The following is a 56,768-nucleotide window of genomic DNA, read 5'->3' on the forward strand; positions in this document are numbered from 1 at the left end:
GTGACGAAGGTGGTGCCGGTCAGCCAACCGCCTAGTGCTAGGAAGGCGCAGGGGAACAATAGTATCCCTGACCAACCTACGAATACAAAGCGATCACGCTTGAGCCAGTCGTCTAAAACGTCAAACCACCCTCTACTAGGGGCGCGTCCAACTGCGATGGTCATCGGACTAAAATCCTCTTTTTACTAAAATTGCAACGTTTCTAAGACAGTGCGGAGAGCCTGCGTAACCGACTGCCGTGAGGAATTAACGTTTTTTTTGACAATCTCAACAGCGTCAAAGCAACTGAGATTCTGAGAGAAATGCTGATTAGTGAAATCAGCATTTCTCTTTCTCTATGCCATTACACGTACCATCGGCTAGTAATCTAGCTTGTGGTAACTTAATGATTCTTAACTTATCATACTACTCAGGGTTTTTGCCTGATACACACCAAGCAAATCAGTCATGAAATACAAACCTTATAAATAATATGAATATCAGAAATTTTACAATTTGACACAACTTTTCTCAGAAATATAAAAAAATTTAGTCTACATGGACGTAGGTAGGGAACTCATTCCCAAAAGGTGAAAAAGAGGCAGGGAGGCAGGAAGAGCAGGGTAACAGGGGGGCAGGGGGGCAGGGGAGGCATTTTGAAAGTTGCTAAATCATCCCGCAAATATGCAAGGTAGGGGAGAAAGACGGCACAGGGGCAGGGAAAAAATAATTTTTATCAGGGATTGAGTGAAAAAATTTAGGACTTAGTGCCTTAACAAATTATACAAGTAGCAGGAACAGGGAAGGGCGCAGTTGAATTTTTGTCAACAATGTTTGGTAAAATGTGGATGGTTACTTCGCCGCCACGGTCGTTGATACACCTCTAGAAAAACTATGTGAAACGTTGGACAAGGGGGAAGGAAGTTAACACATCTTGACTAATTACAAATAGCCTAGTGTGCCACGACGGAAATAGCGCAAAGTCGAGCCAGTCCGTTGGTGGGTTCCCCCACTTAAAGCAACTGGCGTTGAGCGGCGGTTACCGCCGATCATAACTTTGCAAGACGAGCAACCATCTAAAATACCTAAAAAGCATATTCCATAATGCTTTTGAATGCGTGAATGCGTGAATGCGTGACTTCCGGTTTGCGGTACTAGTGGTTTGTCCCATAGTGCAAGTAAGTGATCATCCAAGACAGTAAAATTTGTAGGGTACAGGGTAAAAAATTCATCGTCTACGGTAAAGTATACCGTGGACTTAAAACAGAGCTTCAGTGCCTCCTAAGCAATAGCCGGATTGGTACAGAAGCACACACTTTATGCAAGAGCATTCAGTGTGCTTTGTATATCACAGCGAGTATCTCACGGGGCAATGGTAGTTCAATGACGGCATCAACAACGATTAACAAAGGCGATCGCCTCCTGCATCAAAATGTTCTCGGTTCTCGTCGGTTCAGCAACTATTGCTGGGCAACTATCGTTACCTTAGGAGCAAGCGGCTTTTTATTAGCTGGGATATCCAGTTATCTAAAAGTTAATTTACTCATAGTTTCCAATCCAACTCAACTGGCATTTGTCCCCCAAGGATTAGTAATGGGGTTGTATGGCACTGCTGGCTTGCTATTAGCCACATACCTGTGGCTAGTAATTTTATGGGACGTGGGAGGCGGTTACAACGAATTTAATCTGGAAACGGGCACAATCAAAATATTCCGTTGGGGATTTCCTGGAAAAAACCGCCGAATTGAGATTAACGGACGCATAGAAGATGTGCAATCTGTGCGAATAACCGTCAAAGAAGGTCTTAATCCCCTTCGCGCCCTCTATCTACGCATTAAGGGCCGGCGAGATATACCCTTAACACGGGTTGGACAACCGTTATCTTTAACAGAGTTGGAAACAGAAGGTGCAAAATTAGCCCGCTTTTTGGGAGTGTCATTAGAAGGGCTGTAAGGGAGTGGGGACTAGGGACTAGGGACTAGGGACAGGGGGACAATGGAATTACCCGATCCCCCTGGAAACGATAAGATACTCTGGTTAAATCGGTAACAGGCAATGCGGTTAAAAATTTCACAATTTTTACTTTCTCTTGTGATCATCAGTGCCTTGATGTTGGGAGGATGTTCAACACAGCAAGTCGGTTCTAATACGTCTTCTCCAATCTCGACAGCTACCTCGACCACAAGCGAGGCAAGTACCAAGACAACTACTGAAGCAACATCTGTATCTCAAACTAATAGTGAGAGTATTCCTGGACTGGCTGATTTACCACGCCTCGAAGGCAAGGCTACTGTGGTACTCACGGTTAAAGGCTCACCGATTACTATCGAAGTAGACGGCACTGATGCCCCCATTACAGGTGGCAACTTTGTAGATTTAGTGCAGAAAGGTGTTTATGACGGTTTAGCTTTCCATCGAGTTGTACGCGAACCCCAACCATTTGTAGTTCAAGGGGGCGATCCTCAAAGCAAAGACCCGAAAGTTTCAGCAGATAAACTGGGAACAGGTAGCTATATTGACCCAAAAACGGGCAATGCTCGTTATATACCTTTAGAAATTAAGCCAAAAGGTTCAGATACTCCAATTTACAATAAACCCTTTGATGCTACTGCTCAACCCGTAGTATTGCCCCATAAACAGGGTGCAGTAGCGATGGCGCGATCACAATCACCAGACTCCGCTTCTGCACAGTTTTACTTTGCTTTAGCAGATTTGGCGTTCTTAGATGGTAACTACGCGGTGTTTGGCAATGTTACTCAAGGTTTTGATGTTGTGAACAAAATTCAGCAAGGCGATCGGATTGACTCTGCTAAAGTCACCCAAGGTGCTGAAAATCTGAAAACACCTGGACAGTAGGAGACAGGGAGAGAATAACTACTAACTCCTAACTGTTAACTCCTAAATTGGTAAAGGTTGTTGTCACTGGTATTGGTTTAATTTCCGCCTTGGGTGGAAGCTTAGAGGATAGCTGGCAAAATTTGCTAGCAGGTAAATCAGGAATCCAATTACATCAACCATTTCCAGAACTTACACCACTTCCTCTAGGTTTAATTTCTCAACAACCATCTGAGTTGACAACGTTAACTCAGATGGTTGTTTCTTCTGCTTTGCAAGATTCTGGGTTAGTTTCACCTTTAACTGATTGTGCTGTAGTCATTGGATCGAGTCGCTCTTATCAAGCGTCTTGGGAAATGCTGGCGCGGCAAATGTATGAAGACGCGGCGAATTTGCGCGTGTCCTCTTTTGGAAATTGGCTAGATACATTACCTCAGATGAATGCGATCACAGCTGCAAGACAAATCGGTGCATCTGGGATAGTTTTAGCACCGATGGCAGCTTGTGCTACTGGAATTTGGGCGATCGCTCAAGCAGCTTTGCTTATACAAACTGGGCAATGTCAACAGGCGATCGCTGGCGCAGTAGAAGCACCGATTACACCCCTAACTTTGGCTGGGTTTCAGCAGATGGGTGCTTTGGCAAAAACTGGGGCTTATCCCTTTGATTTGCACCGGGAAGGCTTAGTGTTGGGCGAAGGCGCAGCTGTATTTGTCTTGGAATCAGCAGAGTTGGCAAAACAGCGTCAAGCAAAAGTGTATGGTGAAATTCTCGGTTTTGGCTTGACTAACGATGCATATCATGGTGTTTTACCTGAACCTGAAGGGAAAAGTGTGATCGCTGCCATCAAACAATGTCTAGAACGTAGTTGTCTGTCACCAGCCGATATTAATTACATTCATGCTCATGGCACAGCTACCCAGCTAAATGACCAGATGGAAAGTATGGTAATCCAGCGTTTGTTTCCCCAAAGGGTGGCAGTTAGTTCCACCAAGGGAAGCTCAGGTCATGCACTAGGAGCATCTGGAGCCTTAGGTGTGGCTTTTTCTCTCATGGCGTTAAAGCATCAAATTTTACCACCTTGTATAGGATTGCAGCACCCAGAATTTGATATAGACCTGGTTACAGCAGCACGCCTAAGTAAAATTCACCAAGTATTATGTTTGAGTTTTGGCTTTGGGGGACAGAATGCTGCGATCGCACTGGCAAGATAGAAACTTGACTAACATCATCCATAAGTTTTTCTTAAGTATTTATGATTGATGTATAAGTATCTTATTTTTGCGTATCCAGCATAAGCGATCACTACAAAATGACTAGTACTAAGTGTCTGTTATCTGACAATCATCCACATAGTACATTCTCTATTTTACCAAGCTTGATTTTGTGCAACTTCACAAAGAATTAGTATTAGCAATCATTCCCCAGAAGGTGCAGCAGCATGAATCAAATCTGGCTTCTCGTCACTAGGAGGACGCTCAATAGTTTGATCCAATGTGGGGCGTTGATGGCGATCGCGAGTTTGGATCTGCACAGGTTTACCTGTTTCAATTGACTTGTAAAGCGCTTGAATAATACTAACATCAATCAACCCTTCCGTCCCAGACGGTTCTGGGTCTTTATCTTGGAGAATACAATCAGAGAAATAGGTAAATTCAGCCGCTAGTTGATCGCGATCCTCAAAAGTACGCTCTTGGGTTTCATCATTAATAGTTAGGTAATGCTTAATTTCTCCCTGCCAAGAATATGCAGGTTTTACTTGTAAATCGCCTTGAGTACCTACAACCTGATAGCTTGAAACACTTGCCCCTCCAAAGCTACAGGTAAATGTTGCCAATCGTTCATTTGGGAAACGTAAGATGACGCTAGTCATTTCTTCCACTTCGCTAAAGCGTTCTTCTCCATTATTGGCAGCTACAGCAAATACTTCAATTGGTTCATCTTGAAATAGGTAACGTGCAGCATTAATGCAGTAGATGCCAATATCATAAAGTGTTCCACCACCTGTAACATCTCGTAAACGAATATTGCCTTCTTCTACTTGCTGAGTAAAAACCGAGTTGAAAATTCGTGGTTCACCAATTTGCTTTGAACGCAAAATTTCGACTGCTTGTAAATTGGCTTCTTCTAAATGTAAACGGTAGGCAATCATCAGCTTCACATTATTGTCATTGGCAGCTTTAATCATTGCCTCACACTCTTCTTCTGTTACTGCCATTGGCTTTTCACATAATACATGAATTGCCTGATTAGCAGCCCGCACAGTATAGTCGCAATGCAAGTGATTGGGCAGCGCAATATAAACTGCATCAACCTTGCCACTTGCCAAACAGTCTTCATACTCCTCGTAGGAGTAAGTATGCTGTATACCATACTTTTTGCTCAGTTCTTCGCTTTTAGTGGGGTTATCTGAAACCAGTGCCACTAATTCTGAGTTAGCGGCATTGTCAAACGAAGGTAAGGCAGCTTCTTGGGCAAACCAACCTAAACCAACGACAGCGTAGCGAATTTTGCGCTTACCATTTGCAGCAGTCATTTTTCTACTCCCTGATGAAGGAACAATAATAATCAATTTTTAAGGCTGAGAATTTGGAGGTGATAAATAGGATCTCGTACATTTTCAATGACTTTGTAAATTAAAACCTCATTCTTTCAGTAAGCTTTAATTTAGACTTAAGGAATATTTGCGGTATTGCACCTTAACTGAAATTCATAACCTCAGCATGATGGATACTAAGTATGTAGCGTTAGTAGCCCAAAGCTATGACCCAAATTGCAAACCTGGAACACCAACTGAAGATTCCCACACATTTGGTACGGTTAACCGTGATAATATACATTAGAATTTAGTAGCAAATTATTTAAATCTATTTTTAATTAGTATTAAATATTTAAAAATAAACTATGGATACTATCACTACCGCTATTGTGACTGCTGTTAGTGCTGGATTGGCTAAAGATTTAATAACAGACAGTTACAACAGTTTTAAGAACGTTTTGAAAAAAAAGTTTGGCGAAAAAAGTGATTTGTTAAATGCAGTGGATAAATTAGAAAAGATGCCAGACTGCGAAGTTCATAAAGCTATAGTGCAACAAGAAGTTGAAGTCGCTAAGGTCAATAATGACCTTGAGATGCTTCAGTTAGCTCAAGATTTACTCGACAAGATAAAACAACAGCCTGGCGCACAAGAGATAATAGACCTCTTGCAAAAGTCACTAACACCCCACCCCCAACCTCTTCCCTTGCTAAGGGGAGGGGAGACAAAGCGTAGCTTTGGCTCTTTGGGGTTCTTATTTTTGATTTATGCAAGAGGTCTAATCAATGTAGAAGAGTGTAATCAGTTAGAGTCAGAAAAACCAAAAAATCGAAAGCGAGAAATTAAGCGGTTGCGTCAGACTACATTTGGTGCAATTACAGCAGGCTTAATCATCGCAGGATTTACTATTTTTACTTTGAAGAGTGTTCAGTCATCTGAGCGAGGTCAACCGGAAGAAATAATCCGTTCTGCTTGGCTGGGTCTTAACAGATCAAATATGACAGAGCTAGAAAAGTATCAGGAATGTGGGACTTACTTAAACGTAGGACTGCGTAGCCTCTACTGTGATATCAAGCCCTTCATCGACTATCAGAAGTTGCGGATTCTTTCTGGCTTGCCTATTTTCCGCAAAGACTACGATCTTACATTTAAGTCTGAATATAAATTTGGATATTACAATCCAGAATTTGTTAAATGGCTACAAAAAAATATTATTTATGCAGAAAAGCATGAAAGTTTCAGGCAACAAACACAAACCTCTTATAATACAAAAATCAGGGATACTGCGAGAGCTTTTTATACAAGTTATCAGATTTTGTTTGCCACTCCTGAAGAATTTAATACTTTCATAAAACAATATCAGTTAGTCAAAAAAGAATATCAATTGCGGTTAGAGAAAAGAGAAGTAAATGAACTCAGGTTTGATAAGAATTATGAGAAATTTGAAGTAATTAAACGTGAATATCTCAAGCATCTTGAAAATAAAACTCTTCCCGATCTATATTTCCAAGAAAAGTTTAGATGGCTATCCGATTATTTGACTACTGTAGAAAATGTTGATTGGTATGCAGCAAATACATCTGGAGGATTTTGGATTCGACGTTCCATCGATGAAACAGATAAAGAGTTTTTCCAGCTTTTAACAAAACTGCTAAAGACCTATGACGGGGATTGGCTGCGTAAACGAGAATCGCTAGGGGTTAAACCATCTCGATAGAACCATATTTCAGCCGCAGAATGTGGTTCAAGCGATCGCCTGTTGTAAATTCGTGCAACATACAAGCGTGAGAAGGAGTCACACAGAAAGTTGCAATTATTTAAAACTTTTATGCCATGCTCTTTATCTGGTCATTAAGAGACAAACATGGAACAACTAGTAAAGGCTCTCAACGAGATTTTTTACCAAACTCTGAAAGCTAGAGAGTTTTGCTATGTACTGAATTCTCGTGCGCTGAGGGTGATGCTGACAGGCGTGATCGCAGCCGGATTTTCGGCTTGTCAAAGTACGAAAACAGGGATTGCTGCCAATAGCGATCGAGCGGTTGCAGCGGTTGAAAAAGCCCGCCAAGAGAACGAACACTTATTGAAGCAATCAGCTTAGAAGCAGGCGGTTAATGGGGTGAAAAAACAAAACAGCTTGGGGCACAATCGTCCTGTATACAGTGTCAGCTTCAGCCTAGATGGACAAACGATCGCCTCTGGCAGTGGGGATAATACCATCAAGCTGTGGAAGCTAGACGGCACGCTGATCACTACCCTGAGTGGTCACACTGGTTCTGTGAGCAGTATCAGCTTCAGCCCGGATGGACAAATGATCGCCTCTGGCAGTGTATGTGGATAAGACCATCAAGCTGTGGAAAAAAGACGGCACGCTCATCGCTACGCTGAGGGCACACAATGATGCTGTGTGGAGTATCAGCTTCAGCCCGGATGGACAAATGATCGCCTCTAGCAGTGGAGATAAGACTATCAAGCTGTGGAAGCGAGACGGCACGCCCATCAAGACACTGAGGTGACACTACTGATATAGTGTGGAGTATCAGCTTCAGCCCGCATGGACAAACGATCGTCTTTATCAGTAATTAGGACTTACGCACAAGAGATCCCCCCAACCCCCTTAAAAAGGGGGCTTTTAAGATCCCCCTCTTTTAAGGCTACGGTGTACACACAAGTCTCTTGACCTGCACTTTTATTGCATCGAGCTACACTTTTATTGCATTGAGCTACACTTTTGTTGCATTGAGCTACACTTTTGTTGCATTGAGCTGCACCTTTGTTGCATCGAGCTTTTTTTGACTTGTGTGTACACCGTAGCCTTTTAAGGGGAGCCAGCGCGGTCTTGGGGGTTTCCCCCATGAGCGACTGGCACGGATTAGGGGGGATCGAGGTTTCAGGTTTTCAATGCGTAAGTCCTGAGTGATAATATCATCAAGCTGTGGAATTTGAACTAGGCTAGTTTAGCCACACTCGGCTGTTACTGGCTGCGAGATTATCTACCTAGCTCACCCTGAAGCACAAGGACTAATACTCGACCAACCTAAAAATGATTGTTACAGAGGATATTTTTCTTTTGGTGAGAGATTAGAGGCGATTTTTGGTATTCAAAACCTAAAGCAGAATTGATGTGTACAACACACAGTTTTTAATACAAAAAATAGGAATTTAGCAACTGTATGGTGATGCAAGTAGAACCAACAATTCAGACTTTATACGACCAAGATTATTACCTTTGGCTCAGGACAACCATCAACCAACTTCGCGCTGGTCAATTTTCTTCTGTGGATTTAGATAATTTGTTAGAAGAATTAGAAAGTATGGGTAGGAGCCAGAAGCGAACGGTGAAAAGTCTGTTAATTCGACTTTTTGAACATCTGCTTAAGCTCACATACTGGGATATAGAACGGGAGCGCAATCAAGGGCATTGGAAAGGGGAAATCAGGACATTCCGTAGAGAGATTAAGGATCAACTCAAAGATAGTCCTAGTCTTAAGCCTTACATTTTAGAAATATTTGATGAATGTTATCAAGACGCAAGGAAAGAAGCAAGCGATCGCTCTCAACTTCCCATTAATACATTCCCTGTTGCACTGCTTGGCTCTTTAGAACAAATTTTAGATGAAAACTGGTTTCCTGATTGACACTCCCACGGGTCGTTTCGCTAAATTCGTGGGATTCTTGCGTCTAATTCAGTACGAGGTACAATCGAACAGAGATAGCGTTCAATACTCTGCTCTCCCTTGAACTGCATTCATCAGACATCAGCCAACACTATCTGAGTGCTTGTTGTCTCCCCATCAGATACAGTTACTGGGACTAGGACTTGCTTCCGGCGGGATAGACCGTTAATGAAGTCTTCCGCTACAGACCCTACTGCACCTCCAACTAATCCTCCTGCAATAATACCAGCTAGTCCTGCTTTAGAGCCGATATAACTACCAGCAACAGCGCCAACAATACTTCCAAATAAATTACCTCCAACTACAAGTTGAGATTCTTCCTCAGACAGTTCTTGCAATTCGAGTTCTTTAAGATTAGATAAATCAGACAATATGTTACTCATATCTATGCTCCTTAATTTTTGAGAAGCGATTTCCAATTGCAGTAGTTTGCTTGGTTAAAGCAGTGTAAGCAATGCTTTTAAACCTATTATACTTTCATCAACACCAATCAACTGGAAGTTTGGAGGAAATTTTTCTGCCAACAAAGCACGCGCAAATATACAACGAATTTCCTCTTTGGAAACACTGCGATGTCGTGATTTAATTCCTGCAAGGCAAAGTTTTTTTACCCCACGTTCATGAGCCGCGAACATTTTTATTCGTTGTTCAAGTGAGAGTTTTCGCAACTGGGAAAACAGATAAGTATCTGCATCTATACTGGTATCGGTGGCTTGCGGTCGATAATTTAGTTTTGCGCCCATCTGCGAAGATGCATTTTCAGCAGTTGCAACATCAAAAGTTATTAATCGTTGTTCTGCGGTTATAATACTCAACTTGACGTGCGCTTAAACGCGATCGCTTACATAAGTACTGCGTTATATCCAAAATAAAGTAAAAAATAAGTGCAAATGCTTTTTAGCTTTATTTAATCATGTTGCACAGTCTGCTTTTTATCATAACTATACGTAACCACCCATTGCTTCTCTACCAAACCCGATTAAAATAAATACGCAACTTGGGCTTCCATAGGAGTTATCCAGCCGTGCAGCCGGACTTAATAGGCTTGGAAATTAGTAAGGGGGAACTAAGACGTTTGACTGGGTTTGATCCAGAAGACGTTTTTCGCCCCTCTGTTTTGCGAGATAGCAAGAAGCGATTAGGGTTTTTTATCAATGAAATGCTGGTTACGTTGGCGCTAACGCCAATAATTGTTGGTTTTGTTTACGCGTTTATTATTCTGCCAACAATTGGTTCTTCAATTCGACTAGGAATTCTTTTACTCATTTTAGTACCAATGCCGATATTAATGGGGCGATGGCTGTGGCGGCAGTTGACCTGTCCTGAAGGACTGACAATACTTTTAGATGAAGTTGATAAATATCATGACCTAGTTGCTGCTATAGATATTAATGACCAATTGGCAGCATCAGGAAACGTAGAAAGCAGTATCCATGACCGAGATAAAGTAACCGCCGCCCTGCAACTAATTAGAGAAGATTTAGTCCGCGCTCTGAAAACGGAACGAATTTTGCGAGATAATAAAAAATTGCTTGCTAATAACCAAGAGTTATTTGTGAATAATTTAGCCAGTCTGCAAGCTTTACAAGTTAGTAGTCAAGCAGGCGAATATGCTCAACTGCTAAATCAATCATTGCAAATTGCGATCGATGTGCAAGCAGAAATCAGAAAATTGCACAAAGGCTAAGTAGAATTTTTCTTTGCTGATGACTTTCTTAAAAAACAATCGCCCCGTTGACCTAAATGAGCAACAAACCAAAAATAATTGTCCTGGATGATGACCCTACAGGTTCTCAGACAGTCCACAGCTGCTTGCTGCTAATGCACTGGGATGTGGACACTCTACGCATCGGTTTGCAGGATGATTCGCCGATTTTCTTTGTGCTAACTAATACTAGATCGCTAACGCCAGAGTCAGCTGCATCTGTGACTAAAGAAGTTTGCCATAACCTGAAAATCGCTTTGAATGCTGAAGGAATTGAGGATTTTTTGATTGTCAGTCGTTCTGATTCTACTTTGCGGGGACATTATCCCATTGAAACTGATGCGATCGCACAAGAACTCGGCCCTTTTGATGCTCATTTTCTCGTCCCAGCTTTTTTTGAAGGTGGACGCATCACTCGTGACAGTGTGCATTACTTGATTATTGACGGTGTACCCACCCCAGTTCATGAAACTGAATTTGCCCGTGATTCAGTCTTCAGCTACCATCACAGTTACTTACCCAAGTATGTCGAAGAAAAGACTCAAGGACAAATTAGTGCCGAAGCTGTAGAAAGATTTCTGCTAGCTGATATTCGCGCTGGTAGTTTGGAACGTTTGTTACAACTGAGTGGTAATAAGTGCGCTGTTGTAGATGGTGAAACTAAAGACGATCTCAACCGCTTTGCAGTAGACATATTAGCAGCAGCAAGTCAAGGGAAACGCTTTTTATTTCGCAGTGCAGCAAGTATTTTAACAGCTTTAGCCGCTTTACCACCCCAACCTATTGCCGCCGAAAATATGGGGCAGTACGTGCGCCAAGGCAAACCAGGTGCAGTAATTGTTGGTTCCCATGTGAAAAAAACTACCCAGCAATTAGAGGCGCTATTGCAAGTAGAAGGAACAGTGGGAATTGAAGTAGATGTAGCGCGATTACTTGATGATGCAAATCAATCTGCGCCATTGCTAACTGAAATTCAAGAAAGTACACGGGCGGCACACGAAGCTGGCAAAACACCAGTGGTTTATACTAGCCGTCAGGAACTGAATTTTAAAGATGTTAAGACACGATTGGAGTTTGGAGAAAAAGTTTCAAGTTTATTGATGGATATTGTCCGTGGTTTACCATCTGATATAGGATTCTTAATCAGCAAGGGTGGTATTACTTCTAATGATATTTTGAGTACTGGACTAGCTTTAACTTCAGCCCGTTTACTCGGTCAAATTTTAGCTGGTTGTTCAATGGTGTTAACGCCATCCGATCATCCTCAGTTTCCTGATTTACCTGTGGTGCTGTTTCCAGGTAACGTTGGCGATGCTGATGCCTTGAGGACAGTTTATCAAAGGTTGACCCTGCCAATTTGAGATTTGAGACTTCGGCTCCTTTCGGCTTCTCTACGAGACGCTGCGCGTAGCTTGCTTCCCCGTAGGGGTACGCTCAAGGTAAGACGCTTAGTCGAACGATTTGAGATTAAATAATCTTTTGGTTCATGCCAGACTAACATCCCGCTACGCCCTTTCTACCTCTTGTGGGTAATCCAAATCCAAAATCCCATTCAAATCCAAAATTTGTCTATTTTTTGTCTTTTGGCTAGTACTTCATGACTTCTGATTCTGCGGTTCCTAATCTAAAGTCAAATTCTGCACTTCCTGATGCAGAATCAAACTCTATTCTTTCAGAGGTAGAGGGAAATCCTACTGTTTCTGATGTAGAGTCAGATCCTATCCCCCCTGATGCGGAGTTAAAATCCGTCCTCCTTTATTTAAAATCAAATACTGCCCTTGAAGATGTAGAGTCAAATACTGATGCAGCATCAGACGATTTTATTCTTACTGATTTAAATCCTAATGAGGCAGCAATATCAGGGTATCGCGTAAATGACAATAGTCAAGTCCAGTTAAAAAGTCAGGAGGGACGGCTGTTATTAATTCTGCCCCCGGAATCTCAAGTATCTGCCTCAGAAATCACTTGGTCTGATATTTGGCAACAAATAAGACAGCGTTTAAATGCAGGCGATCGCTTTCGGATATCTAATACACCTGTGCATTTAATGGCACAAGACCGCCTAGTAGATGCCAGACAACTCCAAGAACTCGCTGAGGCTTTGAGCGAAGTTCAACTGCGGCTCATATCAGTCTCGACTAGTCGTCGGCAAACTGCGATCGCTGCTGTCACCTCTGGGTATTCTGTAGAACAACTACAGCCCGTAACTTCCCTGAATTCCGAGCCAACAGCTACAGCCATACCCCAGGAAGATGCCCTTTATCTAGAAATTACAGTCCGTTCTGGAGTAGAAATTCGTCATCCTGGTACAGTAATTATCTTGGGAGATGTAAATCCAGGTGGTATTGTAATTGCAGATGGAGATATTATCATCTGGGGTCGCCTACGTGGAATCGCTCATGCTGGTGCTGGAGGCAATCGTGAGTGTCTGATTATGGCCTTGCAAATGGAACCAACTCAATTACGAATTGCAGATGCTGTAGCTAGGGCACCAGAAAAACCGCCAATGCAGTTTTCTCCAGAGGTGGCACATATTACGCCCCAAGGAATTCGCATCGCTAGGGCTACTGATTTTTCTAGAAACCAATTCACCAAGAGCAATTAAGAACCATAAATATTTACTTAAAGAATGAAGTATATAAGTAAGGATGAAATAAAACAAATATTCATGCTTCATCTTCATCAGGGAGAACAGATATTTCTTCATACTTGACACGATACTTCATACTTTATACTGCAATTTACTGTTTTATATTTTCTGAACCCTTATTGACCGCATTTCTATCATGACTCGCATTATAGTGATTACCTCCGGCAAAGGAGGAGTGGGTAAAACCACAGTTTCAGCAAATCTGGGCATGGCTTTAGCCAAAATAGGGCGTCAAGTTGCTTTGGTTGATGCGGATTTTGGTCTGAGAAATTTGGATTTGCTGCTAGGGCTAGAAAACCGCATCGTCTATACTGCGGTGGAAGTCTTAGCCAGAGAATGCCGCTTAGAACAAGCCTTGGTCAAAGATAAGCGCCAACCTAATCTTGTACTTTTGCCGGCAGCCCAAAATCGCTCTAAAGATGCAGTCACGCCTGAACAGATGAAGTTATTGGTGAATGCACTGGCGCAAAAATATCAGTACGTAATCATCGATAGCCCCGCCGGGATTGAGAATGGATTTAAAAATGCGATCGGCCCAGCAAAAGAAGCCCTAGTTGTCAGCACCCCAGAAATTTCTTCAGTTCGTGACGCTGACCGGGTAGTGGGATTACTAGAGGCACAAGGTATCAAACGTGTTCATTTAATAATTAACCGCATCAGACCCTCAATGGTGCAGGCAAATGATATGATGTCAGTGCAAGATGTTCAGGAACTTCTCGCCATTCCTCTGATCGGGGTAATCCCTGACGACGAGCGTGTTATTGTATCTACCAATCGCGGCGAACCCTTAGTGTTAGCGGAAAATCCCTCTTTAGCTGCCACAGCCTTTGAGAACATTGCTCGTAGATTAGAAGGGGAAAGTGTCGAATTTCTGGAGATCGACTCGTCCCAAGACAGCATCTTCGCCCGTCTACGAAGGTTGTTCAGGACAAAGATTGTTTAACTTACCTTTCCAGTCTCCGCCCCAGACCTATTCCTAATGATTGAACTTCTAGAAAAACTTTTTTTTCGTGGCGCTGATAGCAGTCGAACTCAAGTTAAACGTCGCCTGCAATTGGTGATTGCTCACGATCGCGCTGATATAGATCCTCAAACGTTGGAAAAAATGCGGCAAGAAATCCTAGATGTAGTCTGTCGCTATGTAGAAATTGAGACAGAGGGTTTGGAGTTTTCCTTAGAGAGCAACCAACGAACCACAGCTTTAATCGCCAACTTGCCCATCCGTCGGGTGAAGGGTGCCATACCTGAATGGGAAAGAGGTGACAAGTCTCTGTAGTTATAATTTTAAGTATTTTTATTTAGGTTAAGCTGTTACGCATATAATTTGTATATTTAATCGTGAGAGTTGTCATTAGTCATTGGTCCTCTCTTACAAAGTTCTGATGCCTTCTCTGCGAGACGCTACGCGAACGGCGGGCTACGCCAACGGAGGAAACCTCCGCTCAACGCCAGTTCGCACAAGTCGGGGAACCCTTCCTGTGCGACTGGCTCGATTTTGCGCTTAGTCATTTGTATTTCAAAGTCCAGATGACCAATTGACTTATGACGGTCTGAATGCAAAAATGTAGAATCTAGACGCGCATCAGCTTAATAGTAGTAGAGAGATTGCCCAGCTGGAAAGTGGCAGAAGAGGGATACTGTATGATGACAAAACCCCACTTTGTTTTAAAAAGCAGGGTTTTAGATTAATACCGATCTATACTTAGGCGATGTTATGAGTCAAATTAATCTTGACAATGACATCGTTGTAATCCTTGTCGCCGCCACCAGCAAGATCCTCAAAACCAAAGACATTATCACCTAACATCTTGACGTGCTGAGTCTTGTCAGCATTGGCACCCAAGAAGGTAAAGTAAACTGTTGGGTCATTGCTAGAATTGCTGTCTAACAAAGCATCAACTTTACCATCGACAATCAAGAATGGCACATAAATACCGCCGCCTTGAAAGTTGCCATTGTAGTTGCTTGTACCTTGATTACCTACCGATAAGCCAATATCACTCACCCTTTGGTTAATTGCCGCTTGTACATAACCCGCTTGTCCAGGAAGAATGTCTGCTGTGCCATCACCATTAGTATCAATGCCACCATCAGCATTAGTAACTTTATAAAAACCAACAAAGTCGTTGTAAGATGCTTCGCGGTTAACAACGAAAGTCCCACTAATCAGGCTGTCAGTGCTGAAATCCCGCAAATCAAGGGCTTGACCTTCTGATTTTCCTTGTAAAGATGTACCAATGGGTAATTGTTCATCCGTTTTTTGAATATTCACTTGCAAGTCATCAAAAACAGAATCGCTACGGGAACCATCTTTCCACCCCAAAGTGAATCCATCTTCGCCTAGAGAGGTAATTTTTTGGCTAGTGGTACTAGAGAAGATGATGTTACCTTGAGACTTCAAATAAAAGCGCAGTTGTGTACCACCCTGCAATTGGAGGATGCGACTGAGGTCTTCGGGATTAAAACCTGTGGGGTTGTTGGCGAGAACTGAGAAGATGGTGGTGGCTCTAGAGAGGGCTTTTTCTTGATAACCTGCGGCACCTGGTGCAATGCCATCGATAGTGCCAAGGCTGTCATCAACGCTGAAGACGCCGAGTTCGTTGACTAATTCGGAGCTGCGTCCTTTAATTTTGATTTTAATGTTGACTTTGCTCAACTCGTTGGCGTCGATTTGAAAGATATCATTGGTGCTATTAATTAACTTAACATCAGTAATCTTGATGGTGAAAGCTTTTTCGTAGGATGAATTAGTTTGATCTGTGGTGCGGATACGGATGCTGTAACTAGACTTAGTTTCAAAGTCTGGGGAAGCATTAATTAGCAGTTGATTGCCCTTAATCGTAAAGGAATCATTATCAGTGCTGCCAGTCCCAGAGACTAAGCTGTAGGTAAAGGTGTCACCTGTGTCTGGGTCAACGCTGCTGAAAGTGCCGATGGCGGTATTAGTTGGACTATTTTCTGCAACGATTAGTCCAATGGGGTCAAAGGGAGAGGAAATGTTGATTACACCAGAAGCAAGTTGGCTTGTGACTGAACTGCTATCTCCTCCTAAGTTACTATCGCCCCAAGTGACGACAGAACCATCTGATTTCAATGCCGCAAAGGCAGCATATGTAGAAAAGATATTGGTGACACCAGAGGCAAGTTGACTACTGACTTTACTGAATGTACTGCTATCTCCTGCAGAGTTAAGACCGCCCCAAGTGACGACAGAACCATCTGATTTCAATGCCGCAAAGGCACTCTCTGTAGAAAAGATATTGGTGACACCAGAGGCAAGTTGACTACTGACTGAACTGCTATCTCCTCCAGTCCCACTTTCGCCCCAAGTGACGACAGAACCATCTGATTTCAATGCCGCAAAGGCATTACCTGTAGAAAAGATATTGGTGACACCAGAGGTAAGTTGACTACTAACTGTACTGCTATCTCCTCCATTGATACTATTGCCCCAAGTGACGACGGAACCATCTGATTTCAATGCCGCAAAGGCATAAAGTGTCGAAAAGATATTGGTGACACCAGAAGCAAGTTGACTACTGACTGCACTGCTATCTCCTCCGTAGTTACTATTGCCCCAAGTGACGACGGAACCATCTGATTTCAATGCCGCAAAAGCATCACCTGTAACTGTACCTATACCTGTCTTATAGGCCTCAAAACCTGTAGAAAAGATATTGGTGACACCAGAGGCAAGTTGACTACTGACTGAACTGCTATCTCCTCCAGAGTTACTTTCGCCCCAAGTGACGACGGAACCATCTGATTTCAATGCCGCAAAGGCAAGATTTGTAGAAAAGATATTGGTGATGCCAGAGGCAAGTTGACTACTGACTGAACTGCTATTTCCTCCTTCTGAACTTTCGCCCCAAGTGACGACGGAACCATCTGATTTCAATGCCGCAAAGGCTTGATTTGTAGAAAAGATATTGGTGACACCAGAGGCAAGTTGACTACTGACTGTACTGCTATCTCCTCCAGAGTAACTATCGCCCCAAGTGACGACAGAACCATCTGATTTCAATGCCGCAAAGGCATAATATGTAGAAAAGATATTGGTGATACCAGAGGCAAGTTGGCTTGTGACTGCACTGCTATTTCCTCCTTCTTCGCCCCAAGTGACGACAGAACCATCTGATTTCAATGCCGCAAAGGCACTACTTGTAGAAAAGATATTGGTGACACCAGAGGCAAGTTGGCTACTGACTGCACTGCTATCTCCTCCATTGCTACTATCGCCCCAAGTGACGACGGAACCATCTGATTTCAACGCCGCAAAGGCATAATAATTTATATAGGTATGACCATCTGTGATCCCACCTCTTTGTTCCCTTGGTTCTAATAATAAGCGGGTGTTGCTGGTGGGGTTGAGATTAAGGGCTATTGGGGAAGCTAACACACCTGGATATTTTGTTAACCCATTGACTGTCAAGGGCGGATTCATTTTCCCTATGCCTGATTGAATATCCAACTGCCAACTTCCGCCTTGAGTTGGTGCGCCAACTTTACCCGCAGCTGCAAATATTTCTGCTTTCGTCAACTGCGCCAATTCGCTAATAAATTCGGTATCTTTGCCGACTTGGCAACTGTAGAGGGCAATTTCGGCAACGTCCCACTGTTGCAATAATTGGGCTTGTGTTTTGATTTGTTGGCGATTGATTGGCAATGCCCCAATTTGCAAGACTCCGGGGGTTCCGTGGGCAACAATCGCTAACTGTTTTGCTTTTGTTTGTGCTAATAAATTTGTAATCACTACTAGTGCATCGTCTTTGGGTGTGAGAGTATAACCCAAAGCTTTAGGTGACAAGGCAGCATAAAGAATCTCAAGATCCTCAACACGGCTGTCAAAGATTACCAGTGCTTCACACTCAATCAATCCTATTTGTAGCTTTTGATACTTGTAAATCCGCTCGAAATTAGAATTATAGTCAATGCTGAAGTGACGTTGAGTGGCTAATGATATTGTTGTCATAGTTTGTTTCTATTTCTTCTAGAAATTGCTGACCATCTAAAAGCTTGCCCAATTCGAGATTTTTGAATGGGGCGCAACAAGTATTTCTATCCTGTAGTTGTGAACAATAATTGCAGTTTAGTTCTGCCTTCAATTAACTGTATGGTTGATAACTCTTCCTCTTGATGGATATCAAATATTATATTGTTTAATAACTGAACAAGGCAAAAGTGAAAAATTAAAAGGCACTCATAAAAAACAAGATAAAATGGTTAGAAACCCCTCTATTACAAAGTTATGAGCAGAGGAAACCTCTGCTCATAACTTGGCGCTAAGTTTATTTATAAAACGAAATAAAAACACTTATTTTGAGATGGGTTACACAATAAATAATAGGTTAGTAGAAGGTTGCTTTAAATAACCAAATACCGCAAGGTGGAAGTCAAAAGTCAAAAGAATTGTATTCCAAGCTTTTGCGCCATTTGAAATGATATGTTTATTTTTGCCGTGCTGTACTAGTAACCAAGAGGTGGTAAATCATAGAGCAATTGCTGCAAAAGTAGGAAATTCAGCTTTGCACAAGATTTATAGACGGAAAAATAGAACCCATTCGGGATAATAAAAAAATCCCGTTGTCGTCACTGCTGACAACGGGAGTGTGTAGGATTTTTTATAATCTATCGGTAGGCAACTTGTGGACCTGCCCAAATTTCTGTTATCTTTTTACCAAAAGTAATTGGTCGATCGCTGTCTGTTGCAGTGATAGTCTTACCATCATTAGCAACTTGGATTAATGGCCAGTTTTCCTCGCCCAATTCCCCTGCACGGAATAACACACGATCTGGTTGGCTTTTACTCCAGCCTAACAATACGGCAACTTTTTCATGTTCTTCGTCATTAACAGGAGCAACTGTGTTAGCGTGGTTTTTTTGCCGATCCCAAATCACTGCACTATCTGTAGAATCACCAGTGTTAAATAGACCATCAAACTTGCGGGCTAAGAAGCGATCGCCTTTTTCTGACCAGCTAACTGGAACTAATACCCCAATCTTACCGCTCGTATCAGTTTCTTCTGAAGACTCCGCTTTTAGTGCCTTTACTTTTAATAAAGGATCGCTAACTGGAGTTGTTGAAGCCATCACCCACAATTTCTTAGTGTGCATATCTTGGACAAACAGCACGCTGGTGACACGGCTGTTATACATTTGGGGTTTCACCTCTAGTTGCACCCGGCTATAAACAGCATATTTACCATCTGGAGAAATCACGGGTACGCTGCGATAATGACGTACTCCAGAACCACCATTAGAAGCAATGGCTTCTTGAGTTGCTGTAATCCATTTCCAAGGAATAGGATGAGGACTACCGATGGGATCTATTTGTTCTGCTTGGGACTCATCGCGTGGTTGAGAAACAGGTATTTCCGTTGTTGTGGTTGGTTCCGATTCTTTAAGAGTTGGTGCTACTTGAGTTGCTGTCAATGATTCAGTTAAAGACTTTTTTCTAGAGAGAGAATTTTCTTGTCCTTTTAAAGATTTGATATGAGCAGCTTTAAGTTTTCGGATTAAATCAAGCTGACTAACAGGAATATCTGTTACTGGTGCGAGTTCAACTGCTGCCAAAGAATCAGGAATAGTTAAATCGCTGCTTGACACAGAACTATGTATTTGAGGTATTTGAGCCAAAGACTCTATTTTATCGGCTGGTAATACTTGCGGTTCCTGGACAGTAGTAGTTTGTGTTGGCACAGAGTCCAATTCTTCTATTAAGGAGTTGGTTTGCTCTGTTTTTGATATTTCAGCTATCTCAGGTTCCCTAACTACAGATCCTTTCTTTGATACAGAGTCAGAATCTCCAGTTATCGAAGTTAGTTTAGATACTTCTGATTTTACCGGAAACGAGTGAGCCGATGCCCCTAGCAAGGGTGCAATCAGTATTACAACAACAACGTAATTGAGAAATGGTTGGGTGCGGAACCATCCTGACAGCAAAAGGGTTTTAAGCATTTATAGACTCTCTAGAGGGGCGGTTGCTATGTGAGAAGCAATACCTATGCAGCAATGGGCAGGCGGTAATTATATGTATAACAAGAAACTAAAAACTTTGACGAGATTTTTACTTCAAAGTTTGCAGAGTTTTACAAAATTAAGTATCATTATCAACACCTTTTATTACTCAGGTACTGGATGTTTTTTTACAAGAATATGCGAGTATAGTAAATTTGCTGACGAGTCAGTAATTACTACACAATATGTAATCTTGTTAGTTGCTATACTTAACTACACCAAAAATAGGTATTAGTTAAGGAATATTTAGCGTATAATAACGCTGGCAACCAAGAGTGAAATAAATCGGCGATTGGGGATCGTACTAGCGATCGCTAGTACACAATAAACAAGCCAGATTACACACTAATATTAATAGGGCAAACCTAATAATGGTAAACGTGAGGCGTTACGTGAAAAGCTCTTAAGGCAGATGCACAATACATCATACTCAGAAAATACTGTTGTCAGCAACTTAAAGTTATAAACTGCAATCTCAACTACATAAATAGCTAGAAGACGCAATAGTTTTTGATAAACCAATTGCATTTAATAGCAATTTGGGACAAATTATCAGGAACACAACAAAATTGACTCGGTAGATGCTCTAGCGGATCGTGACGAGACACCACTAAACGATTACGTTCACTAAAGGTAGATACAGTTGATACTTGCTATTACACTTGTCAACTTAACTATTAAGTTAATCAAGAAGCCTTTTGTTTCACTAATATGAAAATATTGTATCACCAAACAGCCGATATTATTTACCATTAATTAATCACTAACGATTAACAACTAATTATTAATGAAAATTGTATTCTTTGGTACACCGCAGTTTGCTGTACCCACATTGGAAAAGTTATTGAATCATCCAGAATTTGAGGTGTTGGCAGTTGTCACCCAACCAGATAAACGCCGGGAGCGCGGAAATAAACTTACGCCAACACCCGTAAAAGCGATCATTACTGCTCACAACTTACCAGTATGGCAACCTGAACGAGTTAAAAAAGACACCGAGACTTTAACTAAACTCAAACAGTTAAATGCAGATGTGTTTGTTGTTGTCGCCTATGGACAGATATTATCGTCAAAAATCCTAAATATGCCAAAATTGGCCTGCATTAATGTGCATGGCTCGATTTTACCCAAATATCGGGGTGCAGCGCCGATTCAGTGGTGCTTGTACAATGGTGAGAGGGAAACGGGGATCACAACAATGTTAATGGATGCGGGGATGGATACTGGGGCAATGCTACAAATAGCCACTACACCCATTGGATTACTAGATACTGCCCAAGATTTAGCCGAAAGACTAGCTGTGATTGGTGGGGATTTGTTGTTAGAAACTCTGTTGAAGTTGGAACGCCAAGAAATTCAACCAATTCCCCAAGATAATTTAGCAGCTACTTATGCACCTCTGATTCAAAAACAAGATTATGTTTTAGATTGGTCAAAAAGCGCTATCCAATTACACAATCAAATCAGAGGCTTTCACCCTAACTGCACCGCTAGCTTTCGTAACAACCTGTTGAAAATCACTGCTTCTGCTCCCCTTGATTCTGTAAGCGATCGCGATCTCCCACCAGAATTACAAGAGTTAATACATAAATTGCCTGATTTGTCAAATTGGTCAGACAGACCAGGAGTTGTAGTCAGCATTGCCAAAGGAATTGGTGTGATCGTCCAGACTGGGGAAGGTTTGTTGCTGTTGCGAGAAGTTCAGCTAGCTGGTAAACGTCCCCAGTCGGGATGGGATTTTGTTAATGGTAGCCGCTTAACTGTGGGAGAAGTTTTTGGCGCGGGGAGTTGAGGGGTTGGCAATTTTAGATTTTGAATTTTGAATTTTGGATTAGAGGAAAAATTTAAAATCTAAAATCTAAAATCTAAAATTAAATGGCTTCTAACTTTTCATAAAAACGGCAAGATTCGCAAGGGCCATCTGGGTTGACTGCACAGCGAATGATTTCTGAGTGAGCATTATAGGAACAGGTGGCATCGCCAACTACCCAACGTCCCGCTACCAAAGTTTTTTCAGATGGCCGTTTAGCCGACTGCACGTAAATGGCAATATTATGCAAGCGGTAGCGCCCACCTTTAAGTTGGTATCGATGGCGGCGTTCTAAAACCGCGTAGGTTTTACCTTCAAAATCGAGATAGTTTCCGGGTTGGGGTGTCCAATCAAGTTGCACTTTACCGAGGGACTCACGGGGATGTGTCAGAATCACCTCAGTTTGTAAAGAGTCTGGCTCCATAAGCTTATGTAGTTTGATTTACATTATAAGAATGGTATCGCAATAGCTTTCTTTAGCTTATCGAATTTAGATTATAATTAATGATTAACTCTTCGCGTCCCTACGAATTAGGGTAACCAAAATTCAGGTAAGATAGATTTGCTCAACTCACGGAAAGTTTGGTTGAGCGATCGCGCCACTTGGATATGCACTTCATCCTCTTCTACTGCTAAAATCTTAGATGGCTGACCTTCTCCCAAATAAGACACCACCAAATTCGCTGCCTCTAAACCGGTAACATAAGCTTTTTCTTGTGACCAGGAACCATGACGGTTCACAATCCAATCCCCACTCATAAATACATTCTCAAAACTTGTTTTAGCAGGCAACATATAACGATAGCTGCCAGGTGCAAAGTGAGTCACTGCTTGAGGTAGCCTAATTACACTGCTATCAATTATCTTTGCCTGCCGAAACGCTGGTACACAAGTTGCTAAATAACCCTGAACTATTGCTAAAATCTCTTCATCACTCAAATTGAGAAACTGATTTGCATGATAAAAATCAGCTTCAATAACTGTTCCTGGCTCATCCCGATATTCATCATGTAGAGCATTCAAATCAAAAAACGTCCAACCTGTAGTTGCGTCGAATCCAAAGCAAGCATTAGAAGGACGAGGAATATCAATTTTGCGGTCAAACCATAGCCGCGTTGCTAAAACATCAATTGCTCCTAAATTGCTCAAATTACGAAATTCTTCATGGCTTTGTAAACTAGGGCTAGTTGAGACAATTTTCTTCATCCCCGTGATCCCAACCGCAAAAATCACCGCATCTGCTTCAATTACTTCATCACCGCAAACCACACCCTTTGCTCGATGATTACTATCAACAATTAAATCTGTAACTCGGCGCTTGGGTAATACTCGCGCACCAGCTTTTTCGATACGTTCCACCCAAGGACGAAATATTTTTTCTCCAACAGTTCCTCGACACCAAACTACATCAAAATCTGGTTGATGAGCCAAAATAAAAAAGTAAAGCATCCCTAAAGTTGCTGCGGCTGAACATTGTTCGCCAGGCGCAAACAAGCCTACTAATAACATTGGTTCAAAAGCATCGCGGTAAAGCCGGAAAGAAACGTTAAAGTCTTTGAATAATTCACGGGCAGTTACAAAGTCATAGCGCCGCCAAGCTGCATCAGAATTATCAAAATCAACAACAGCATAAAGTAAAGGTAAGGCGCTGAGACGGTCAATTAGTGGCAGCCGCTTAAATTGAGTGTAGAGAAAAGTTCCCAGTGGCGATGGAAGCCGTGGTAAGTCTTGAAAAATCGGTGATTCAACTTCCAAACCTGCTGGCGAATATTGCGAAGAACGAGTCCAAGTAGTAAAAGGATTAATTCCTAACTCATTTATTAGGGAAAAAATATTTTTGTAAGGATACCAAAAGCCATGAATCCCAGCTTCAACAGATTTTCCGGCGGCTGTTTGCCAACCTGCCACTAGTCCACCAGGATAGGGGCCTGCTTCTAGAAGCGTCACATCATAGCCTTGTTTTGCCAAATGGTAGGTTGCTCCTAAACCAGCCCAACCAGCACCTACAACTACCACCCGTTTTTGTTGTGACTCTTCTACCATCCCAGCCTCCGATTGTTGCAGTCTATCAACTAATGTATACGAACTGTATACTAACTTGCCGTTCTCATCAGATAACGGCTTGCTATTACAACGGTTTTCGGTTGGATACAATACGTGCTTTGGTAGCATAGCTGTGCTACCCTACGAACCATATTCCATTGAATTAAAAACAGTTATAGACTTTGAGAAACGCTAAGGTGAAGTAATTCAGTAAAAATCGCTTGCGGTTAATGCTGAGTTAAGAGTATAACAGGAAACAGATTTAACTATTGATGAGGAATAATCATAATGTCTCAAGTAGCCAATGTAAAATCCAGTCTGAAGGACTTTGAATTACGGGATGGCATTTATTTTCCTAACGACTATGAACAATTGAATAATACTCAACATAAAAAAAGATGGGACGCAATTGGTAAAACGTACTATGGTTCCCAAAAAGTTGAAAAACTTGCAGATACATCGCCCATCAAACAAGATTACACTCTATTAACTGGCACACCTGGAGGTACTTGGAACAAATTTCCATTGAATAAATCTGTTGATTCTATTTTAGAGATTGGTTGTGGCTATGGTCGCGCACCCTTACATTTATCTAAAGCAAAAAATTTGAAATGCGAAAAATATTATGGGATTGATATTTCTGAACCTTTATTACGGCGGTTAATTAAGGTTAAACATGAATACAATTTTTTTCCTGAAGCTGAATTTTACTTAATTTGCAATTCTGCTGAAATATTGCCTTTAGAAGATAATTCTATAGATATGGTAATTTCTAACTGCGTCTTTATGCATATCCCAGATGCACAATTAAGAAATTTGTTGGCTGATATATCTCGCGTACTAAAACCTGGTGGAATTTTCGTTTTTAATCATTCCTTTCACAATAAATCTTGTCCTTCTCATATTATCCATAATTTTATTAGAAGGTTGAATCCATTTGTGAGAAATCCAGTTTATCTCAAGCAATATACATCTGCTGAAATAAATGATATGTTAGCGACTGCTGGAATGAAAGCTAAGTCTCCCCAATACAATGTCGAACCAACGCAAGAATATGCAATTTTGCCGGAAACGATTAAAGGAATTCCAGTGCCGTTTGCTAATGCCATCAATAGAAGCCTTAAGCCATCAGATAGTTTAAAGGAAACTTTGGCTTATGGTTTTAGTGCCTACAGTACTCAACTGGACTAATTAAAAAAGTATCTTGTTGTCACAATAGACTTCTTGATAAATAAAAAATAAGACCCCACCCCGCCAAAGCTACGCTTTGTCTCCCCTCCCCGCAGTCTTCGAGAGGAGTTGGGGGTGGGGTGTTAGGCAATACTTTTTGGATAAGGGTTGAGTCGTCCTAAATTCAGATCCCCCCGCCTACGGCGACCCCTTAAAAAGGGGGTAAAAGACGGTTAGAAGCCCCCCAATTTATCGGGGGTTGGGGGGATCTGCAACGACTAATTGCGCTAACCGAGAAGTATTGGGGTGTAGGGACTTTTGCAAGAGGTCTAATGAACTGAATACAAAGGAACTACGGAAGCACAACAATGTTGTGCTTTTATTTTTCCAATAAATGTAATCTACCAACTTTTACCAACATGTTTTAACTAAAGTTGGTAAATTAGGGATTAGTTGAGCTAATTCTTCCCTCTGCAACTATGCCATTGGATTTATCGCCTTTTTGGATATCACTCAAAACTTCATTACTTGCCACATTTATCACCTTTTTCTTAGGTATCGCTGCTGCCTACTGGATGCTGGGATATCGTGGCAAAGGTAAATCGTTGATTGAGGGTATCTTTATTGCGCCCCTGATTTTACCACCTACGGTTGTCGGTTTCTTGTTGCTGCTATTTTTTGGTAAAAATGGCCCTGTAGGGAAATTCATGGAGGCTTTTGACTTCACCATCGTCTTTACTTGGTATGGTGCAGCGATCGCAGCTATGGTAGTTTCTTTTCCTTTAATGTATAAAACGGCACTAGGAGCCTTTGAGCAAATAGATAGTAATTTGCTGCGAGTAGCTAGAACCCTTGGTGCAAATGAAACTACAATCTTTTGGCGTATCAGTTTACCCTTAGCACTACCCGGCATTGTCGCCGCCACAATGCTAGCTTTTGCCCGTGCTTTAGGAGAATTCGGGGCGACGTTGATGCTGGCTGGTAACATTCCCGGACAAACGCAGACAATTCCAATGGCGATTTATTTTGCCGTAGAAGGGGGAGCAATGAACGAAGCCTGGTTCTGGGCGATCGCAATTATGGTGATTTCTCTATCTGGAATCATTGCAGTCAACTTCTGGCAAGAATTGAGAGAAAAGAGGAGGGGAGCAGGGGGCAGGCTTGCCGTGAGCGTAGCCGAACGGGAGCAGGGGGCAGGGGGAGCAGGGGAAGCAGGGGGAGAAAATCTTTATACTCCGCACATTAGCTTTGAATCTGGCGGATTGTTTGTCAACATTGAAAAAATACTTCCTAGCTTTGATTTAAAAGTTGCTTTCACTACTGATGAGCAACCCTTGGGATTGTTAGGAGGTTCTGGAGCAGGTAAGAGCATGATTTTGCGCTGCCTTGCGGGGATAGAAATGCCGACAAGAGGGCGCATAGTTTTAAATGGCAGAGTTCTCTTTGACTCAGAACAAGGAATTAATTTACCCAGCCGCGATCGCCGCATCGGTTTTTTAGTGCAGAATTACGCCCTGTTTCCTCACATGAGTGTGGCGCAAAATATCGCTTTTGGCTTGCCTAAAGGACTATCTGCTGGTAGTATTCGGGTGCAGGTGGAGGAGCAACTAATAGCAATGCAGTTGCAAGGATTAGGCGATCGCTATCCGCACCAACTTTCTGGGGGACAACAACAACGGGTAGCTTTGGCAAGAGCATTAGCAAGTCAACCGGAAGCATTACTTTTAGATGAGCCGTTTTCGGCACTTGATACCCATCTACGTAGTCAATTAGAGCAGCAAATGACAGAAACTCTTGCTGGCTATCAAGGTGTGACTTTATTTGTCACTCATAATATGGAAGAAGCTTATCGGATTTGCCCGAATCTGTTGGTATTGGAGCATGGTAGAGCCGTTCATTATGGCAGCAAATATGAGATTTTCCAGCATCCTGCTACTGTGAGCGTCGCTCAACTCACTGGATGCAAAAACTTCTCCCGTGCTGTTCTCCAGTCATCGCAACAGGTAGAAGCTATTGATTGGGATTGTACTCTGCAAGTAATTGAACCTGTCAAAAGCGAATTATCCCACATCGGCATTCGCGCCCATCAGTTCATTTTTACCAACGACTTATCACAGGAAAATACTTTTCCCTGCTGGGTAGTACGAACAAATGAAACGCCTCATAGAATGACATTATTTCTCAAACTACATTCGGCTGGCAAGAATTCTCAAGATTATCATCTGCAAGCTGAAGTCTTTAAAGAAAAATGGGCGACGATGAAAGATCAACCTTTTCCTTGGTATGTGCGTTTAGATCCTCTGCGGTTGATTTTAATGGAGTGAATGCAGAGATGTATAGGAACGCAGCGAAGCTGTAATAATGGAAAACTTGGCGGCAGTGATAGATTAAACCACGTCTATCTTGAAACCTGTAGTTCTTACCTGATGAAAAGAATTTGCCCTCATCCCCCAACCCCTTCTCCCAGATTTGGGAGAAGGGGAGCTATAATTTCAAACTCCCTCTCCTATATACTACGGTGTACACACAAGTATGACTAGCATTATGTTTCAATTCTAGTAGTTTCGTAGGGTGCGTTATGGACATGCCGAAATAACAAATGAGTACTCCGAAATAACAAATGAGTACCCCGAAACAACAAATGAGTACCCCGAAACAACAAATGAGTACCCCGAAATAACAAATGAGTACCCCGAAATAACAAATGAGTACTCCGAAATAACAAATGAGTACCCCGAAATAACAAATGAGTACCCCGAAATAACAAATGAGTACCCCGAAATAACAAATGAGTACCCCGAAATAACAAATGAGTACCCCGAAATAACAAATGGGTTCGCATAGCCCGCACTTCTCTACGAGACGCTCTTGCTAGCTTGCTTACAGCTATTTTCAGGTAAATAGACCACGCGGTAGGGGCGCAAGGCCTTGCGCCCCTACGACAGATGTGGTTCAAATACATAAAAACTGCTGTAAGAGTAGGGGTACGACAAAGCTCAGTGACCACCGCAGTCATCGCCATGATTGCAATAATTTAGCTTTGTCACGCCAGCCTAACGCACTGCAATTCTTTGGTGGATGAAGTTTTTCTGACTTGTGTGTACACAGTTGCTCCTATATATGGGAGAGGGATTTAGGGTGAGGGCGAAAACTACGGTTCTCAACTTAGATGAGGTTTAGTTATTTGACCATACATAGGATGATTATGGCAAGCAATAGCTTCAAACCCGCAGAGGCGGTTTTTTTGTCTGTATAGCTGGAACTTCCAGTCGTCTGGTGCAAAATGTGAGTGAGTTAGCTTGCAATACATTACAGTTGATTAGTCTACCCTGGAGTTTTTAATGTCCCGAACGGAAAAAGTAAGAAAACTTGCCGGTTTTATTTGGAGTATTGCTGAACTTTTACGTGGTGATTATAAGCAAGCTGACTACGGTAAGGTTATATTACCGTTTACAGTATTGCGCCGTTTAGACTGTGTTCTAGAACCAACTAAGACAGAAGTTATGGACTTTTACGAAACCAAACTAAAGTCCATGAATCTGAAAAATCCAGAGCCGTTACTAAATCAGAAAGCTGGCGTAACTTTTCACAACATTAGCCAGTTTACCTTTCAAAAACTCAAGGCAGACCCAGATAATGTAGCTGCTAATCTCAGAAACTTTATTAATGGCTTCTCTATTGCTGGAAGAGAAATCATTGAATATTTTAACTTTACTGACCAAATTAATCGTTTAGATGAAGCAAATATACTATTTTTAATTGTCAAAAACTTTGCTGAAATCAATCTTCATCCAGATGAAGTAAACAGCATGGAGATGGGCTATGTCTTTGAAGAATTAATTCGCAAATTTTCGGAACTATCTAATGAAACCGCAGGAGAACATTTTACACCCCGTGAAGTTATCCGGCTGATGGTTAACTTACTGTTTCTCAATGACAGAAATATTCTAACTCAAGAAGGTATTGTGACAACTATCTATGACCCTGCCTGTGGAACAGGTGGGATGTTGTCTTTGGCAGAAGAGTACATTAAAGAACTTAACCAAAACTCTAAAGCTGTAGTTTTTGGTCAGGAAATTAACCCAGAATCCTACGCAATCTGTAAATCTGATATGTTGATTAAAGGTCAAAATATCAGCAATATTAAGTTTGGCAATACTTTCACTACTGACGGTTTGGCACACGAAACATTTGACTATATGTTATCTAATCCGCCGTTTGGTGTGGAATGGAAGAAAGTACAAACATCCGTCAAAAACGAGTATGAAAAGAAAGGATTTGATGGACGTTTTGGAGCAGGGTTGCCCAGAATATCAGATGGTTCCTTTCTGTTTCTGCAACACATGATTTCTAAGATGAAGCGGGATAATGGCGGTTCTAGAATTGCTATTGTATTTAACGGTTCACCGCTTTTTTCTGGAAGTGCTGGCAGTGGCGAAAGTGATATTCGCAAATGGATTATTGAAAACGATATGTTAGAAGCTATTACGGCACTGCCTGACCAATTATTTTATAATACTGGAATTTATACATATATTTGGATTATCACTAATTCTAAAGCAGCAGAGCGAAAAGGCAAAATACAGCTAATCAACGTTATTCACTATTACAGAAAAATGAGCCGCAGCTTGGGTAATAAGCGTAATGAAATTGGTAATGGTGAAGATGGTAAGCCCAATCAAATCGAGGAAATAACCCGTATTTATGGTGAGTTTCAACACGATGCTAAACGTAAACTCGATATCGATGGCAAAGAACAGGATGTCATTGTTAGTAAGATTTTTGATAACGAAGACTTTGGCTATTGGCGGATTACAGTAGAACGTCCGCTCAGACTCAATTTTCAGGTGAGTGATGAACGTATAGTTAAGTTAGAAAATGAAACCGCGTTTATGAATTTAGCTGAATCTAAAAAACGGGGTGGGGTGGCTTTACGAGAGATTGAGGAAGGGAAGCAGTTACAGGAATCAATTAAAGAAGCGTTGGGAACTTTGAGTGCAGATTGTCTCTATAAAAATCGGGATGAGTTTGAAAAAGATTTGACGGATGCACTCAAAGCGGCTGATGTAAAAGTTTCAGCACCGTTGAAAAAAGCGATTATGAATGCTTTAGCTGAACGGGATGAAACTGCTGATATTTGTACTGATAAAGATGGTAACTATGAACCTGATACAGATTTGAGAGATTATGAAAATGTATCGTTGAAGGATGATATTAACGAGTACATGAAGCGGGAAGTATTACCCCATGTGCCAGATGCGTGGGTAGATGAGAGTAAGACGAGAATTGGGTATGAGATACCATTTACACGGCATTTTTATGAATATGTGCCGCCGCGACCTTTGGAGGATATTGAGCAGGAGATTAAGAATTTAGAATAAGAGATTCGGGGGATGTTGGAGGAAATAGTGTAATGATTACTATTTTATCTTCCTCAGATATTTTACGAGATTGGCAGAAAATTCGGTTAAAACGAATAGCAAACTTAAATCCTTCAAAAAAAGAAGTTGCAAGTCTACCAAGCGATACAAAAGTAACGTTTTTGCCAATGGAAGTAGTCAGCGAATCTTGGGAAGTTGATTACTCTCAAATACGACCACTGGAGGAAGTTCGTAATGGATACACATATTTTCAGAATGGTGATATTCTACTTGCTAAAATTACTCCATGTTTTGAAAATGGCAAAGGTGCTTTAGTCAATAATTGTATAAATGGAGTTGGTTTTGGTTCTACAGAGTTCCATGTAATCAGATCACCTGACTCTGATACAACACGCTTTTTAAGTTATGTAGTTCGCTCACATCGTTTCAAAATTGAAGGTGAAGGGATGATGACAGGAACAGCAGGACAGAAGCGAGTTTCTGATGATTATGTTAAAAATTTTGAAGTGTTTTACCTCCAAAAAAACTTCGAGGATTGATCGCCTCTTTCCTAGACCGCAAAACCGCAGCAATTGACACCCTCATCGCCAAAAAACAACGCCTCATCCAACTCCTTCAAGAAAAACGCACCGCCCTCATTAACCAAGCCGTAACCAAAGGACTAGATCCAAAAGTCCCAATGAAAGATTCTGGTGTTCCTTGGATTGGTCGAACTCCGCAGCATTGGGGAGTAAAACTGTTTAAGCGTGTTACCTCACGTATTGAAGTGGGAATCGCAGAAGCAGCAACTCATGCTTACGCAGATCAAGGAGTTCCTATTGTTCGCTCTGCAAATGTCAGAACAAATTACATCGACTTAAGCGATATGGCTTATATACAGAGGTGGTTTGCAGAAAAAAATAGCTCAAAGTACCTTCATGCAGGAGATATACTGACTGTTCGCACAGGTGCAAACGCTGGTATGACTGCTGTACTTCCTGAAGAGTTAGACCATGCTCAATGTTTCACTTTGCTGATTGCTACACCCGATTCTCAGCAATTTCCTCCATTTTATAGCTATTACATCAACTCTTCATTTGCTCAGTCATTCTTTGCAGTAGAAGGCTGGGGATCTGCTCAAGTAAACTTAAGCGTTCCTATCTTACAAACTTTGCCAATTGTTGAACCACCCTACAAAGAACAGCAGGAGATTGTTTCATTCATTCAAAAGTCAACAGGAATGATTGATAAGATTGTTTCTAAGAACAAGCAAACTATCAAAAAACTTCAAGAATATCGCCAATCCCTAATAACAGCAGCAGTCACAGGCAAAATTGATATCAGGGAGGAGGTTGCTGCATGACTCTGTGTGCAGTCTGGATACGCCACACACCCGCAGGCGACCAAGAATTAGTCTTTGCAACCGATAGCTGTCTTTCTGCTGGCGAACGCTGGGAAGCAGGAGTAAAACTGTTTGAATTGCCCCGAAGAGACTGTTTCATCTGTTTTGCAGGCGAAACCAACCGCGCATACCCGATGATTCTCAACCTAATTCAAACAATTAACACTTCTCCCGCCCTGAAAAATCCCCAAACCGATTTGTTAGATATACTAAATCATACAAAATCCCTTTTCACCGACCTCGCTCAAGCCATTGACCTCAGTGAACTGAGTCGCCCAGACTACGACGATGCAAGAAGCGAAGCTCAATTTATATTCGGCGGTTGGCGCTGGCAAACCAGTGAATTTTCTGTGTGGCGGCTGTTCTACGATCTAAAACAAGAAGTATTTACAGCCCAACGTTACTTCTTAGATGATTCTCAACCAGTGTGCTTCATCGGCGATCTTGAAAGTGACGATTTGATTTTAGAGCTTTACGAAGAGGTCGGCATCAAAGACATCAAGCTAGATATGCAACCATTAAAACTGCTCATCAACAAAATTCGGGATACTTCACTTCCTTCATCTGGTATCAGAGGCGCACCACAAATCGGAAAAGTTTATCGCTCAGGAAATTGCAAAGTCTTTGGTATTCTGTGGCAATCTAGTAATGGCAAACCTCACTATCAAGGTCGTCCCATTGTTGGTATCCAAAATTTAGTGCATCAGTATTTTGACCCCGATACCTGCGAACTCATAAACAATCTACCTGATAAAAAACCAGACATAGTAAAATTTTTACATAATGATGAAATCAGTTTTGTCAACCTTTGCTACAACGAAGTAGACAATTTAAAGGTAGACTTAAATGAATTCCAACGCGGCAAATTACACGAAATTCTCCGTCAGGTTGCTTATGAGCAATTTTTAACCACCGTGAAAATCATTGAACAGACTGAGGCACAACCATGATTGCAACTGTTCAGACAACTGAAAAAGCTTTTGAAAATGCAATTATTCACGTTTTAGTGAGTAATGGTGGCTATGAAGAAGGCAATGCTAGCAACTTTAGTAAAGAATTAGCGCTTGATAAAGTCATCTTGCTACGGTTTATTCAGACTTCTCAGCTAGAAGCATGGCAAAAGCTGATAGACATTCATGGTGCTGAAGTTGAATCTAAGTTCATCCAACGGCTGTGCCAAGAATTGGAAAATCGCGGGATGTTAGACGTGCTGCGCTATGGGATCATTGACTACGGTGTACGCTTCAAATTGGCATTTTTCAAACCTGCCAGCAGTCTCAACCCCGATACCTTAGCACTTTATGAGCAAAACATCCTGACTGTGACTCGTCAGGTGCATTACAGTGCTAATCATCAAAACTCCGTAGATTTGCTGCTGAGTATTAATGGCTTACCAGTCGCCACAGTAGAACTGAAAAACCAGTTCACTGGACAAAATGTAGAAAAAGCCAAGCACCAGTATATTCAAGACCGGGATAACCGAGATTTGTTATTTCAATTCAAGCGGCGTTGTTTGGTGCATTTTGCCGTAGACCCCGATGAAATCTGGATGACTACGCGCATTGATGGCAGTAACACTCGTTTTCTACCCTTCAACAAAGGCTACAACAAAGGTGCAGGCAACCCACCCAACCCAAAGGGTTACAAAACCGCTTACCTTTGGGATGATATCTGGGCAAAAGACAGTTGGTTGGATATTATATGTCGTTTTTTGCACCTAGAGCAAGAAAACATTAAACTAAACTACAAATCTGCCAAAAAAGAAAGTCTGATCTTTCCTCGGTTTCACCAATTAGATGTAGTTCGCAAGCTAACCGCAGATGCCAAAATTAAGGGGACAGGACAAGATTACCTAATTCAGCATTCTGCTGGTAGTGGCAAAAGTAATTCTATTGCCTGGTTAGCATATCAACTTGCTAGCTTATATAATGATCAAGATCAACGAGTTTTCGATTTAGTTATTGTTATCACTGATAGAAAAGTATTAGACCAGCAACTTCAAAATACGATTTACCAGTTTGAGCATAAGCAAGGAGTCGTGCAAAAAATTGATAAAAACTCTGCACAACTAGCTGAAGCGTTGGTTTCTGGCACTAACATTATCATTACCACCTTACAGAAATTTCCTTTTGTTTTAGATAAGATTCGGGAAATCTTAGAAAAAAACAAGATTGGCGAACTACCTAAACGTAATTACGCCCTAATTGTGGACGAAGCCCACAGTTCTCAAAGTGGCGAAGCGTCCAAGAAAATGAAAGAAGTGCTTTCTATCAACGATTTGAGTCTTTCAGCCAAGCAAGAAAGTATGGTTGACCAGGAAGATGATATTGAAGATAACATCCGCAAGTCGATACGTGCCCGTGGTAAACAACCAAATTTGAGCTTTTTTGCCTTCACAGCCACACCCAAGCCAAAAACCTTAGAAGACTTTGGCCAGATGAACGCCCAAGGGCAAACAGAACCCTTTCATCTTTATTCTATGCGGCAGGCAATTGAAGAAGGTTTTATCATGGATGTGTTGCAAAATTATACAACCTACAGAACTTTCTTCAAAATCAGTAAGGCGATCGCAGACGATCCTAACATTTCTAAAAAGAAAACGAGTCGAGCGATCGCTAAATTTTTATCACTCCATCCACACAACCTAGCCCAAAAAACTCAAGTTATTATCGAGCATTTTCGCCAATGTGTGATGCATAAAATTGGCGGTAAAGCTAAAGCAATGGTGGTTACAGCTTCTCGACCCCATGTAATCCGCTATAAAGAAGAATTCGACAACTATTTACAGAAACAAGGTTATGCAGACATCAAAGCATTAGTAGCCTTTACTGCTTTTACCGATAGAGAAACTTACATTGAGTATACTGAATCTGATATCAACGGCTTTGGTGAGAAAGAATTACCCGAAAAATTTGAAACAGTTGAATATCAACTCCTGATTGTAGCAGACAAGTATCAAACTGGTTTCGATCAGCCATTATTGCACACCATGTATGTAGATAAAAAACTTTCTGGTGTCAAAGCTGTACAAACCCTCTCTCGCTTGAATCGCACTTGTCCCGGCAAGGAAGACACTTTTGTTTTAGATTTTGCTAATGATGAGCAGGAAATTATTGATGCTTTCCAGCCTTATTACGAACAAACAACACTAATAGCAACAACAGATCCTAACAGACTGTATGATTTAAAAAATAGGTTAGATGGCTACCAGATTATCTGGTATAGTGAAGTAGATGCTTTTGCCAAGATATTTTTTAAATCTCAGGAAAAGGTAAATAATCTAGATCAAAGTAGACTGCATTCCTTTATTGATCCTGCTGTAGACCGTTTTAAAGGTTTAAGTGAAGAACAGCAAGATGAATTTAAAAATAGTCTAACCGCGTTTATTAGGTTATATGCATTTTTAGCACAGATTATGCCATTTGCAGATGGAGAGCTAGAAAAATTCTATGCTTTTTCTCGTTTTTTGCAAACAAAATTACCAAAACTTAGCCAAAGCGAAGCTTTTAAACTTCTTGACGAAGTTGCATTAGAATATTATCGACTACAAAAAATCCGAGAAAGTCAGATAGTCTTAGAAAAAAATACAGAGTTATCTCTACAACCTATAACCGAAGCTGGCATACCAAGAGATAAAGAAGAACAGGCTAAACTTTCAGAGATTATCGATATTCTCAACAAAAGATTTAGAACTGATTTTACTGAAGCAGACAAATATTTTTTCAGCCAAATTGAAGAAGCGCTAGTTCAGGATAAGACATTATCACAACAAGCCAAAAGTAACTCAATTCAAAACTTTAAATATGGCTTTGAGGATGTATTTCTGACAAAGCTGATTGAGCGAATGGATTTAAATCAAGATATTTTTACCAAAATCATAGATTTTAAAGATTTTGGTGAAGTAGTAAAGGACTGGATGCTAAGGAAAGTGTATACAAGATTGACACAAGAGTTTAGCTAACAAAAATGATTTAATTACTTCAAGCGCCCAGACTTGAAGAATCTGAGCGCTTGAATATTAGGTTGCAGAGAAACTTCTGCTAATTCTGACTTTTCACGGTAAGTCCTCAAGTTCCGAAAAAGCGTGACTTTTTGCACATTCCATCATTTTCGTATTATTGCTTATTAATTTCACAAGACATCGTACATTTGGGCGCAGAGTATACAAGTGCGCTCCATGAAATCAGAACCGCTCATGATCATATTCATGCACATCATGCATAGCCAATTTTCAAGCTAGAGCATTTTCTAAAGCGGATATAACGCATAATACCGATAAACTTATTGTAGTATATTCAAATTTCAGATTCAGAGGGAATGCAACCTTATAATCTATATACTTAATTATTGATATAAATAGTCAATTACTGAAGTACTGATCCAGAATCATCATGAAATCTTTGCACCGTCCCGATCTCTATAGCTGGTCTAATTTCAATCCGGCAAGAAATATTGATTTCAATGGGATTGCCTGGATTCGCCCAGATGGCAACATCTTGATTGACCCAGTAGCCCTATCAAACCATGATTGGAATCATCTAAAATCCCTCGGTGGTGTAGTTTGGATTGTGCTGACGAATTCTGAACATGTCAGGGCAACTAAAGAAATTGCCGATCAAACCTATGCTAAAATAGCAGGTCCTGTGGCAGAAAAAGATACTTTCCCTATACCTTGCGATCGCTGGCTGTTTGATGGTGAAGAGTTCGTACCAGGACTGGAGGTAATTGAACTCCAAGGCTCGAAAACTCCCGGTGAATTGGCTCTGTTACTGGAGAAGACAACTTTGATTACAGGGGATTTAGTCAGGGCACGCAAAGCAGGTAGTTTAACTATATTGCCGGATGATAAGCTGCTGAATCGAGAGGAAGCTGTTGCTTCTATTCGCAGGTTAGCAGAACTGAGTCGTGTAGAAGCAGTGCTAGTGGGGGATGGTTGGCCTGTCTTTCGCGACGGACGTGATCGCTTAAAGGAACTTGTAGCGACGCTGTAAATACTAGGGTAGTACAGCTAGCTGTGCTACCCTACAGGAGATTGTGGTTCAAATAGATAAAAAAAGTTGTAAGAAGAATTGTAAATATTACAACTTGATACAAGTTAAGACAGCTAAATAATAGCGCCTAGATTTGACTCTGTTTAATTATCACGAGTAAAGCGCGATTCTCCTGTAAAAAGGCTGTGCGATCGCGTGCAGAATATTTACAGTGTTGCCTAAAATTATGGATAATTTCCTAGTGGTCGCTCAAGCAGATGCATCCTTAGCAAATTACACTCAAGAAAATATACATCTAGTGGAGTCAGCAGTTGGATTGAATTCACCACCAAAGGAAAAGATCGGAAGTGACTTTGACTCTCGCATGATGCTGCGGTGTTTGGAACTTGCTCGCCGTGGTTTAGGACGGACTTCGCCAAATCCGCTAGTGGGAGCGGTGGTTGTCAAGGATGGCGAGATTGTCGGCGAGGGTTTTCATCCTCGTGCAGGTGAGCCTCATGCAGAAGTGTTTGCCTTGAGAGCAGCAGGCGATCGCGCTCGTGGTGCAACAATCTATGTTAGCCTAGAACCTTGCAATCATTACGGACGTACTCCCCCGTGTTCAGAAGGATTAATCCAAGCAGGAGTGGCAAAAGTGGTAGTGGGTATGGTTGATCCCAATCCCCTGGTAGCTGGAGGTGGTATTGCCCGTTTACGTGCTGCAGGAATCGAGGTGTTGGTAGGAGTAGAAGAATCAGCTTGTCATCAGCTAAATGAAGCTTTTGTACATCGCATTCTCTACAAACGACCTTTAGGAATTTTAAAATATGCCATGACTTTAGACGGCAAAATTGCTACTACCTCTGGTCATAGCGCCTGGGTGACAAGCCCAGAAGCTCGCAGTGAAGTACATCAACTGCGGGCGGCTTGCGATGCAATAATTGTCGGCGGTAATACAGTCCGACAAGATAATCCTTACTTAACTACCCGTCAGGTGGAAGTACATAATCCCCTGCGGGTGGTGATGAGTCGCCATCTCAACTTACCGGAAAATGCCCATCTGTGGCAAACTGCGGATGGTCCAACTTTGGTGTTGACACAAAAGGGTGCTAATCCCGACTTCCAAGAACTGTTGCTCAAGCAGGGGGTGGAGGTGGTGGAATTAACATCACTTACACCAGATAAGGCAATGGTGTACTTATATGAGCAGGGTTTTTGTAGCGTCTTGTGGGAATGTGGCGGAACCTTAGCTGCTAGTGCGATCGCTCAAGGAGCAGTCCAAAAAGTTTTGGCATTTATTGCCCCGAAAATCATTGGTGGTAACATTGCTCCCACACCCGTGGGCGATTTAGGTTTTACTACCATGACTGAGGCGTTGTCTTTAGAACGTGTTCGTTGGCGTGTAGTCGGCTCTGACTGCTTAGTGGAAGGTTATTTTCCTAAAAAGCCAATAGTCAATAGTAATAACACTTGACTATCAATTAAATTATCGTGATTTTGCTATCATGAACACTGACGTTCATGAGCAATATCACGTATAAGGGCTAGCCGAGATTGAATGTAGTGGTACAGATAATCAGTTTCGTTAGAATCTAACAACACTTGTGTTTCGGTTTGTTTTACTAACCACTGCACCAAGCTAGCATCATCCAGTTGTAAGAGGAGCTTGGCTTGGGCAGTTTCAACCACTGACCAAAGCTGACGCATGATTGTAGGAGTCATCAGACCTTAATTGAATAATTAGCTTCGCTGTCTTTAGATTACACAATTACCATCGCACTTGACGACATTAATGTAGAAGTTGAGACAAGTATTATTAAAAAGTTAATAATGGTATTTATAACTTTATGAAGATTAAGAATTTTAAACTTAGTTTTGAAAAGGGGCATTGGGCATGGAAAAGATAGATTTTCATAGGTTTAGTTGCAAAACCTAAAAGATAAATACACTAATTCTAAAAACTGGGTTTTTGTGCTTTAAAATACCGAAATTGTGTTGATTATAGCCTAAGTAAAGCCCATTTTTTCACGACTATATTGAATACTGAATCTGTCTTATAGAATACAAAATCTTGCGAAAGCCATTTTATTTAAAACTTACACAAAATATCTCTCAAACTCTGATTTCTCCGTGTCGCGCCAGTTGCTACCTTACGGGAACGCTAAGAGCGAACAAGTCTCTTAACTGCAAGGGCGCACTGGCTTCTGTGCGCCTCTGCGGTTCGTTATTCAGTAACTCGTGCGTAAGTCCTATTATTATCAAATAACACACTCCGATTTATTCTGCTTTACTAATGCAAAATTACTTCTTCTGCTCTTGAGCCACAATCTTTGATGCAATGAAGGCCGCATCTTCTCCAACGCCCAACAGAAGACCAGACTTCACGGTGTGCAGCCAAGGTAGACCTAGTAAGTAAAGTCCGGGATAATTTGTGAGACCACGCTTGTGAATTGGATAGCCATCACTATCTAAGATTGGCAAGTGAATTAAGCTGAAATCGAACTTGTAGCCTATAGCCCAAATCACGCTAGTCACCTCGCTGGATTTTAAATCCAACTCTAAAATCTCTTCGGAGTCATAGCCATCCCGCAAATTAAGCAGGTTTTCTTTGGGGATATCCAGACCGTTTTTCTCGATACAGTCGTCAATATCTTTGAGCAAATCGACTTCAAACTTATCCGCTTTGGCCAGATTTTCTTTAAGATCCCCAGCCAATACGATCTTGCCGTCATATACACTTTGAATACGACCTAACAGCACTACCCCATCTCGCGCAAATTGGTGCAGGTTGAGAGTATGACCGCCACCTTTACCAGATAAATGCGGATTTCCCTTAAACTTAGCTTTCGGGGACGGTAGCTTATCTACTGTCTGCTCATAAGACCCCATCTTGTCTATCCACCAAGTGATATCTTTGCCCCGATACCGACGAGGTATGCGACCAGCACTGCTCACGCACAAATATACTTTGATTCCGGTCTGATAAAGCTCCTCGGCAATCTGACAGCCCGATTGTCCACTACCCACCACTAGCACCGCACCAACTGGTAACCCCTCTGGATTGCGGTATTCGCTGGAATGAAGTTGCTTTATCTGTGCTGGAAGAGTGATGCTGAAAGATGGAATTTTAGGGCGCTGAAATAGGCCTGTAGCCACTACTACATTGGTCGTTGAGAATATTCCACTGCTGGTCTTGACAATATAGCCTACTTTTGTAAAATTTTGTTCTACTGCTGTGACTTGGATACCATAACGCACAGGTAGGTTGAAGCGCTCCACGTATCGCTCTAAGTAAGTTACGATTTCGTTACGGGTCATGAAACCATCTGGCTCGTGGCCTTGATATTCTGCTCCTGGTAGTCGAATCTGCCAATTGGGGGTCACCAGGGTAAAAGAGTCCCAACGCTGATTGCGCCAAGCATTACTTGCTTGAGGTGATTGCTCAAGAACAATATGTTGACAAGCTTGCTGGGTCAAGTAGTAGCTAATTGAAAGCCCAGCTTGTCCACCTCCGACAATTACTGTTTCTATATATTCACTCATTTACAATTTTTCCTTTCTACATCGTTGCCCAATCTATGGAGTAGCGAACAAGTAAGCTATTAACACTGTTTGGCTGCTGATGGACTAACAAAATCATGTAAATTTATATCCCAAATGCTAATGTAAATAAAATCACATTGTTGACGGATAATTTGACCCTTGATTGAGCCATTATTAAAACTAAAATTATCAGATTGACGCTGTTGTACCTGTTTGAGTCCGTGCTTAATATCTTCAGTGGCTTGCCCATCTAACATTCCATTCAAGGTAGCTTCCATTACCTGCGGGTCTACCGATTGGGCAAAAGATACCTCAGTTTGACGCAGCACTTTAGAATTACGATCAAATAAGTAGCCAAGGTCAATTTTGTTTGGCACTAGTTTGTAAACTACAGCACGGGTTTTGCCCCATGCACCTCTTAAATCTTGATTTGGTTTGCCGAGGGTAGCTTCTACGGCGCTTCTTGGTGTACCTGTAGGAAAAGCGGGAACGTTTTGCCTACTGCTAGTGGTAGCTAACTTACTGGGCGGTTGATCGTTGTTTTGTGGACTGGAACGCGCTTTTGGCGTGGCAGGTGCGTTGGCATTGCCCCCCGCAGGCATCGCCTCATTCTTTGGTTCTGGCTGTGGTGTGGATACTGCTAATGGTGCTGAATTATCTGAAGTTATAGTCTCTGGTTCAGGCTGTGGTATGGATACAACTGGAGGATTAGAGGTTGGCAAAGGATCGGGAATTACTGGCTGTTTTGGTCGTGACGTCCGTAGAACTGGAACTGGAGAAGTTTGCGAAGAAACACGCAAATTGGGAGATGCAGCAGTGGAAGGCAAAGATTCTGGCGATGGGGTGGGATTTGTGGCAATGGTTGTTTCTGGTTGTTGCTGACGAGTGATGTTAGAAATTGCTACTGCACCAAGCAAGCCACCGATCAGCAAACTACCAACAATCACAGCGGGTTTTTGCCAGTTTCCATCAGAGGAAGACCGTGCGATCGCAGAATTTTTTTGCGAGGAATATAATGGTTGGGTTTGTCGAGTTGATGTAGCAGTGGGAGAAAAACTTACTGTGGAAGTATTTGCATCTGACTGCAAGGCATATAGCATCTTACTGGCAGTGCTGTAGCGATCGCCAGCATGAGGCTTAATTGCTTGATTGAGTACCGCCGCCAATTGGGAAGAGACATGAGGGGCGCGATCTTGCCAAAGTATTTCTCCAGTTTTGAGATCGGTTGGTAATTCTTGGGGGTGTTTACCAGTCAGCAGATAAATTGCCGTTAAACCTAAGCTGTAGATATCAGTGGCGTAAACTGGACGGCCAACGGCTTGCTCGCTAGGCATATACCCAGGTGTACCAATGACAAGCGATCGCGTGGGGTATCCTGGAGAATTCACCATTGAACGGATTGTTTCTTTGACTGCACCAAAATCAATTAAAACAGGCTTGCCATCAACAGAACGGAGAATGATATTATCTGGCTTGATATCTCGGTGAATAATGCCTTTGCTGTGGACATAATCCAAGACCCAAAGCAGACTCAAGAGAATTTGCCGAACAGCAGTTTCACTCTCAAATCCTTTGGCTTCGACAATTTTTGTCAGGGTTTGCCCGTGAATCCATTCTTGGACAAGGTAAAATTGCCCGTTTTCAGAAAAGTAGGCGTAGAGTTTCGGAATTTGATGACTACTTTCACCCAAAAACTCCAAGGTTGCTGCTTCCCGTTCAAAGCGCTGTTGGATAAGTTGGTAGGTTTGCGGGTCATTATTGGTTATCGGTTTGAGTTGCTTAATTACACAGCGACGGCGAGAAGGCATATGGACATCTTCTGCCAGAAAGGTTTCACCAAACCCACCAGCACCGATTACTTGAATAACTTGATAGCGATTGTTCAGCAGGGTTATTGTCATGAAAATTACAAGTGTAGACACTAACTGCGGAGCCGGAGACTTCTTGTCTTCTCCGGGCTTGTCGTCAGACATCGCCCTTACCAAATGTACATCAGATGAGTTGATGAGTCATGGACACTGAATTGAGAACGGGCGTACCTAATGATTGGGGGAGTACAAGGATGCTCAAATCAACCGTCTGAGTGGAAAGTGCCACAAGCCTAACTTTCTGTCTCCCAGTAGGGCGGATTGCCAAATTGCTGAATCAGGAAATCCATGAAAACTTGAACACGTAGCGAGTGCTTACGATTGGGTAAATACAATGCATAAACACCTGTATCTGGATCAGTTTGTGGAGAAATTTGAAAATCAGACAACACTGCCTGCAATCGTCCAGCTTTAATATCTTCGCCGATCAACCAGGTTGGCATCAAGATTAAACCACTGCCATCTAAACAAACTTGACGCAGCATCTCTGAGTGGTTTGCCACTAGAGATCCACTCACTTTGACTTCACACACTTCTGTCTCACGCTGGAAGCGCCAGATTTGATGATTTGTGGAATAAGCAAACAGCAAACAATTGTGCTGAGTTAAATCGTTGGGATGACTCGGTTTACCATGTTGCTTAAAATAGGCTGGGCTACCGCAGACTAGACGATCGTAGGTCGCCAGTTTACGAACCATTAGATTGGCATTGGAACGATCAAGGTTGCTGATGCGGATGACCAAATCTAGATCGGCTTCTGCCAGGTTTGCCAGTCCATCGCTCAGTTGTAAATCAAGTTTCACTTCTGGGTACTGAATCAGAAAATCGCTCAGAATTGGAGCAATGTGCAGCCGCCCAAAAGTCACAGGCAGACTGATTCGCAAAGTACCGTGTGGAATATCACCCTGTTCCATAACACAAATGTTGGCTTCTTCCACATTTTGCAGAATTTGTACGGCTTTGTTGTAATACTTCTGCCCCTGTAGTGTGAGCGTGATGCTACGCGTGGAGCGGTTGAGTAACTGAGTGTTCAGCATCGCTTCCAGGGAATTGATTTGGCGCGTCACCGAGGAGACGGCTAAACCTAATTGCCGTGCAGTTTCCGAAAAGCCACCAGTTTCTACGACTTTGACAAACGATCGCATCGCTGCCAGTTGATCCATCGCATCCCCCCTAAACTGATTCTTGCAAAAAACGCAAAGGTGTTTAGCGTATTTAGTAGATTAACATTCTTTTCAAATGAAATTAAAGTGAAACTATCAACAGTTGCAGAACAGTCTCAAAGGAGGCAACGATGACACTGACGATCGCAATTACTTCTGATTTCATTTGTCCTTGGTGTTTAGTGGCAGAAACGCGGTTGAATCAAGCGATCGCGCAACTAAATTCTGCTGTTGAGATTGAATACCTCTGGTTTCCCTTTGAGCTAAATCCGCAAATGCCAGAAGCCGGAATGGATCGCAAAGCCTATCGCACTCGCAAATTTGGCAGTTGGGAATACTCGCAAGGGTTGGACGCAAAAACGGTGCAGGCAACACAAGCTGATAATATTAACTTCCGCTACGACCTGATGACTGTCACACCCAACACCCTGAAAGCACATCGATTGACCTGGTTTGCAGGCAATCAGGGCAAAGCGACACAGATGGCTGTCCGCATTCTCAATGCCTATTTCACAGAAGGTCGAAACATTGGCGATGTTGAGACTCTAGCAACTTTGGCAGCAGAGATCGGGATTGATGCTGCTCAAGTGAAGGCGTTTCTGGAGTCAGAAGCAGGAATTCAAGAAGTCAAAGACTTGGAACAACAGGCGATGTCTACGACGGTCACTGAGCCTGTCCTGAGCGTAGCCGTTGGCGAAGCCTCTCGTAGAGAAGGGCGCAGTCGAAGTGCGGGCTACGCCTACGCCCAAGGAATTCATAGTGTTCCGACCATTTGCATTGGTCGAGAAATCATATCTGGAGCGCAATCAGTTGAAGTCTTTCTGGCAGCTTTGCACCAAGCAGTGAATGAATTAGCAACCGCTTAATCACGCCCGTTGCAATCACAACTCAAATCAACAGGACTTACGCAAAAATTGCTAAAAAGCTTAATTTATCGAACCGCCAAGACGCCAAGAGCGCCAAGTATTCGTAGAGTGTGCGTAAGTCCTAATCAATAATCATAAAACAATGATGAACGATACAACTGGACAATCTGCTGCAAAAGTTCGGCTCTATGGTTTACCGAATTCAGCAGAAGCCTATAAAATTCGAGACTTCCTGAATCGCAGTGTGGTGGAATTTGATTGGATTGAACTTACAAATGATCAAGACTGCGATCGCGAACTAGGGTTTTCAGCCCTAAGCGATCTCCGATTGCCAATAATTGAGTTTCCAGATGGCACGCAACTCTTCTCGCCTTCGATTCGAGAAATTGCTCAACGACTTGGTTGGGTGACACAGCCAAAATTTCGTGAATACGATTCGTTCTTCTTAGAAACCAGTGTTCCTGGCTCGTTTGCCGCAGGAGATGTGCGCCACGGCTCAGTCAAGCGTGTCGCTTCTGCTGTGGGAGAAGGGGCGATGGCAGTTACGTTTGTGCATCAATATCTGGAGGAAAACAGATGAACGCTACTGATCGTCGTGCCATTGTCATCGGTGGCTCGCTGGCGGGGCTATTTACGGGAACCCTGTTGCGATCAATTGGTTGGCAGGTCGATATTTATGAGCGATCGGCTCATACGCTCGACAGTCGCGGCGGCGGCATTGTGCTCCAGCTTGATGTGATTGAAGCGTTTCAACGTGCAGGCATTCTCCAGGACAACCTGGGTGTCGTGGCGCAAGAGCGCTATTACTTGAAGCAAAATGGCAGCATTCAACGAATGCCGATGCGTCAAACCTTGACCTCCTGGAACTTGCTCTACGCTTCGATGCGGCGGCAGTTTCCAGATGAGCATTACCATCAAGGGAAATGCTTGAGCCAGATTGAGCAAAACGCCAATCAGGTGACAGCCATCTTTGGGGATGGTACGCGTGAGACAGGCGATTTATTGGTAGGAGCCGATGGGCCGAATTCCACCATCCGCCAATTGCTGCTGCCTAGCTACACGCCCCAGTATGCAGGCTATGTTGGTTATCGCGGCTTAGTCGATGAATGGGAACTAGACCCAGAAACGGCTGCCATTTTTACCGAGCGCTTTGTGTTCTATCAGTTTCCCAATTCACACATCCTGCAATACGTCATTCCAGGCGAGAATGAATCGCTTGTGCCGGGAGAACGTCGCTTTAATTGGGTGTGGTATGTCAATTACGATCAAACAACTGAATTGCCGCACATTCTGACTGATAAGCACGGCAAGCGTCGAGATTTCTCGATTCCACCCGGTCTGATCGCGCCATCTGTAGAACAAGAGATGCGATCGTATGCAAACCGAGTCTTAGTTACTCCGTTTCAAAAGCTAGTGGCAGCAACAAAAGAACCGTTTGTGCAAGCCATTTTGGATCTGGGTGTACCCCAAATGGCTTTTGATCGCATTGCCTTAGTGGGAGATGCAGCGTTCATCCCCCGCCCACACACCGCAGCAAGTACCTCAAAAGCGGCAGCAAACGCGCTCGCGCTCGTCGATGCTCTGAGGGATCATCAGAATGTCTCGGAAGCACTCTTTGCCTGGGAAGGCGATCAACTGGCGTTGGGAATGCGGCTATGGAAACACGGTCAAGCCTTGGGAGAGCAATCCCAGTTTATCTATGGCACAGAGCGCTGGAAGGGAGAGCAATGAGAAGTCATTAATCAGCCTGAATCGGTTTGAGACATTTAGCGATGGCATTGTCTGCATATTGCACTGCATCTATAATTCGTAGCGAATTAAATTTTGCAATACTCCGCAATCCTAATGCGTCGGTTTGCATTGTTAATGCGTTGGTATGCATTGTTAATGCGTTGGTATGCATTGTTAATGCGTTGGCTTGCATTGTTAATGCATCGGGTTGCATTCAAAACGCTACGCTTTTACCTAAAGCTGTACTAAGTGAACTCTATAGTCTCAACAAACTCTAAAATACTCTCCTTAATATCTTCAGCTTCTTCTTCAATAGAATCGGGAGTTTCGCCGTTAGTAAAGCTGTGCTGACTACTAACTATATACAAAAATTCACCCCTGATAAAGGTGAGCAGCCCCCGGTACGCATCTAATCTCATAGCAGTTCCATTATTTTCTTGCTTAGAAATCGTGGAACCTTTGGGCATATCAATTAATACATAGTAAGCACCTCGCAAAGTATCTTTCAGATATTCGGTATACTCCACAGAAGCATCTGGGACATTGGCAAAAATCGCCTGCGGTACATACTTGTCTACTAAAATTGTTTCTAAATATTCTTCTTGTCCAACAGACTCCAGTTCATCTAATTGTTCCAAAGGGAAAGGATAATAATCGATTCTTAGCAGAGTACCGATGTCATCAGAAAAGCCAACTACTCCTTCCTGACTTTGAATTCTACCGCCCTGCTGCGGATCAACGGGAATCGGTACGGTAAAATTACCTAAAGGAGATTGATATGTCTGTTCGCTAAAATCTTCGATGACTACTGTCTCATCTTCATCGTCTATATATTCTTCATTTTCTGCTTCCTTAAAGGCTGCAATTACCTCCTTAATGATTTCCTCTGCTTCTTCATCCTCAAGTTCCAAGGCTGCTTGTAGCTTTTTGAGGTAAGCTTGTTTTGGTTTGGGAATGGCGAGATCATCGTCTAAAAGCACTATTACCCCAGCTGCAAAACCATCCAGTACTAATTCATCTGAGAGAGATACTTTGGCAGTATTAAACAAAGCCCCGATTCCCTCTTCTTCTGCAATGAAGATGAGTCTATCAACAATTTCTACAATTTCATCTTCTGAGTATTCTTCAAAAACCTCAAATTCCCAGAGGATACCCGCTAAACTTTCTGCATCGACATCTTCAATCAATGAATCAGCGATCGCAGTGACAGTTGCGATCGCCGCCACTGCTTCCTCTGGACTCAGTGATTCCTCTGATGTCTTTGGTGAGTTAAAAACCTTGTCATATTTGGTCATAAATGCTACCTGAATTAATTCCTTGATAGTAATAACAGATTGAAAGTGACAATGGTCAGTTTACTAATGGAGCGAATCTTCTAGAGAAAAAGTTGGCTTATACGTGGTTGACTCAGTATTGATTGGGTGTAACAAAAGCTTGTTTACAACTAATTTCCCAGGAGTTGAGGTATTCTAAAATATGTTCTCGAATATACACTTAAACACGAGCTAGGCTCAATATTTACCGCAAGTCAATCTAATTAAATATTGTAAATTTTTGTAACCGAGCAATTATCGTAAATAACTGCTATGTCCTTTTATGTTTATCCTCCAGCAGATGAATTATATCTATCGATAGAATTATAAACTAGCTAGCGATAGATACATACACCATAGGCAGGATGTCACAATGCCAAAATTTGTAGTAGCAGACAATACTCGAAACGTTGTACTGTTGGTTCTACAAGTGTGAATTACATGAAATTTTGAGTTTTTTATGGTACAAACCCCACCATCTCAGTTTTCACCAGAGCAATATAAAGTAGATCCGGCAAAGGAAAATGTAGAAGCTCTTATACAAGAACCACAGTTAGATATTGAGATTGCTTTAGAGTTCCTTTACACCAGAGATATTGAATTTCGTCAGGAAACAATTTATTTTCTCGTAGTTGATCGCTTTTATGATGGCGATGCAGAAAACAGCGAAGGTGCAAACTCGGAACTGTACGATCCAACTAGACAAGATTGGGGTAAGTACTGGGGTGGCGACTTGCAAGGTGTCATCGATAAATTAGATTATCTCAAAAATATGGGAGTTACTGCTCTTTGGCTAACTCCACTATTCGAGCAGGTTGAAGAGTTATTTGTTGGCAATGCAGCAATACATGGCTATTGGACAAAAGACTTTAAACGGCTTAATCCTCGATACATTGCTGACGGAGAAAACCCTTCTTTAAACGCTACTCAAGAAGAAAAAAATACAACCTTTGATCGGTTAATTACAGAACTGCACAAGCGCAATATGAAGCTAGTGCTGGATATTGTCTGCAACCATAGTACACCTGATACTAGCGGTAGCAAAGGTGAATTGTATGATGATGGTGTCAAAATTGCTGACTTCAATGATGATGCTAATAATTGGTATCACCACTATGGCGAAGTGCAAAACTGGGAAGACGAATGGCAAGTGCAGAACTGTGAATTATCTGGTCTAGCAACTTTCAATGAAAATAATACTGAATATCGAGACTATATCAAGTCAGCCATTAAACAATGGCTAGACCGGGGTGTAGATGCACTGCGGGTGGATACTGTCAAGCACATGCCGATTTGGTTTTGGCAAGAATTCACCGGCGAGATGACGAATCACAAACCAGATGTATTTATTTTTGGTGAATGGATTTATAGTAATCCGACTGACGAGCGCTCAGTAGAATTTGTTAACCACTCAGGTATGACACTTCTAGACTTTGGACTGTGTGTAGCAATTCGAGCTGCACTGGGACAAGGTTCAGAAATGGGATTCCAAACGATTCAATACATTTTCGATCAAGATTATCGCTATAAAGGGGCAACAGAGCTAGTTACCTTCATCGATAACCATGATATGTGCCGTTTCCAATCGCTAAACCCCGATCCAGCGATGCTGAAGGTTGCGATCGCCTTAATTATGACCTGTCGCGGTATTCCCTGCATATATTACGGCACAGAACAATATCTGCATAACGATACTGATGGCGGTAACGACCCCTATAACCGCCCAATGATGGAAAATTGGGATACTGAGAGTGAGATTTATCGTTGTGTCAGACTGCTGTCTGGCTTACGGCGACTGAATCCAGCCGTATCAATGGGTAGCCATTGGCAAAAATACTTAACAGCGGATGTTTACTGCTTTGTACGCCGTTATCGTGACTCTGTGTGTTTTGTAGCTTTAAACCGGGGAGGAGAAGTTACTTTACCAGAAGTAGAAACAGAATTGCCCGATGGAGAACATACCTGCGTGATAACTCGCAACAAGTATGAGGTAAAAGATGGCAAGATTTATAACTTAGTACTAGAAGAAAGGGGAGTGATTGTTTTCAGCCACGTTGGCGAACGGATCAAAGCACAAACAATTGTCCGCGTCCAACTCAATGGTGTGGAAACCAAACCTGGTGAAATCATTGTGGTGACAGGAGATTGCCCAGAGTTAGGTAACTGGGATATAGGCAAAGCCTATCCCCTAGAGTACATCAACACTAATACTTGGTTTGCTGAGATTCCCTTTGATGAAAGTGCCGGAAATCTCATAGCTTACAAATATGCCATGTGGCGGGAAGGGCGATCGCCTCTGCGCGAAAATCTAGTAAATCGTCGCTGGGTGATTGCCAAAGAAGGCACTGTAAAATGGCGTGATACCTGGGCATCGGGAAGAGAATCGTAGAAATATCGAATGAGTAATGAAGAGTGAAGGATTAAAATTTTGATTCTTCACTTTTCATTATTTATAAATTTAAAGTAACAAAAAATACACAAATAAGGGTGTTGAATCGCAGTATCTGCCATAGTGTATTAATTTACAGTGATCTGGATCACACCATTTTCTGAATAAATAAAATATAGATAATATCAAGCACATAAATACCTAATAACTGTCAAAAGGAGGAGCTAAGAGGCTCTACCTTTTACAAAAGTAAAGGATGCATAAACCTTTATGAGCACTAAACTCACCAGTTTTTAATTCTTAACCAAGTCATCTAAAAAAATTAGAAAAAGGTAAATAGTAATGCTCGACCTCTTATTAAAAGATAAATTAAGTGCTAAAAAAACACTAAAAGTCAAAAAAGAAATTTTAGCAAGAGTTCAAGGTCGGGAACTAGAAAGTTTAAATGCCGAAATGAATTTTTATAAAACTGAATTACTTCCCTATTTTATCAAGTTAAATCAATACAATCCTGTTGTTAGTGTTACAGAGCAATTACGGCTTTTAGTGGGTGTTTGGACACCAATCTGGTCTACCATATCGTTTCATGAAAGTTTACCGCAAAGAATACAAGAGCAGTCCTTCCAAATTTTCCAGCATGATGGTTACTGTGCGAGTATAGCTCGGTATATACTGGGAAAAGATTCGTCTTTATCCGATAATTTTCAATTAAAATTACCAGCTTATGATTTCATGATACTCCAAAAATATGGAGTTCAAAATGGTAAATGGGATCTTCAAAACATTGATAGATTTCAGGCTTTTAAAAATAGAGAAATTCCTCTAACGTTAGAATCAGTCTACAACTGGTTTACTAATGTAGTTAATACTAAAGTCAAACTGAATGCTGCAAAAGAGGCTTTGCCTAAAGCCCTCAAATTAGGAAATATAGAGATAAATAATGCTAATGAGTTTCAAAAACCATATTTAGCACCTTCTCAAGTGTTTGAGCATTTATATATAGATATTGACTGGCGACTTGTAAAAACTCAAACAGATGCCTCACATCTACCTAGTTACACAATTTTTGTGAAGAGGCAATAAGAATGAAAAACTTCACGCCACTTGCTCTCTAGAGTTTTTGGGCATGGGGCATGGAGAAGAAACTACCTGTTTGGCCACTGCCCTGCTTGCCCCAAGCGACAGGGAGAACAACCTCATCCACCCACGGAGTGCGTAGCAAGACAAAATCCGGGGATGGAGTTTCCCGTCGCTTTCAATAAATAAATATCTGAATCAAATCCAATATCTAATTTTTTTTGCTATGGTGATTCTAAAGGAATTGTTAAGTAATTACGAGGTGTCAATCAAGTGAGTAGTTGATGAATTTGTATATTAAAATACAAATAGAGAGATTTTCTCTATAAAATGGATCTGTTTTATTACTTATTCGGTTGGGCAATACGCGCTTCAATATCTTCCAATGTTTGTAACAATAGACGACTTGCCTGCAATTGCCAACCCCATTTTTGAATCCTAAAAGCTAATACAGTTCCAACTATAGCAGCTAACAAACAGATGGGTTGATTTAAAGAAATTCCGAATAATAAACCCAATCCAGCAATTCCCCAAAATGGTAAAGCTGCTGTTTGCCTTTGTTCTTCCACAATTTGAGTAATCATATTAGAAGATTGCTTAGTAGCGAGTAATGCCTCTTTGACTTGTCGCTGTTCGGCTGCGGATACCGACAAACCTATTTTGCGCCGTAGTTTTTCAATTTTGCGGGCATCAGTGCTGTACTCAGTTAGCTCATCTTCTGCCATTTTCAGCAGTCGTTCTAGTTGCGCCATTATGCATTGCATCCGATATTATGATACAGCTATTATCCAGAATAATTGTTATTTATAGCAATCCGATTTGATTCCTAAATTACTTGTAGAGACTGGGAAGAAGGAATAAAGGTGTACTGAGTTTTTTCAAAAATCAAATATGAGTCTTATATGAACTATAGTTTGGTATTTAATTGCACAATTCAAAATCATGCCACTAGCTGTAATATCTAAAATTGAATATAGGAAAAATATACTAGTACACCACGGTGTAAATAGAAGAGCAACCAGTAAAGGGGACTGGAGACACTTCTCTTCTCTACGAGAGGCTGCGCCAACGAGACGCTTTGCGTAGCTTGCTTCCCCAAAGAGGTACGACAAGCGGTAGTTGAATCTCAACTTGGCCGCAGTTGAATCTCGACTCCGCTCGATTACCGCGTAGCCGAAACTCAATTACCGCGTAGCCGAAACTCGATTTTTGCAAAGTCGAAACTCAGTGCAGCGCTGGGGATTAAAGACTTGTACTCTCGCACTTGTGCCGAGCGACTTGTACTAAGTTCAGCCCAAGCAAAGCCGAGGGGCGTAGTCGAAGTAAGCCGAGGTAAGCCAAAGTATTGGGAATTGGGTATCAAGTCGAAAATTATACTAACCCATAAACTAAGTTAAAAATTGTTAAATAGCTTAAATTATATAATACTTTTGACTTATGAATTTTAACTTTTGATTTCCGCCTTGCGGTACTAGCGGTTAGGCGCTGACAAACTGAGCATAAACTTAAAAGGTAATTATGACTATAGTATCTAAAAGCACATTATCTCAATCTTCTCAAGAGCGATCGCTCATCTTGTGGTTTGATGAAGTTGGTATTGCTGATATTCCCGTAGTTGGTGGTAAAAATGCCTCACTGGGCGAAATGATTCAACAGCTAACGCCGAAAGGTATTAACGTTCCCACTGGATTCGCCACTACTGCTTACGCTTATCGTTATTTTATTAAATCGGCTCTTTTAGAAGCAAAGCTACGCAAACTATTTGCTGACTTGGATGTTGAGGATGTCAATAATTTACGAGAACGGGGAAAAAAAGCGCGATCGCTATTAATCCACACCCCATTTCCTGTAGAATTGCGGGAGGCGATCGCTAAAGCTTACCAGAGTCTTTGTGAACGATACAATGCAGAGACAGATGTTGCAGTCCGTTCTAGCGCCACCGCCGAAGACCTTCCAGATGCTAGTTTTGCTGGACAGCAGGAAACTTACCTTAACGTTGTCGGCACTGAAGGAGTTTTAGCAGCTTGTCATAAATGCTTTGCTTCCATATTCACAGATCGCGCCATTTCTTATCGTCACACCAAGGGATTTGACCACTTTAGCATTGCTCTAGCTGTAGGTGTGCAAAAAATGGTGCGCTCTGACTTAGCAACCTCTGGGGTAATGTTCTCCATTGATACAGAAACCGGATTTAAGGATGCTGCACTGATTACAGCCGCCTACGGTTTAGGTGAAAACGTTGTTCAAGGGTCTGTAAATCCAGATGAATATTATGTTTTTAAACCAACTTTAAAAGCTGGTTTTTGCCCAATTATCGACAAAAAATTGGGCAGTAAAGAACTGAAAATGATTTATGATGACGGCTCAAAATTTACAAAAAATGTCTCTGTTTCACCCAGCGAAAGAGGTAAATTTGCCCTGAGTGACGAAGAGATTTTACAACTAGGAACTTGGGCGTGTTTAATTGAAGACCATTATTCTCAAGTCCACGGTGTTTTTACTCCAATGGATATTGAGTGGGCAAAAGATGGAATTACAAATCAACTTTTTATTGTGCAAGCGCGTCCCGAAACGGTGCAGTCGCAGAAGACGGGAAATGTGTTGCGGAGTTATCGGTTGGTATTGGGGAATAGGGAATGGGGAACTTGTACTGAGCGAAGCCGAAGTATAGGGAATGGGGAAAAATCTTCCTACTCCTCACTTCCTGATTACCAATCCCTAATCCCTCTTGTTACGGGGCGGGCGATTGGAGAAGCGATTAGTCAAGGGAAAGCACGGCTAATTTTAGATGTTCACAAACTAGACCAGTTCCAAGCCGGAGAAGTTTTGGTGACAGAGAGAACTGACCCGGATTGGGAACCAATTATGAAACGCGCTAGTGCAATTGTTACTAATTCTGGGGGCAGGACATGTCATGCAGCAATTATTGCGCGAGAATTAGGTGTACCTGCGATCGTGGGATGCGGCAATGCTACAGAAATCTTAAAACTTGGTCAAGAGGTAACAATTTCTTGCGCTGAAGGAGAAGAAGGAAAAGTTTATGCAGGCTTATTACCTTTCGAAGTGGAAGAAGTTCCTTTAGAGAACTTACCCCGTACTCGGACTCAAATTTTAATGAATGTCGGTAATCCTCAAGAAGCATTGAGTTTATCAGCAATTCCTAACGATGGGGTGGGTTTAGCAAGGACAGAATTTATCATCGCTAACCAAATTCAAATTCATCCAATGGCATTGCTCCACTATGATTTATTAAAAGATGAATTTGCCAAAACTAAAATTGCTGAAATTACTGCACTTTACGACGATAAACCCCAATATTTTGTAAATAAATTAGCCCAAGGAATAGGTAGAATTGCTGCGGCATTTTATCCCAAAGCAGTGATTGTGCGAATGTCAGATTTTAAGAGTAATGAATATGCCAATTTATTAGGTGGGCGACAGTTTGAACCCCATGAAGAAAACCCAATGCTGGGTTGGCGGGGGGCGGCGCGTTATTATGATGAAGGCTACAGAGAAGCTTTTGCCCTGGAATGTCATGCCATCAGGCGGGTAAGGGAAGAAATGGGTTTGACGAATGTTATCCCGATGATTCCGTTTTGTCGCACTCCTGATGAAGGGCGTTTGGTTTTAGCAGAGATGGCAAAAAATGGTTTAAAGCAAGGTGTTAACGACTTGCAGGTTTATGTGATGTGCGAGTTACCCAGTAATGTTATTTTGGCTGAGGAATTTGCTGAGGTATTTGACGGCTTCTCGATTGGTTCTAATGATTTAACTCAACTGACATTGGGGATAGATAGAGATTCAGCCTTGGTAGCGAGATTGTTTGATGAACGCAGTCTAGCTGTGAAACGAATGGTAAAAATGGCCATAGAAGCGGCGAAAAAATGTGATCGCAAAATCGGCATTTGTGGACAAGCACCCAGCGACTATCCAGAATTTGCCCAGTTTTTAGTTGAGCAAGGAATTGACTCAATTAGTCTCAATCCAGATTCGGTTTTAAAAACAATGCTGGAAGTGGCAAAAGTCGAAGGTACTAATTCGTAATTCGAGTAATTTATGCCAGTTAGAGACCGTTACCACGAAAACGTCAAAAATGCCCTGATTAAAGATGGCTGGACGATTACCGACGATCCATTTCATCTGAAGTGGGGAAAAAGAGATATGTATGTTGACCTGGGTGCAGAGAAATTGATTGCTGCCCAAAAGGAAGGCCAGTGGATAGCCGTTGAGATTAAAACGTTTCGCAGTGTATCGGACATGACTGATATCGAACACGCGCTGGGACAGTATCTTGCATACCGCTCTGTGATGACTAGAACCAATCCTGAACGAGTCCTCTATCTCGCTGTTCGTGACGAAGTATACGCCGATATCTTTGATGAACCAATTGCTAAACTTTTGATAGAGGATTACAAAGTGCATATCGTTGTATTTCAACTAGAGCAAGAGGTTATTTTCAGATGGATACCTTGGAGCAGTACAGGCAATTAATTCGGAATATTCTGATTGAGCATACAAAAATCCCCTTCAGCATTGGCAATATTCAATTTGAAACAGTTTTCGACAGCGAACAAGACCGTTACTTGTTGATGATTTTGGGAAGAGAACCAGCATATGATTTATCTCCTACTGTGACTCGCCGCGTTCACGGCTGTCTGATTCACATTGATATTATTGATGGCAAAATTTGGATTCAACGTGATGGCACTGAAGAGGGGGTAGCAACAGAATTAGTAAAAGCAGGTATCACAAAGGATCGGATTGTCTTAGGGTTCCGGTCTGAAGAACTGCGGAAAGATTCAGAATTTGCAATCGCATAGCCAACAGTAGTTGAACTTCTGGATAATTGCTCATAGCATAGCGATCGCCATATTTGATTTGTGTAATTGTCTACAAAACTTTTGACTGCTCAACCATAAGTATCTTAGTATTTTGCAGAATGGTGATTTATTTTAGCCAAAAGCAAGATGACAAATCTTTTGGAAACCGAACGCTTGATTATTCGCAGTTGGATACCCGAACGCGATGCCGAACAAGCGTTTGTAATTTATAATGACCCCAAAGTTACGCACTTTCTTGGTAAAGCTTCTCTGGTTACAAGTGTTGAGTCACAGCGTCAGCGTTTAATTGAAGGTATCGAGCGAGCGCACCGACGCAACAATGGTACTGGATCTTGGGCAATTGTCGAAAAGGAAACTACAACAATTGTAGGAACTATCCTTCTGTTACAATTGCCCGACAACAATGGTTTACCTACTCAAGATTATGAGGTAGGCTGGCACTTGAGGCAAGCTTCTTGGCGTAAAGGGTATGCAACAGAAGCAGGACAAGTTATGCTCAACTACGGATTTAATGTTTTGAACTTGCCAGTAATTTATGCCGTAGTGAAGCCAGAAAATCATGCCTCAATCCGTGTAACAGAACGATTGGGTATGAAACCAGTGGGGCGGACAAACAAATATTACGGTATTGAACTACTCCTGTTTCAACTAGATGCACTTGAAGAGTGGAGGGAGAAAACAGGAGCAGTTCTTGAGCAGAGGGTAGGAGGGCAAAAGAGTGGAGTTTAAAGACTCGTCGGCGAGTATTAAAGACTCATTCACGAGTATCAAAGACTCGTCGGCGAGTATTAAAGACTCATTCACGAGTATCAAAGACTCGTC

General features: G+C 41.9%; 48 protein-coding genes and 1 pseudogene. 33 read left to right on the forward strand and 16 right to left on the reverse strand.

The window, feature by feature from the left end; all coding sequences use genetic code 11:
• Window positions 1-164 (reverse strand): annotated as a pseudogene (locus tag V7L20_RS25410) (photosystem II D2 protein (photosystem q(a) protein)); the annotation flags it as partial.
• Window positions 165-1,362: 1,198 nt separating this feature from the next.
• Here V7L20_RS25410 and V7L20_RS25415 point away from each other — a divergent pair.
• The 3 genes from V7L20_RS25415 (at window position 1,363) to V7L20_RS25425 (ending at window position 4,028) form a co-directional block, all read left to right on the forward strand.
• Window positions 1,363-1,932: a photosystem I assembly protein Ycf4 gene (locus V7L20_RS25415; RefSeq protein ID WP_334746779.1), complete on the forward strand. Its 570-nt coding sequence runs from the start codon at window positions 1,363-1,365 to the stop codon at window positions 1,930-1,932.
• Between the two features lie 102 nt (window positions 1,933-2,034).
• A complete protein-coding gene (locus tag V7L20_RS25420) occupies window positions 2,035-2,835 on the forward strand; it encodes a peptidylprolyl isomerase (RefSeq protein WP_334746737.1) in 801 nt (266 codons plus the stop codon).
• Between the two features lie 47 nt (window positions 2,836-2,882).
• Entirely contained in the window at window positions 2,883-4,028 is a 1,146-nt protein-coding gene (locus tag V7L20_RS25425; RefSeq protein WP_334746738.1) for a beta-ketoacyl-ACP synthase, read from the forward strand.
• Between the two features lie 203 nt (window positions 4,029-4,231).
• On the opposite strand, the gene V7L20_RS25430 is transcribed toward V7L20_RS25425, so the two are convergent.
• Window positions 4,232-5,350 carry a Gfo/Idh/MocA family oxidoreductase gene (locus V7L20_RS25430; RefSeq protein WP_334746739.1) on the reverse strand — a complete coding sequence of 373 codons (1,119 nt, stop codon included), beginning with the start codon at window positions 5,348-5,350 and terminating at the stop codon, window positions 4,232-4,234.
• Window positions 5,351-5,718: 368 nt separating this feature from the next.
• On the opposite strand from V7L20_RS25430, the gene V7L20_RS25435 reads away from it, so the two are divergent.
• The 5 genes from V7L20_RS25435 (at window position 5,719) to V7L20_RS25455 (ending at window position 8,989) form a co-directional block, all read left to right on the forward strand.
• Window positions 5,719-7,068: a hypothetical protein gene (locus V7L20_RS25435; protein WP_334746740.1), complete on the forward strand. Its 1,350-nt coding sequence runs from the start codon at window positions 5,719-5,721 to the stop codon at window positions 7,066-7,068.
• 147 nt (window positions 7,069-7,215) lie between these two features.
• The gene (locus tag V7L20_RS25440) at window positions 7,216-7,452 is read left to right on the forward strand and encodes a hypothetical protein (protein ID WP_334746741.1); all 237 of its coding nucleotides are present in this window, start codon (window positions 7,216-7,218) and stop codon (window positions 7,450-7,452) included.
• Window positions 7,453-7,470: 18 nt separating this feature from the next.
• Window positions 7,471-7,692 carry a WD40 repeat domain-containing protein gene (locus V7L20_RS25445; RefSeq protein WP_334746742.1) on the forward strand — a complete coding sequence of 74 codons (222 nt, stop codon included), beginning with the start codon at window positions 7,471-7,473 and terminating at the stop codon, window positions 7,690-7,692.
• A 64-nt stretch (window positions 7,693-7,756) separates the two neighbouring features.
• Window positions 7,757-7,867 (forward strand): hypothetical protein, encoded by a 111-nt coding sequence (locus V7L20_RS25450; RefSeq protein WP_334746743.1) that lies wholly within the window; start codon window positions 7,757-7,759, stop codon window positions 7,865-7,867.
• 657 nt (window positions 7,868-8,524) lie between these two features.
• Window positions 8,525-8,989, forward strand: coding sequence for a DUF29 domain-containing protein (locus V7L20_RS25455; RefSeq protein ID WP_334746744.1), 465 nt, complete (start codon window positions 8,525-8,527; stop codon window positions 8,987-8,989).
• 113 nt (window positions 8,990-9,102) lie between these two features.
• Here V7L20_RS25455 and V7L20_RS25460 read toward each other — a convergent pair whose 3' ends face one another.
• Together V7L20_RS25460 and V7L20_RS25465 are read right to left on the reverse strand one after the other, a co-directional pair.
• Complete coding sequence (locus V7L20_RS25460; RefSeq protein WP_334746745.1) at window positions 9,103-9,411, reverse strand: hypothetical protein; 309 nt, start codon at window positions 9,409-9,411, stop codon at window positions 9,103-9,105.
• 54 nt (window positions 9,412-9,465) lie between these two features.
• A complete protein-coding gene (locus tag V7L20_RS25465; RefSeq protein WP_334746746.1) occupies window positions 9,466-9,843 on the reverse strand; it encodes a hypothetical protein in 378 nt (125 codons plus the stop codon).
• Between the two features lie 209 nt (window positions 9,844-10,052).
• Between V7L20_RS25465 and V7L20_RS25470 the strand changes: the two genes are divergently transcribed.
• The 6 genes from V7L20_RS25470 (at window position 10,053) to V7L20_RS25495 (ending at window position 14,888) form a co-directional block, all read left to right on the forward strand.
• The gene (locus V7L20_RS25470) at window positions 10,053-10,715 is read left to right on the forward strand and encodes a hypothetical protein (protein ID WP_334746747.1); all 663 of its coding nucleotides are present in this window, start codon (window positions 10,053-10,055) and stop codon (window positions 10,713-10,715) included.
• Between the two features lie 56 nt (window positions 10,716-10,771).
• Complete coding sequence (locus tag V7L20_RS25475; RefSeq protein WP_334746748.1) at window positions 10,772-12,094, forward strand: four-carbon acid sugar kinase family protein; 1,323 nt, start codon at window positions 10,772-10,774, stop codon at window positions 12,092-12,094.
• 236 nt (window positions 12,095-12,330) lie between these two features.
• The gene (minC, locus tag V7L20_RS25480; protein ID WP_334746749.1) at window positions 12,331-13,338 is read left to right on the forward strand and encodes a septum site-determining protein MinC; all 1,008 of its coding nucleotides are present in this window, start codon (window positions 12,331-12,333) and stop codon (window positions 13,336-13,338) included.
• A 181-nt stretch (window positions 13,339-13,519) separates the two neighbouring features.
• Window positions 13,520-14,326 carry a septum site-determining protein MinD gene (gene minD, locus V7L20_RS25485; protein WP_334746750.1) on the forward strand — a complete coding sequence of 269 codons (807 nt, stop codon included), beginning with the start codon at window positions 13,520-13,522 and terminating at the stop codon, window positions 14,324-14,326.
• A gap of 36 nt (window positions 14,327-14,362) precedes the next feature.
• Window positions 14,363-14,659, forward strand: coding sequence for a cell division topological specificity factor MinE (gene minE / locus V7L20_RS25490; RefSeq protein WP_334746751.1), 297 nt, complete (start codon window positions 14,363-14,365; stop codon window positions 14,657-14,659).
• A 106-nt stretch (window positions 14,660-14,765) separates the two neighbouring features.
• Entirely contained in the window at window positions 14,766-14,888 is a 123-nt protein-coding gene (locus tag V7L20_RS25495) for a hypothetical protein (RefSeq protein ID WP_334746752.1), read from the forward strand.
• A gap of 197 nt (window positions 14,889-15,085) precedes the next feature.
• Here V7L20_RS25495 and V7L20_RS25500 read toward each other — a convergent pair whose 3' ends face one another.
• Window positions 15,086-18,355: a DUF4347 domain-containing protein gene (locus tag V7L20_RS25500; RefSeq protein ID WP_334746753.1), complete on the reverse strand. Its 3,270-nt coding sequence runs from the start codon at window positions 18,353-18,355 to the stop codon at window positions 15,086-15,088.
• Between the two features lie 656 nt (window positions 18,356-19,011).
• Window positions 19,012-20,340, reverse strand: coding sequence for a hypothetical protein (locus V7L20_RS25505; protein ID WP_334746754.1), 1,329 nt, complete (start codon window positions 20,338-20,340; stop codon window positions 19,012-19,014).
• Between the two features lie 847 nt (window positions 20,341-21,187).
• On the opposite strand from V7L20_RS25505, the gene fmt reads away from it, so the two are divergent.
• Window positions 21,188-22,192 carry a methionyl-tRNA formyltransferase gene (gene fmt, locus V7L20_RS25510; protein WP_334746755.1) on the forward strand — a complete coding sequence of 335 codons (1,005 nt, stop codon included), beginning with the start codon at window positions 21,188-21,190 and terminating at the stop codon, window positions 22,190-22,192.
• Window positions 22,193-22,271: 79 nt separating this feature from the next.
• On the opposite strand, the gene V7L20_RS25515 is transcribed toward fmt, so the two are convergent.
• Both V7L20_RS25515 and V7L20_RS25520 read right to left on the reverse strand, forming a co-directional pair.
• Window positions 22,272-22,634 carry a DUF6464 family protein gene (locus tag V7L20_RS25515; RefSeq protein WP_334746756.1) on the reverse strand — a complete coding sequence of 121 codons (363 nt, stop codon included), beginning with the start codon at window positions 22,632-22,634 and terminating at the stop codon, window positions 22,272-22,274.
• Between the two features lie 107 nt (window positions 22,635-22,741).
• A complete protein-coding gene (locus V7L20_RS25520; RefSeq protein ID WP_334746780.1) occupies window positions 22,742-24,253 on the reverse strand; it encodes a hydroxysqualene dehydroxylase in 1,512 nt (503 codons plus the stop codon).
• A gap of 288 nt (window positions 24,254-24,541) precedes the next feature.
• Between V7L20_RS25520 and V7L20_RS25525 the strand changes: the two genes are divergently transcribed.
• Both V7L20_RS25525 and modB read left to right on the forward strand, forming a co-directional pair.
• A complete protein-coding gene (locus V7L20_RS25525) occupies window positions 24,542-25,444 on the forward strand; it encodes a class I SAM-dependent methyltransferase (RefSeq protein WP_334746757.1) in 903 nt (300 codons plus the stop codon).
• Window positions 25,445-25,902: 458 nt separating this feature from the next.
• Window positions 25,903-27,747 (forward strand): molybdate ABC transporter permease subunit, encoded by a 1,845-nt coding sequence (modB, locus tag V7L20_RS25530; protein WP_334746758.1) that lies wholly within the window; start codon window positions 25,903-25,905, stop codon window positions 27,745-27,747.
• Between the two features lie 252 nt (window positions 27,748-27,999).
• Here modB and V7L20_RS32850 read toward each other — a convergent pair whose 3' ends face one another.
• Window positions 28,000-28,248 carry a hypothetical protein gene (locus tag V7L20_RS32850; RefSeq protein WP_442943633.1) on the reverse strand — a complete coding sequence of 83 codons (249 nt, stop codon included), beginning with the start codon at window positions 28,246-28,248 and terminating at the stop codon, window positions 28,000-28,002.
• A gap of 516 nt (window positions 28,249-28,764) precedes the next feature.
• Between V7L20_RS32850 and V7L20_RS25535 the strand changes: the two genes are divergently transcribed.
• From V7L20_RS25535 to ribD, 7 genes are all read left to right on the forward strand, one after another.
• Entirely contained in the window at window positions 28,765-30,804 is a 2,040-nt protein-coding gene (locus V7L20_RS25535) for a type I restriction-modification system subunit M (RefSeq protein ID WP_334746759.1), read from the forward strand.
• 32 nt (window positions 30,805-30,836) lie between these two features.
• Entirely contained in the window at window positions 30,837-31,343 is a 507-nt protein-coding gene (locus V7L20_RS25540; RefSeq protein ID WP_334746760.1) for a hypothetical protein, read from the forward strand.
• Window positions 31,340-32,146, forward strand: coding sequence for a restriction endonuclease subunit S (locus V7L20_RS25545; protein WP_334746761.1), 807 nt, complete (start codon window positions 31,340-31,342; stop codon window positions 32,144-32,146). Before V7L20_RS25540 ends, V7L20_RS25545 begins: the two co-directional genes overlap by 4 nt.
• Entirely contained in the window at window positions 32,143-33,135 is a 993-nt protein-coding gene (locus V7L20_RS25550) for a hypothetical protein (RefSeq protein ID WP_334746762.1), read from the forward strand. Before V7L20_RS25545 ends, V7L20_RS25550 begins: the two co-directional genes overlap by 4 nt.
• Window positions 33,132-36,146: a type I restriction endonuclease subunit R gene (locus tag V7L20_RS25555; RefSeq protein WP_334746763.1), complete on the forward strand. Its 3,015-nt coding sequence runs from the start codon at window positions 33,132-33,134 to the stop codon at window positions 36,144-36,146. The genes V7L20_RS25550 and V7L20_RS25555 overlap by 4 nt, the downstream gene beginning before the upstream one ends.
• Window positions 36,147-36,576: 430 nt before the next feature.
• On the forward strand, window positions 36,577-37,176 hold the full coding sequence (locus V7L20_RS25560; protein WP_334746764.1) for an MBL fold metallo-hydrolase: 600 nt from the start codon (window positions 36,577-36,579) through the stop codon (window positions 37,174-37,176).
• 226 nt (window positions 37,177-37,402) lie between these two features.
• Complete coding sequence (gene ribD, locus V7L20_RS25565; protein ID WP_334746781.1) at window positions 37,403-38,629, forward strand: bifunctional diaminohydroxyphosphoribosylaminopyrimidine deaminase/5-amino-6-(5-phosphoribosylamino)uracil reductase RibD; 1,227 nt, start codon at window positions 37,403-37,405, stop codon at window positions 38,627-38,629.
• Between the two features lie 29 nt (window positions 38,630-38,658).
• Here ribD and V7L20_RS25570 read toward each other — a convergent pair whose 3' ends face one another.
• The 4 genes from V7L20_RS25570 to V7L20_RS25585 all read right to left on the reverse strand — a co-directional run bounded on the left by V7L20_RS25570 (window position 38,659) and on the right by V7L20_RS25585 (window position 43,729).
• On the reverse strand, window positions 38,659-38,877 hold the full coding sequence (locus V7L20_RS25570) for a hypothetical protein (RefSeq protein WP_334746765.1): 219 nt from the start codon (window positions 38,875-38,877) through the stop codon (window positions 38,659-38,661).
• A gap of 579 nt (window positions 38,878-39,456) precedes the next feature.
• On the reverse strand, window positions 39,457-40,698 hold the full coding sequence (locus V7L20_RS25575; RefSeq protein ID WP_334746766.1) for an NAD(P)-binding domain-containing protein: 1,242 nt from the start codon (window positions 40,696-40,698) through the stop codon (window positions 39,457-39,459).
• A 59-nt stretch (window positions 40,699-40,757) separates the two neighbouring features.
• Window positions 40,758-42,599, reverse strand: a complete 1,842-nt coding sequence (locus tag V7L20_RS25580) for a protein kinase domain-containing protein (RefSeq protein ID WP_334746782.1) — start codon at window positions 42,597-42,599, stop codon at window positions 40,758-40,760.
• Between the two features lie 200 nt (window positions 42,600-42,799).
• On the reverse strand, window positions 42,800-43,729 hold the full coding sequence (locus tag V7L20_RS25585; RefSeq protein ID WP_334746767.1) for a LysR family transcriptional regulator: 930 nt from the start codon (window positions 43,727-43,729) through the stop codon (window positions 42,800-42,802).
• 131 nt (window positions 43,730-43,860) lie between these two features.
• Between V7L20_RS25585 and V7L20_RS25590 the strand changes: the two genes are divergently transcribed.
• From V7L20_RS25590 to V7L20_RS25600, 3 genes are all read left to right on the forward strand, one after another.
• A complete protein-coding gene (locus V7L20_RS25590) occupies window positions 43,861-44,595 on the forward strand; it encodes a DsbA family oxidoreductase (RefSeq protein WP_334746768.1) in 735 nt (244 codons plus the stop codon).
• Window positions 44,596-44,737: 142 nt separating this feature from the next.
• Window positions 44,738-45,175 carry a hypothetical protein gene (locus V7L20_RS32855; RefSeq protein ID WP_442943632.1) on the forward strand — a complete coding sequence of 146 codons (438 nt, stop codon included), beginning with the start codon at window positions 44,738-44,740 and terminating at the stop codon, window positions 45,173-45,175.
• Window positions 45,172-46,326: an FAD binding domain-containing protein gene (locus V7L20_RS25600; RefSeq protein ID WP_334746769.1), complete on the forward strand. Its 1,155-nt coding sequence runs from the start codon at window positions 45,172-45,174 to the stop codon at window positions 46,324-46,326. Before V7L20_RS32855 ends, V7L20_RS25600 begins: the two co-directional genes overlap by 4 nt.
• A gap of 7 nt (window positions 46,327-46,333) precedes the next feature.
• On the opposite strand, the gene V7L20_RS25605 is transcribed toward V7L20_RS25600, so the two are convergent.
• Together V7L20_RS25605 and V7L20_RS25610 are read right to left on the reverse strand one after the other, a co-directional pair.
• Entirely contained in the window at window positions 46,334-46,540 is a 207-nt protein-coding gene (locus tag V7L20_RS25605; RefSeq protein WP_334746770.1) for a hypothetical protein, read from the reverse strand.
• Window positions 46,541-46,571: 31 nt separating this feature from the next.
• Window positions 46,572-47,621 (reverse strand): hypothetical protein, encoded by a 1,050-nt coding sequence (locus tag V7L20_RS25610; protein ID WP_334746771.1) that lies wholly within the window; start codon window positions 47,619-47,621, stop codon window positions 46,572-46,574.
• Window positions 47,622-48,099: 478 nt separating this feature from the next.
• Here V7L20_RS25610 and V7L20_RS25615 point away from each other — a divergent pair, with 478 nt between their 5' ends.
• Both V7L20_RS25615 and V7L20_RS25620 read left to right on the forward strand, forming a co-directional pair.
• A complete protein-coding gene (locus V7L20_RS25615; protein ID WP_334746772.1) occupies window positions 48,100-50,028 on the forward strand; it encodes an alpha-amylase family glycosyl hydrolase in 1,929 nt (642 codons plus the stop codon).
• Window positions 50,029-50,370: 342 nt separating this feature from the next.
• Window positions 50,371-51,111: a hypothetical protein gene (locus tag V7L20_RS25620; RefSeq protein ID WP_334746773.1), complete on the forward strand. Its 741-nt coding sequence runs from the start codon at window positions 50,371-50,373 to the stop codon at window positions 51,109-51,111.
• 338 nt (window positions 51,112-51,449) lie between these two features.
• On the opposite strand, the gene V7L20_RS25625 is transcribed toward V7L20_RS25620, so the two are convergent.
• Window positions 51,450-51,857, reverse strand: coding sequence for a hypothetical protein (locus V7L20_RS25625; protein WP_334746774.1), 408 nt, complete (start codon window positions 51,855-51,857; stop codon window positions 51,450-51,452).
• Window positions 51,858-52,623: 766 nt separating this feature from the next.
• Between V7L20_RS25625 and ppsA the strand changes: the two genes are divergently transcribed.
• The 4 genes from ppsA to V7L20_RS25645 all read left to right on the forward strand — a co-directional run bounded on the left by ppsA (window position 52,624) and on the right by V7L20_RS25645 (window position 56,675).
• Complete coding sequence (ppsA, locus tag V7L20_RS25630; RefSeq protein WP_334746775.1) at window positions 52,624-55,149, forward strand: phosphoenolpyruvate synthase; 2,526 nt, start codon at window positions 52,624-52,626, stop codon at window positions 55,147-55,149.
• A 12-nt stretch (window positions 55,150-55,161) separates the two neighbouring features.
• Entirely contained in the window at window positions 55,162-55,596 is a 435-nt protein-coding gene (locus tag V7L20_RS25635) for an element excision factor XisH family protein (protein WP_334746776.1), read from the forward strand.
• Window positions 55,566-55,925, forward strand: coding sequence for a XisI protein (locus V7L20_RS25640; protein ID WP_334746777.1), 360 nt, complete (start codon window positions 55,566-55,568; stop codon window positions 55,923-55,925). The genes V7L20_RS25635 and V7L20_RS25640 overlap by 31 nt, the downstream gene beginning before the upstream one ends.
• 147 nt (window positions 55,926-56,072) lie before the next feature.
• Entirely contained in the window at window positions 56,073-56,675 is a 603-nt protein-coding gene (locus V7L20_RS25645; RefSeq protein WP_334746778.1) for a GNAT family N-acetyltransferase, read from the forward strand.
• Window positions 56,676-56,768 lie beyond the last annotated feature (93 nt).

Source organism: Nostoc sp., from assembly GCF_036916735.1.
GTDB lineage: Bacteria > Cyanobacteriota > Cyanobacteriia > Cyanobacteriales > Nostocaceae > Nostoc.

Excerpts from the sequence above, each read along its gene's own strand:
- V7L20_RS25605 (WP_334746770.1), bottom strand. The coding sequence starts at position 46,540 with ATGCAACCCGATGCATTAACAATGCAAGCCAACGCATTAACAATGCAT.
- V7L20_RS25625 (WP_334746774.1), bottom strand. The coding sequence starts at position 51,857 with ATGGCGCAACTAGAACGACTGCTGAAAATGGCAGAAGATGAGCTAACT.
- V7L20_RS25500 (WP_334746753.1), bottom strand. The coding sequence starts at position 18,355 with ATGACAACAATATCATTAGCCACTCAACGTCACTTCAGCATTGACTAT.
- V7L20_RS25585 (WP_334746767.1), bottom strand. The coding sequence starts at position 43,729 with ATGGATCAACTGGCAGCGATGCGATCGTTTGTCAAAGTCGTAGAAACT.
- V7L20_RS25515 (WP_334746756.1), bottom strand. The coding sequence starts at position 22,634 with ATGGAGCCAGACTCTTTACAAACTGAGGTGATTCTGACACATCCCCGT.
- V7L20_RS25430 (WP_334746739.1), bottom strand. The coding sequence starts at position 5,350 with ATGACTGCTGCAAATGGTAAGCGCAAAATTCGCTACGCTGTCGTTGGT.
- V7L20_RS25420 (WP_334746737.1), top strand. The coding sequence starts at position 2,035 with ATGCGGTTAAAAATTTCACAATTTTTACTTTCTCTTGTGATCATCAGT.
- minC (WP_334746749.1), top strand. The coding sequence starts at position 12,331 with ATGACTTCTGATTCTGCGGTTCCTAATCTAAAGTCAAATTCTGCACTT.
- V7L20_RS25580 (WP_334746782.1), bottom strand. The coding sequence starts at position 42,599 with ATGACAATAACCCTGCTGAACAATCGCTATCAAGTTATTCAAGTAATC.
- ribD (WP_334746781.1), top strand. The coding sequence starts at position 37,403 with ATGGATAATTTCCTAGTGGTCGCTCAAGCAGATGCATCCTTAGCAAAT.
- minD (WP_334746750.1), top strand. The coding sequence starts at position 13,520 with ATGACTCGCATTATAGTGATTACCTCCGGCAAAGGAGGAGTGGGTAAA.
- V7L20_RS25455 (WP_334746744.1), top strand. The coding sequence starts at position 8,525 with ATGGTGATGCAAGTAGAACCAACAATTCAGACTTTATACGACCAAGAT.
- V7L20_RS25440 (WP_334746741.1), top strand. The coding sequence starts at position 7,216 with ATGGAACAACTAGTAAAGGCTCTCAACGAGATTTTTTACCAAACTCTG.
- V7L20_RS25640 (WP_334746777.1), top strand. The coding sequence starts at position 55,566 with ATGGATACCTTGGAGCAGTACAGGCAATTAATTCGGAATATTCTGATT.
- V7L20_RS25560 (WP_334746764.1), top strand. The coding sequence starts at position 36,577 with ATGAAATCTTTGCACCGTCCCGATCTCTATAGCTGGTCTAATTTCAAT.
- V7L20_RS25415 (WP_334746779.1), top strand. The coding sequence starts at position 1,363 with ATGACGGCATCAACAACGATTAACAAAGGCGATCGCCTCCTGCATCAA.
- V7L20_RS25570 (WP_334746765.1), bottom strand. The coding sequence starts at position 38,877 with ATGACTCCTACAATCATGCGTCAGCTTTGGTCAGTGGTTGAAACTGCC.
- V7L20_RS25460 (WP_334746745.1), bottom strand. The coding sequence starts at position 9,411 with ATGAGTAACATATTGTCTGATTTATCTAATCTTAAAGAACTCGAATTG.
- V7L20_RS25600 (WP_334746769.1), top strand. The coding sequence starts at position 45,172 with ATGAACGCTACTGATCGTCGTGCCATTGTCATCGGTGGCTCGCTGGCG.
- V7L20_RS25520 (WP_334746780.1), bottom strand. The coding sequence starts at position 24,253 with ATGGTAGAAGAGTCACAACAAAAACGGGTGGTAGTTGTAGGTGCTGGT.
- V7L20_RS25550 (WP_334746762.1), top strand. The coding sequence starts at position 32,143 with ATGACTCTGTGTGCAGTCTGGATACGCCACACACCCGCAGGCGACCAA.
- V7L20_RS25535 (WP_334746759.1), top strand. The coding sequence starts at position 28,765 with ATGTCCCGAACGGAAAAAGTAAGAAAACTTGCCGGTTTTATTTGGAGT.
- V7L20_RS25645 (WP_334746778.1), top strand. The coding sequence starts at position 56,073 with ATGACAAATCTTTTGGAAACCGAACGCTTGATTATTCGCAGTTGGATA.
- V7L20_RS25610 (WP_334746771.1), bottom strand. The coding sequence starts at position 47,621 with ATGACCAAATATGACAAGGTTTTTAACTCACCAAAGACATCAGAGGAA.
- V7L20_RS25435 (WP_334746740.1), top strand. The coding sequence starts at position 5,719 with ATGGATACTATCACTACCGCTATTGTGACTGCTGTTAGTGCTGGATTG.
- V7L20_RS25525 (WP_334746757.1), top strand. The coding sequence starts at position 24,542 with ATGTCTCAAGTAGCCAATGTAAAATCCAGTCTGAAGGACTTTGAATTA.
- V7L20_RS25590 (WP_334746768.1), top strand. The coding sequence starts at position 43,861 with ATGACACTGACGATCGCAATTACTTCTGATTTCATTTGTCCTTGGTGT.
- V7L20_RS25635 (WP_334746776.1), top strand. The coding sequence starts at position 55,162 with ATGCCAGTTAGAGACCGTTACCACGAAAACGTCAAAAATGCCCTGATT.
- minE (WP_334746751.1), top strand. The coding sequence starts at position 14,363 with ATGATTGAACTTCTAGAAAAACTTTTTTTTCGTGGCGCTGATAGCAGT.
- V7L20_RS32855 (WP_442943632.1), top strand. The coding sequence starts at position 44,738 with ATGATGAACGATACAACTGGACAATCTGCTGCAAAAGTTCGGCTCTAT.
- V7L20_RS25615 (WP_334746772.1), top strand. The coding sequence starts at position 48,100 with ATGGTACAAACCCCACCATCTCAGTTTTCACCAGAGCAATATAAAGTA.
- V7L20_RS25475 (WP_334746748.1), top strand. The coding sequence starts at position 10,772 with ATGAGCAACAAACCAAAAATAATTGTCCTGGATGATGACCCTACAGGT.
- V7L20_RS25495 (WP_334746752.1), top strand. The coding sequence starts at position 14,766 with ATGCCTTCTCTGCGAGACGCTACGCGAACGGCGGGCTACGCCAACGGA.
- V7L20_RS25620 (WP_334746773.1), top strand. The coding sequence starts at position 50,371 with ATGCTCGACCTCTTATTAAAAGATAAATTAAGTGCTAAAAAAACACTA.
- fmt (WP_334746755.1), top strand. The coding sequence starts at position 21,188 with ATGAAAATTGTATTCTTTGGTACACCGCAGTTTGCTGTACCCACATTG.
- ppsA (WP_334746775.1), top strand. The coding sequence starts at position 52,624 with ATGACTATAGTATCTAAAAGCACATTATCTCAATCTTCTCAAGAGCGA.
- V7L20_RS25555 (WP_334746763.1), top strand. The coding sequence starts at position 33,132 with ATGATTGCAACTGTTCAGACAACTGAAAAAGCTTTTGAAAATGCAATT.
- modB (WP_334746758.1), top strand. The coding sequence starts at position 25,903 with ATGCCATTGGATTTATCGCCTTTTTGGATATCACTCAAAACTTCATTA.
- V7L20_RS25505 (WP_334746754.1), bottom strand. The coding sequence starts at position 20,340 with ATGCTTAAAACCCTTTTGCTGTCAGGATGGTTCCGCACCCAACCATTT.
- V7L20_RS25575 (WP_334746766.1), bottom strand. The coding sequence starts at position 40,698 with ATGAGTGAATATATAGAAACAGTAATTGTCGGAGGTGGACAAGCTGGG.
- V7L20_RS25540 (WP_334746760.1), top strand. The coding sequence starts at position 30,837 with ATGATTACTATTTTATCTTCCTCAGATATTTTACGAGATTGGCAGAAA.